General features: G+C 69.8%; 45 protein-coding genes and 2 tRNA genes (1 of these 47 running past the window's edge). 19 read left to right on the top strand and 28 right to left on the bottom strand.

The features are described 5' to 3' along the window. A protein-coding gene (locus tag ACFXMV_RS22385; protein ID WP_378499954.1) for a sensor histidine kinase crosses the window boundary here: on the bottom strand, positions 1 to 1,075 show its 5' portion. It extends 107 nt beyond the left edge of the window; 1,075 of the gene's 1,182 nt are visible here — the first part of the coding sequence; its start codon is at positions 1,073 to 1,075; its stop codon lies off the left edge, out of view. A 98-nt stretch (positions 1,076 to 1,173) separates the two neighbouring features. On the opposite strand from ACFXMV_RS22385, the gene ACFXMV_RS22380 reads away from it, so the two are divergent. From ACFXMV_RS22380 to ACFXMV_RS22370, 3 genes are all read left to right on the top strand, one after another. Further along, positions 1,174 to 2,586 carry an acyl-CoA dehydrogenase family protein gene (locus tag ACFXMV_RS22380; RefSeq protein WP_378499955.1) on the top strand — a complete coding sequence of 471 codons (1,413 nt, stop codon included), beginning with the start codon at positions 1,174 to 1,176 and terminating at the stop codon, positions 2,584 to 2,586. Positions 2,587 to 2,614: 28 nt separating this feature from the next. After that, on the top strand, positions 2,615 to 3,820 hold the full coding sequence (locus ACFXMV_RS22375; RefSeq protein ID WP_378499956.1) for an acyl-CoA dehydrogenase family protein: 1,206 nt from the start codon (positions 2,615 to 2,617) through the stop codon (positions 3,818 to 3,820). A 143-nt stretch (positions 3,821 to 3,963) separates the two neighbouring features. Next, a complete protein-coding gene (locus ACFXMV_RS22370; RefSeq protein WP_378501065.1) occupies positions 3,964 to 5,589 on the top strand; it encodes an acyl-CoA synthetase in 1,626 nt (541 codons plus the stop codon). Here ACFXMV_RS22370 and ACFXMV_RS22365 read toward each other — a convergent pair. Then, positions 5,586 to 6,239, bottom strand: a complete 654-nt coding sequence (locus ACFXMV_RS22365) for a type 1 glutamine amidotransferase (protein WP_378501066.1) — start codon at positions 6,237 to 6,239, stop codon at positions 5,586 to 5,588. The genes ACFXMV_RS22370 and ACFXMV_RS22365 overlap by 4 nt on opposite strands. Before the next feature lie 24 nt (positions 6,240 to 6,263). Next, on the bottom strand, positions 6,264 to 7,073 hold the full coding sequence (locus ACFXMV_RS22360; RefSeq protein ID WP_378501067.1) for a CPBP family intramembrane glutamic endopeptidase: 810 nt from the start codon (positions 7,071 to 7,073) through the stop codon (positions 6,264 to 6,266). A 153-nt stretch (positions 7,074 to 7,226) separates the two neighbouring features. Between ACFXMV_RS22360 and ACFXMV_RS22355 the strand changes: the two genes are divergently transcribed. Beyond that, positions 7,227 to 9,410, top strand: a complete 2,184-nt coding sequence (locus ACFXMV_RS22355) for a LuxR C-terminal-related transcriptional regulator (RefSeq protein ID WP_378503644.1) — start codon at positions 7,227 to 7,229, stop codon at positions 9,408 to 9,410. Positions 9,411 to 9,472: 62 nt separating this feature from the next. Here ACFXMV_RS22355 and ACFXMV_RS22350 read toward each other — a convergent pair. The 3 genes from ACFXMV_RS22350 to ACFXMV_RS22340 form a co-directional block, all read right to left on the bottom strand. Beyond that, a tRNA-Met gene (locus ACFXMV_RS22350) sits at positions 9,473 to 9,546 on the bottom strand. Positions 9,547 to 9,560: 14 nt separating this feature from the next. Further along, the gene (locus ACFXMV_RS22345) at positions 9,561 to 9,899 is read right to left on the bottom strand and encodes a hypothetical protein (protein ID WP_378503643.1); all 339 of its coding nucleotides are present in this window, start codon (positions 9,897 to 9,899) and stop codon (positions 9,561 to 9,563) included. 115 nt (positions 9,900 to 10,014) lie between these two features. Further along, positions 10,015 to 10,091 (bottom strand) — tRNA-Met (locus ACFXMV_RS22340). A gap of 445 nt (positions 10,092 to 10,536) precedes the next feature. On the opposite strand from ACFXMV_RS22340, the gene ACFXMV_RS22335 reads away from it, so the two are divergent. Beyond that, positions 10,537 to 11,115: a transglycosylase family protein gene (locus ACFXMV_RS22335; protein WP_378502467.1), complete on the top strand. Its 579-nt coding sequence runs from the start codon at positions 10,537 to 10,539 to the stop codon at positions 11,113 to 11,115. A gap of 64 nt (positions 11,116 to 11,179) precedes the next feature. Here ACFXMV_RS22335 and ACFXMV_RS22330 read toward each other — a convergent pair whose 3' ends face one another. Next, complete coding sequence (locus ACFXMV_RS22330) at positions 11,180 to 14,098, bottom strand: UPF0182 family protein (protein WP_378503642.1); 2,919 nt, start codon at positions 14,096 to 14,098, stop codon at positions 11,180 to 11,182. 82 nt (positions 14,099 to 14,180) lie between these two features. Here ACFXMV_RS22330 and ACFXMV_RS22325 point away from each other — a divergent pair, with 82 nt between their 5' ends. Continuing rightward, complete coding sequence (locus ACFXMV_RS22325; protein ID WP_378501671.1) at positions 14,181 to 14,798, top strand: PPA1309 family protein; 618 nt, start codon at positions 14,181 to 14,183, stop codon at positions 14,796 to 14,798. Here ACFXMV_RS22325 and ACFXMV_RS22320 read toward each other — a convergent pair. Continuing rightward, positions 14,795 to 15,817 carry a PDZ domain-containing protein gene (locus ACFXMV_RS22320; RefSeq protein WP_378501672.1) on the bottom strand — a complete coding sequence of 341 codons (1,023 nt, stop codon included), beginning with the start codon at positions 15,815 to 15,817 and terminating at the stop codon, positions 14,795 to 14,797. The genes ACFXMV_RS22325 and ACFXMV_RS22320 overlap by 4 nt on opposite strands. Before the next feature lie 90 nt (positions 15,818 to 15,907). Here ACFXMV_RS22320 and ACFXMV_RS22315 point away from each other — a divergent pair, with 90 nt between their 5' ends. The 3 genes from ACFXMV_RS22315 (at position 15,908) to ACFXMV_RS22305 (ending at position 19,601) form a co-directional block, all read left to right on the top strand. Beyond that, the gene (locus tag ACFXMV_RS22315) at positions 15,908 to 17,293 is read left to right on the top strand and encodes a zinc-dependent metalloprotease (RefSeq protein ID WP_378503641.1); all 1,386 of its coding nucleotides are present in this window, start codon (positions 15,908 to 15,910) and stop codon (positions 17,291 to 17,293) included. Positions 17,294 to 17,391: 98 nt separating this feature from the next. After that, complete coding sequence (locus tag ACFXMV_RS22310) at positions 17,392 to 18,282, top strand: hypothetical protein (protein WP_378501217.1); 891 nt, start codon at positions 17,392 to 17,394, stop codon at positions 18,280 to 18,282. Then, a complete protein-coding gene (locus ACFXMV_RS22305; protein ID WP_378501218.1) occupies positions 18,279 to 19,601 on the top strand; it encodes an ABC1 kinase family protein in 1,323 nt (440 codons plus the stop codon). Before ACFXMV_RS22310 ends, ACFXMV_RS22305 begins: the two co-directional genes overlap by 4 nt. Here the strand turns inward: ACFXMV_RS22305 and ACFXMV_RS22300 are convergent. Continuing rightward, positions 19,591 to 20,205, bottom strand: coding sequence for a TetR/AcrR family transcriptional regulator (locus ACFXMV_RS22300; RefSeq protein ID WP_378501219.1), 615 nt, complete (start codon positions 20,203 to 20,205; stop codon positions 19,591 to 19,593). The two genes, ACFXMV_RS22305 and ACFXMV_RS22300, sit on opposite strands and share 11 nt — an antisense overlap. Positions 20,206 to 20,378: 173 nt before the next feature. Here ACFXMV_RS22300 and ACFXMV_RS22295 point away from each other — a divergent pair, with 173 nt between their 5' ends. Beyond that, the gene (locus ACFXMV_RS22295; RefSeq protein ID WP_378501221.1) at positions 20,379 to 21,551 is read left to right on the top strand and encodes an aromatic ring-hydroxylating dioxygenase subunit alpha; all 1,173 of its coding nucleotides are present in this window, start codon (positions 20,379 to 20,381) and stop codon (positions 21,549 to 21,551) included. Positions 21,552 to 21,583: 32 nt separating this feature from the next. After that, positions 21,584 to 22,498 carry an exodeoxyribonuclease III gene (locus ACFXMV_RS22290; protein ID WP_378503640.1) on the top strand — a complete coding sequence of 305 codons (915 nt, stop codon included), beginning with the start codon at positions 21,584 to 21,586 and terminating at the stop codon, positions 22,496 to 22,498. A gap of 13 nt (positions 22,499 to 22,511) precedes the next feature. Here ACFXMV_RS22290 and ACFXMV_RS22285 read toward each other — a convergent pair whose 3' ends face one another. Together ACFXMV_RS22285 and ACFXMV_RS22280 are read right to left on the bottom strand one after the other, a co-directional pair. Next, complete coding sequence (locus ACFXMV_RS22285) at positions 22,512 to 22,790, bottom strand: WhiB family transcriptional regulator (protein WP_051636997.1); 279 nt, start codon at positions 22,788 to 22,790, stop codon at positions 22,512 to 22,514. A gap of 410 nt (positions 22,791 to 23,200) precedes the next feature. Continuing rightward, a complete protein-coding gene (locus ACFXMV_RS22280; protein WP_378503639.1) occupies positions 23,201 to 25,330 on the bottom strand; it encodes an ATP-dependent DNA helicase UvrD2 in 2,130 nt (709 codons plus the stop codon). A gap of 90 nt (positions 25,331 to 25,420) precedes the next feature. On the opposite strand from ACFXMV_RS22280, the gene ACFXMV_RS22275 reads away from it, so the two are divergent. After that, positions 25,421 to 25,678, top strand: a complete 258-nt coding sequence (locus ACFXMV_RS22275; RefSeq protein WP_378501027.1) for a mycoredoxin — start codon at positions 25,421 to 25,423, stop codon at positions 25,676 to 25,678. Here ACFXMV_RS22275 and nudC read toward each other — a convergent pair whose 3' ends face one another. Both nudC and ACFXMV_RS22265 read right to left on the bottom strand, forming a co-directional pair. Next, positions 25,679 to 26,563: an NAD(+) diphosphatase gene (nudC, locus tag ACFXMV_RS22270; RefSeq protein ID WP_378501029.1), complete on the bottom strand. Its 885-nt coding sequence runs from the start codon at positions 26,561 to 26,563 to the stop codon at positions 25,679 to 25,681. It lies immediately after the preceding gene. 17 nt (positions 26,564 to 26,580) lie between these two features. Then, complete coding sequence (locus tag ACFXMV_RS22265; protein WP_378501026.1) at positions 26,581 to 27,648, bottom strand: potassium channel family protein; 1,068 nt, start codon at positions 27,646 to 27,648, stop codon at positions 26,581 to 26,583. 119 nt (positions 27,649 to 27,767) lie between these two features. Here ACFXMV_RS22265 and ACFXMV_RS22260 point away from each other — a divergent pair, with 119 nt between their 5' ends. Next, complete coding sequence (locus tag ACFXMV_RS22260) at positions 27,768 to 28,142, top strand: hypothetical protein (protein ID WP_378501025.1); 375 nt, start codon at positions 27,768 to 27,770, stop codon at positions 28,140 to 28,142. A gap of 2 nt (positions 28,143 to 28,144) precedes the next feature. On the opposite strand, the gene ACFXMV_RS22255 is transcribed toward ACFXMV_RS22260, so the two are convergent. Together ACFXMV_RS22255 and ACFXMV_RS22250 are read right to left on the bottom strand one after the other, a co-directional pair. Further along, positions 28,145 to 31,510 (bottom strand): ATP-dependent helicase, encoded by a 3,366-nt coding sequence (locus ACFXMV_RS22255; protein WP_378503638.1) that lies wholly within the window; start codon positions 31,508 to 31,510, stop codon positions 28,145 to 28,147. Next, the gene (locus ACFXMV_RS22250; protein WP_378500794.1) at positions 31,507 to 34,809 is read right to left on the bottom strand and encodes an ATP-dependent helicase; all 3,303 of its coding nucleotides are present in this window, start codon (positions 34,807 to 34,809) and stop codon (positions 31,507 to 31,509) included. Before ACFXMV_RS22250 ends, ACFXMV_RS22255 begins: the two co-directional genes overlap by 4 nt. Positions 34,810 to 34,861: 52 nt before the next feature. Between ACFXMV_RS22250 and ACFXMV_RS22245 the strand changes: the two genes are divergently transcribed. The 3 genes from ACFXMV_RS22245 to ACFXMV_RS22235 are packed head-to-tail and all read left to right on the top strand — an operon-like array spanning position 34,862 to position 36,175. Next, the gene (locus tag ACFXMV_RS22245) at positions 34,862 to 35,647 is read left to right on the top strand and encodes an alpha/beta fold hydrolase (RefSeq protein ID WP_378500795.1); all 786 of its coding nucleotides are present in this window, start codon (positions 34,862 to 34,864) and stop codon (positions 35,645 to 35,647) included. Further along, entirely contained in the window at positions 35,648 to 35,944 is a 297-nt protein-coding gene (locus ACFXMV_RS22240; RefSeq protein WP_378500796.1) for an MGMT family protein, read from the top strand. Between the two features lie 12 nt (positions 35,945 to 35,956). Further along, positions 35,957 to 36,175, top strand: a complete 219-nt coding sequence (locus ACFXMV_RS22235; RefSeq protein WP_378500797.1) for an ACT domain-containing protein — start codon at positions 35,957 to 35,959, stop codon at positions 36,173 to 36,175. A 147-nt stretch (positions 36,176 to 36,322) separates the two neighbouring features. On the opposite strand, the gene ACFXMV_RS22230 is transcribed toward ACFXMV_RS22235, so the two are convergent. From ACFXMV_RS22230 to ACFXMV_RS22210, 5 genes are all read right to left on the bottom strand, one after another. Further along, positions 36,323 to 37,717 (bottom strand): PQQ-binding-like beta-propeller repeat protein, encoded by a 1,395-nt coding sequence (locus tag ACFXMV_RS22230; protein WP_378503637.1) that lies wholly within the window; start codon positions 37,715 to 37,717, stop codon positions 36,323 to 36,325. Continuing rightward, positions 37,714 to 38,985: a hypothetical protein gene (locus ACFXMV_RS22225; RefSeq protein WP_378498662.1), complete on the bottom strand. Its 1,272-nt coding sequence runs from the start codon at positions 38,983 to 38,985 to the stop codon at positions 37,714 to 37,716. The genes ACFXMV_RS22230 and ACFXMV_RS22225 overlap by 4 nt, the downstream gene beginning before the upstream one ends. Positions 38,986 to 39,067: 82 nt before the next feature. Then, a complete protein-coding gene (locus tag ACFXMV_RS22220; RefSeq protein ID WP_378498661.1) occupies positions 39,068 to 40,309 on the bottom strand; it encodes a kynureninase in 1,242 nt (413 codons plus the stop codon). Beyond that, positions 40,306 to 41,232 carry a hypothetical protein gene (locus ACFXMV_RS22215; RefSeq protein WP_378503636.1) on the bottom strand — a complete coding sequence of 309 codons (927 nt, stop codon included), beginning with the start codon at positions 41,230 to 41,232 and terminating at the stop codon, positions 40,306 to 40,308. The genes ACFXMV_RS22220 and ACFXMV_RS22215 overlap by 4 nt, the downstream gene beginning before the upstream one ends. Positions 41,233 to 41,327: 95 nt before the next feature. Beyond that, positions 41,328 to 42,191 carry a tryptophan 2,3-dioxygenase gene (locus tag ACFXMV_RS22210; RefSeq protein ID WP_378498659.1) on the bottom strand — a complete coding sequence of 288 codons (864 nt, stop codon included), beginning with the start codon at positions 42,189 to 42,191 and terminating at the stop codon, positions 41,328 to 41,330. A 129-nt stretch (positions 42,192 to 42,320) separates the two neighbouring features. On the opposite strand from ACFXMV_RS22210, the gene ACFXMV_RS22205 reads away from it, so the two are divergent. Both ACFXMV_RS22205 and ACFXMV_RS22200 read left to right on the top strand, forming a co-directional pair. After that, positions 42,321 to 43,571 (top strand): NAD(P)/FAD-dependent oxidoreductase, encoded by a 1,251-nt coding sequence (locus ACFXMV_RS22205; RefSeq protein ID WP_378498658.1) that lies wholly within the window; start codon positions 42,321 to 42,323, stop codon positions 43,569 to 43,571. Positions 43,572 to 43,679: 108 nt separating this feature from the next. Further along, entirely contained in the window at positions 43,680 to 45,464 is a 1,785-nt protein-coding gene (locus ACFXMV_RS22200) for an NTP transferase domain-containing protein (RefSeq protein WP_378498657.1), read from the top strand. Here the strand turns inward: ACFXMV_RS22200 and ACFXMV_RS22195 are convergent. The 8 genes from ACFXMV_RS22195 to ACFXMV_RS22160 all read right to left on the bottom strand — a co-directional run bounded on the left by ACFXMV_RS22195 (position 45,394) and on the right by ACFXMV_RS22160 (position 56,829). Next, positions 45,394 to 46,149: a sirohydrochlorin chelatase gene (locus ACFXMV_RS22195; protein ID WP_378498656.1), complete on the bottom strand. Its 756-nt coding sequence runs from the start codon at positions 46,147 to 46,149 to the stop codon at positions 45,394 to 45,396. The genes ACFXMV_RS22200 and ACFXMV_RS22195 overlap by 71 nt on opposite strands. Further along, on the bottom strand, positions 46,146 to 47,309 hold the full coding sequence (locus ACFXMV_RS22190) for a uroporphyrinogen-III synthase (protein ID WP_378498655.1): 1,164 nt from the start codon (positions 47,307 to 47,309) through the stop codon (positions 46,146 to 46,148). The genes ACFXMV_RS22195 and ACFXMV_RS22190 overlap by 4 nt, the downstream gene beginning before the upstream one ends. Then, a complete protein-coding gene (nirD, locus tag ACFXMV_RS22185; RefSeq protein ID WP_378498667.1) occupies positions 47,306 to 47,725 on the bottom strand; it encodes a nitrite reductase small subunit NirD in 420 nt (139 codons plus the stop codon). Before nirD ends, ACFXMV_RS22190 begins: the two co-directional genes overlap by 4 nt. 108 nt (positions 47,726 to 47,833) lie before the next feature. After that, positions 47,834 to 50,344, bottom strand: coding sequence for a nitrite reductase large subunit NirB (gene nirB, locus ACFXMV_RS22180; RefSeq protein WP_378498654.1), 2,511 nt, complete (start codon positions 50,342 to 50,344; stop codon positions 47,834 to 47,836). After that, a complete protein-coding gene (locus ACFXMV_RS22175; protein ID WP_378503635.1) occupies positions 50,341 to 51,846 on the bottom strand; it encodes an FAD-dependent oxidoreductase in 1,506 nt (501 codons plus the stop codon). The genes nirB and ACFXMV_RS22175 overlap by 4 nt, the downstream gene beginning before the upstream one ends. Continuing rightward, positions 51,843 to 53,981: a molybdopterin oxidoreductase family protein gene (locus ACFXMV_RS22170; RefSeq protein WP_378503634.1), complete on the bottom strand. Its 2,139-nt coding sequence runs from the start codon at positions 53,979 to 53,981 to the stop codon at positions 51,843 to 51,845. Before ACFXMV_RS22170 ends, ACFXMV_RS22175 begins: the two co-directional genes overlap by 4 nt. Then, positions 53,978 to 55,405, bottom strand: a complete 1,428-nt coding sequence (locus ACFXMV_RS22165) for an MFS transporter (protein ID WP_378501442.1) — start codon at positions 55,403 to 55,405, stop codon at positions 53,978 to 53,980. Before ACFXMV_RS22165 ends, ACFXMV_RS22170 begins: the two co-directional genes overlap by 4 nt. A gap of 188 nt (positions 55,406 to 55,593) precedes the next feature. Next, on the bottom strand, positions 55,594 to 56,829 hold the full coding sequence (locus tag ACFXMV_RS22160) for an MFS transporter (RefSeq protein ID WP_378503645.1): 1,236 nt from the start codon (positions 56,827 to 56,829) through the stop codon (positions 55,594 to 55,596). Positions 56,830 to 56,882: 53 nt separating this feature from the next. Here ACFXMV_RS22160 and ACFXMV_RS22155 point away from each other — a divergent pair, with 53 nt between their 5' ends. Then, on the top strand, positions 56,883 to 57,560 hold the full coding sequence (locus tag ACFXMV_RS22155) for a FadR/GntR family transcriptional regulator (RefSeq protein ID WP_378501441.1): 678 nt from the start codon (positions 56,883 to 56,885) through the stop codon (positions 57,558 to 57,560). Positions 57,561 to 57,671 lie beyond the last annotated feature (111 nt).

Below are 57,671 nucleotides of genomic sequence, written 5' to 3'. Positions count from 1 at the left end.
CCCGCTCGCCCATCCCGATGATGCCGTGCCCGGACGGATTCGAGGTGCCGTCTCCGTGACCCGTGTTGGTGACCCGGACGGCGATGCCTGCGCTTCGGCGCGCCACCGTGACCGCGACGGCGCCGCCGGGGTCCGCATGCTTCATGACATTGGTCAGCGATTCCTGCACCACCCGCAGCAGCGTGAGCCTCCCGATCGCGTCCAGCCCACCGAGGTCCGGGTCCACCTCGGAGGAGACAGCAAACCCGGCGGCGCGGGTCCGCTCGATCGCGGCGGCAATCTCCACCGGCACCGCATCGGACTCGACCAGTGCGACCTCGCCCAACGCCGGATCACGCAGCGCCACCAGCAGCCTGCGGATGTCGGCGAGCGCGTCGGACGCGGTCGCGTGCACGTCGTCGAGAACGCCGTGCACGCGCGGATCGGCGTCGGCCAGCACGTGCCGCGCGACCCCGATACGCAACACGATCGAGGCCATGTGATGCGCGACGAGGTCGTGCAGCTCCCGCGCCAGGGCGCTGCGCTCGGCCGCTCGGGCGTGGAGTTCGGCGTCCGCCCTGCGTGATTCGGCCTCCACCGCCTGTGCTCGGTAGGTCACCGCGAGGTCCCGCTGCGCGCGCAGATACAGGCCGACCAGCAGCGGCAGGCCGACGTAGGCCACCGCCGCGACGGCGGTGGCGGCGCGCCAGAACGTCGAATAGCTGTCCGACCAGAGCCCGGCGAGCACGGCTCCGGCCCAGCAGGCGGTGGCCGTGACCACCTGCCAGGTCCGATGCGTCCGCATCGCCACCTCGGCCAGCGCCACCGCCCCGAGATACGGGACAAGTCCGGACAGTCCCCACGAGTGCGCCGCGAACAACGGGACCGCCAGCGCGGACAGCGCCACCGACACCGGCAGCGGCCACCGGTCGCCGACCACGAATACCGCGGCCGCCGCCATCGACAGCAACCAGTATCCGATCGGCACCTGGTACTCGCCCGGAAAGTTGCTGGCCAGCAGCATCAGGGGCACCAGCACCAGGGGCAGGCAGCGCACCAGCAGACGCAGGTCACGACGCGGTCGGATCTCGATCACGACTCAACGGTAGGTGAGGGACCAGGGGCGTTTCTCGACTTCCTACCTTACTCCGGAGTAAGATAACGGGCGTCCACGACCGATACACCGAGAAACTGGTGATCATGAGTAAGCAAGACAGCGTTGTGAGAGCGAACGGCGCCAAGCGTGAGCCCCGCGATACCTCCGCAGTAGGCCTGAACCCGGTGAAGCGGGACGCGATGGGGGCGGCCATGCGGGTGCTGACCAGGATCACCGGGTCCGAGTTGGCCGAGAAGTACAACCTTCGTCAGACGATCGACCGGGTCACCTACGAGGGCACCAAGACCGGCTTCAAGACGCTCGGCGCGGCCACCCGCACCTTCACCAAGGTCTCCGGCGGCGGCCAGCCGAAGCGCCTCCCCGACGGCGAGGCCAAGAACGCCGACTACTTCGACCTCACCCCGAACGACGAGCAGAAGATGATCGTCGAGACGGTCCGCGAGTTCGCCGACGAGATCCTGCGTCCAGCCGCGCACGACGCCGACGCGGCAGCCGCATCGCCCGCCGACCTGGTCGCGCGGGCCGCGGAGCTCGGCATCACGCTGATCAACGTGCCCGAGGAGCTCGACGGCGCAGCCAGCGAGCGCGGCGCGGTCACCAACTCCCTCGTCGCCGAGGCACTCGCGCACGGTGACATGGGCCTGGCGTTGCCGATCCTCGCGCCCAGCGGCGTCGCGGTGGCACTGACCCAGTGGGGCACGGACGGACAGCAGCAGACCTACCTCCCGGCCTTCACCGGCGAGAAGGTACCGAACGCGGCCGTCGTGGTCAGCGAGCCCCGCGCGCTGTTCGACCCGTTCGCGTTGCAGACCAAGGCGGTTCGCTCGCCCAGCGGCTACAAGCTCAACGGCGTCAAGTCCTTCGTCCCCGCCGCCGCGGACTCCGAATTGTTCCTCGTCGCAGCGGAACTCGACGGGAAGCCCGCCTTCTTCATCGTCGAATCCGACGCGAAGGGCCTCGTCGTGGAGGCGGACCCGAGCATGGGACTGCGCGCGGCGGGCCTCGGCCGACTGATCCTCACCGATGTCGCGGTGCCCGAGTCCGCCATCCTCGGCGACGGTGACGCCGATCAGCGCGCCACCGACTACGCGAACGCGATCCGGCTCGCCCGCCTGGGCTGGGCCTCGATGGCGGTCGGCACCGGTCAGGCCGTGCTGGACTACGTGATCCCCTACGTCAACGAGCGCGAGGCGTTCGGCGAGCCGATCAGCCACCGTCAGGCGGTTGCCTTCATGGTCGCGAACATCGCCATCGAGCTCGACGGTCTGCGGCTGGTCACCCTCCGCGGCGCGTCGCGCGCGGAACAGGGCATGTCCTTCGCCCGCGAGTCCGCGCTGGCCCGAAAGCTGGCATCCGAGAAGGGCATGCAGATCGGCCTCGACGGCGTGCAGCTGCTCGGCGGCCACGGCTACACCAAGGAGCACCCGGTCGAGCGCTGGTACCGCGACCTCCGTGCCATCGGCGTTGCCGAGGGCATCGTCCTCATCTGACGCGGCCAGTCATTACTAGGAGACTCTCATGATCAATCTCGAACTCCCCAAGAAGCTCAAAGCGTCGGCGAACCAGGCGCACCAGGTAGCCGCCCAGATCCTGCGGCCGGTCTCGCGCAAGTACGACCTCGCCGAGCACGAGTACCCCGTCGAACTCGACACCATGGCCGCCATGGTCGAGGGCCTCAACGACTCCGGCACCGGCGCATCCGGCGCCGCCCTCGGCCGCGGTGACGCGCCGAGCGTCATCGGCAACGCCAACGGCGGCAACATGGCCTCGCTGATGAACGTCATCGAAACCTGCTGGGGCGACGTCGGACTGACCCTGTCGATCCCTTACCAGGGCCTGGGCAATTCGGCCATCGCCGCGGTCGCCACCGATGAGCAGCTCGAGCGGTTCGGCAAGGTGTGGGCCTCGATGGCCATCACCGAGCCGAGCTTCGGCTCCGACTCGGCCGCCGTCACCGCCACCGCGGTCCTCGACGGCGACGAGTACGTCCTCAACGGCGAGAAGATCTTCGTCACCGCGGGCGAGCGCTCCAGCCACATCGTGGTGTGGGCGTCCGTGGACAAGTCGAAGGGCCGCGCCGCCATCAAGTCCTTCGTCGTGCCGCGGGACGCACCTGGCCTGTCCGTCGCCCGTCTCGAGCACAAGCTGGGCATCAAGGCCTCCGACACAGCGGTGCTGCTGCTGCAGGACTGCCGGATCCCGAAGGACAACATCCTCGGCGACCCGGGTGTGAACGTCGAGAAGGGCTTCGGCGGGGTCATGCAGACCTTCGACAACACCCGCCCGATCGTGGCGGGCATGGCGATCGGCCTCGGCCGGGCAGCGCTCGAGGAACTGCGCGAGGTCCTGTCGGACGCGGGGGTCGAGGTCTCCTACGACACCCCGGCCTACAACCAGCACGCCGCGGCCGCCGAATTCCTTCAGCTCGAGGCCGACTGGGAGGCCGCCTACCTGCTGGCGCTGCGCGCGACCTGGATGGCGGACAACAAGAAGCCGAACTCGCTCGAGGCGTCGATGTCCAAGGCCAAGGCAGGCCGTACCGGCACCGCGATCTCGCTCAAGGCGGTCGAGCTGGCGGGCACCTACGGCTACTCGCAGCGCCCGCTGCTCGAAAAGTGGGCCCGCGACAGCAAGATCCTCGACATCTTCGAGGGCACCCAGCAGATCCAGCAGCTGATCATCGCGCGCCGCCTGCTCGGCAAGTCCTCCGCCGAGCTCAAGTAGCCGGACACCCCACCTGACGCTGGGGCGCCCTCGTTTCGAGGGCGCCCCAGCGCCGTTTCGAAACCGGTGACTGCGACCTCCGCCGGCACTAGGCTGAGAGCCGTCCATCAGCGATCGATTCTGGGCTCAGGGGGGCAATTCCAATGCCGGGTGTTCTGACGAAGGTGACCGACACTCTCGGGGCGGCGAGGGTGATGATGCGCGCGGGTCTCGTCCCGTTTCCCCGGGTCGACCGGGGTATCGCCAGCATTCTCGCGGTCCGCAAGTACGGCCCCTTCGCCGGACCGATCCACGCGCACGCCGAGGCGGGCCTCGACGCGGTCGCGATCATCGACGAGCGCGGGCAGCTGACCTACGCGCAGCTCGAGCAGCAGTCCAACGCGCTGGCGCGCGCCTGGGAGGCCGACGGCATCGCCCCCGGGTCGGTGATGGGCGCGATGTGCCGCAACCACCGCGGACTCGTGCTCACCATGCTCGCGGCCGCCAAGCTCGGCGCCAAGCTGGTCCTGATGAACACCGGTTTCGCTCCCCCGCAGTTGGTGGATGTCGCTGCCCGCGAACAGGTTCGGGCATTCGTCTATGACGAGGAGTTCGCCGACGTCGCCGCGGCCCTGCCGTCGGATGTGCGCCTGTTCCTGTCCTGGGGTGAGGACTCCGGGCGCCATGCGCGGATGCTGGACGATCTCATCGCCGGCCAACCCACCCACGCCGTGCCCCATCCGCCGACCCACGGCAGCTTCGTGCTGCTCACCAGCGGCACCACCGGAACACCGAAGGGCGCCCCCCGCGAGCGAACCTCGCCGCTGGCGTCCGCCCAGTTCCTCGACCGGGTGCCGCTGCGCCCCGGCCAGACGATGGTGATGGCGGCGCCTGCCTTCCACGGCACCGGCATGTCCCAGTTCGCGATCGCGCTTGCGCTCGGCCAGACCGTGATCATGCAGCGCAGGTTCGACCCCGAGGAGAGCGTCCGGCTCGTCGCCGAGCAGCGGGCCGACGTCCTCGTCGTTGTGCCGACCATGCTGCAGCGGATCATCGACCTCGGCCCCGCGACCCTGTCGAAGTACGACACCACCAATCTCAAGATCATCTTCGCCGCGGGATCCGCCCTGTCACCCGACCTGTGCAGGCGCACCACCGAGGCGTTCGGCCATGTGCTGCACAACCTCTACGGCTCAACCGAAGTCGCGGTCGCGACGGTCGCCACCCCAGCCGACCTCGCGATGGCCCCCGGCACCGCGGGCAGGGCGCCGGTGACCTGCCACATCGAGCTCTACGACGATGCGGGCGTGCGGATCACCGAGCCCGAGACGGTTGGCCGGATCTTCGTGGCCAGCGGTCTGAGCTTCAGCGGATACACCGACGGCCGCGACAAGGAGCGCATCAACGGCCTCCTCTCGTCCGGCGACGTCGGCCACTTCGACAGGAACGGGCTGCTCTTCGTCGACGGCCGCGACGACGACATGATCGTCTCGGGCGGCGAAAACGTCTATCCGCTCGAGGTAGAGAACCTGCTCTACGAACGTTCGGATGTGCTGGAGGTGGCCGTGATCGGTGTCGACGACACCGAATTCGGCCACCGCCTCAAGGCTTTCGTGGTGCCGAGCGCGGACTCCACCCGCGACGACCAGGTGCTCAAGGCATACGTGAAGGAGCGTCTCGCCCGCTACAAGGTGCCCCGCGAGGTGGTGTTCCTCGAGGAGCTGCCCCGCAACGCCACCGGAAAGCTGCTGCGACGGGTCCTGATCGAGATGGATTCGACGGAGGATTAGCCGAGGAAGGCACCGATGACGATGCGGCCGACGGCCTCGACGCTCGCCAGGTGGTCGGCGTCGGGGACCGTGCCCGCCGGCATGTGCTCACGCAGGACGGGTAGCTCGGCGGCGGTCAGCTCCACATGGAACTGCAGACCGTAGGAGTTGTCCCCGATCCGGAAGGCCTGGTGGGGATAGGACGCGCTGCCGGCGAGCAGCACCGCCCCCTCCGGCAGGTCGAAGGTGTCGCCGTGCCAGTGCACCACCGGCACCTCGCCGTCGATACCGCCGAAGACCTTGTCCGACTTGCCCGCATCGGTGAGGGTGACCGTCCCGGCGCCGAACTCCCCTGCCGGACCCTGGAATACGTCGGCCCCGAGCGCCGCCGCCATCAGCTGAGCACCGAGGCACACGCCCAGCACCGGGACACCGAGATCGAGGCAGTCCCGAATGAGTGCGCGTTCGGAGGCAAGGTGCGGGTGCCCGGCGTCGTCGAGCGCGTTCATGGGTCCGCCCATGACAATCAGCCCCGCGCAGTCCGCCGCATCCGGGAGCGGCTCGCCGGCATACGGCGCACACGTCCGGTACCGAATCCCCTTGGCGTCCAACATCGTCGCGATCAACGCGGGCCCCTCGAACGGGACATGGGTCACGATCCACCAGTTCATGCGTGCATCCTCACATGCGGGCGATCACATGGCGATCAGTGCCGCGCCGCCGATGATGGACACGGTGAACATGACCCAGTCGTTGATGATGTGCGCGCCGGTGGAGACCCACAGGTTCTTCGTCCGGATGTAGGCCAGCGTCAGGACGAGCCGGGCGCCGCCGATGACGATGAAGGCCTGCGCGAAGTTCCAGTCGTAGGTGGGCAGGTGTGCCGCACCGAACCAGACCGCGCTGATCAGCCATGCGAGGACGATCGCGGTCTTGCGGGACAGCTTCGCCTTCGAGTACAGGAAGTACAGCAGCGCGAGGAACGGCAGCATCGTGAAGATCTCTTCGCCGAGCAACTGGATGCCGGTGCCGACGTAGAACGCGACGACGTCCAGCGCGCCGTCCTTGCCGACGTCGTCGGCCGCCGTGTTCCCCGCCGCGCCGAACAGTGCCATAACGATCGCCCCGAGAGCCGCCGTCACGGCGATGTTGAGGACGGCGAAGCCGAACATGAGGCGCACGTCGCGTCCGGTGACCCGGCGGAACAGGGCGGTCCAGTGGTCGCGGGTGACCAGTGCGAGCACGGTCAGCGGGATGGCGACAAACAGGATCCGAGGGATCAGGTCGACGACGTTGTTCGGGGCGGGGATCTGGGTCAGGGCGACGAAGCCCACCGCAACGGACGCCCACACGGCGATCCACTGGCCGACCGACAGGGTCGTCGGAGTCCCGTTGTAGAACGGGAAGTCGGCAGCGTCGTCACGTTCGATCAGGTGTCCGAAGCGCTCCGCGGACGGCACCGACTCGTGACGGGCGCGTTCTTCGGACTGATGTGCGTTGCTCAAGGGGTTCCTCCTGAATGCCAGCCCCGCTCCGACGTTCTCGATCACGTCGGCCTCACCTGTGAGCGTAGGGCGAACCGGCGGCATCGACCCCGTCCTGGAACGCTAATCACCCAGGTGAATCCCAGGCGGCAGCACCCGCGAGAATGTGCGGTGATGTATCCCGTAACGAAGTTCCGCCCGCCGACTACCGGCCCTCGCTCGATCCTGCGCCTAGACGTGCTCGCCCTGCTCGAACGCCGGGCGCGCGCTGTCGTGGTCCGGGCGCCGGCGGGGTACGGCAAGACCACAGTGATCACCCAGTGGCTCCAGCACCGGGACACGGCGCGGTCGGTGTGGGTCAGCCTCGACGACGACGACAACGATCCGGGCGTGCTCTGGGACGCGATCGCGACGGCCGCCGCGGCCGCGGGACTCCACGGCCGTGCGGATGCGAAATCCGGCGAGGTCCGGGCGAACGTCATCGTGCCGCTGCTCGACGCGTTCGCCGGATCCCCCGACAGCTGGACCCTCGTCCTCGACGACGCCCACCTCATCACCCGGGAGCAGACCCTCGCGAGCCTCGACTGGTTTCTCGGCCGGATCCCGGAGAACCTCACCGTGGTCGTCAGCACCCGGATCCCGCTCGAACTCCCCGCGTTCACCCGACTGCGTGCGCGAGGGGACGGCATCGAACTCTCGTCGGCGACGCTGCGCCTAGGCTCCGCTCAGATCGCGGACCTCCTCTGCCGCGCCCACGACCTGCGATTGACTGCCGACGAGGTGCAGCGCATCGGTGATGCCACCGACGGCTGGCCCGCCGCCGTCACTCTCATCGGATCGGCGATGTCCCACGGGCATTCCCTGTCCCGCGTCGTGTCGCAGCGGCCGGACGACGACGCCGGACTCAACGCCCTGGTCCGTGAGGGCTTGGCGGGCAGCACGCGCGACGACTACGACCTGCTCCGCCGCATGTCGGTCTTCGAACGGTTCGACGCGGCAATCCTCACCGAGGTCCTGCAGAGCGACCACGCGTGGACGGTGGCGATGGACGTCGCCGACTCCACCGGCCTGATCGCGGCCCTGGACGACGACGGCTGCTGGTGGCGGCTGCATCACCTGGTGCGGGAACGCCTCCACTCCGAACTCGGTCGGGTGGACCCCGCCGGCCGCCGCGAGTTGCACCGTCGGGCGGCCGGGCATTTCGAGGGGGCCAACGACGTGACCGCGACGATCCATCACCTGCTTGGCGCCGAGGACTACGACACGATCGCCGACATCCTGTCCAACGTGCGCGCCAACTCGGTCGTGCCGCGACAATCGCTCGGGTTGAGCTGGCTCGAACGAATCCCCCTGTCGGCGCTCGAACGCGATCCGCGCCTGGCGTTCTGGGAGGCGTGGGCGAGCGCAACCGGGGGCGATGCGGCCCGCCGTGATCGCGCCCTCGCCCGGGGGCGACTCGCATCGCCGACGAAACCGGTCGACGCCTTCCGCACCTGGGACGACGTCGAGGACTTCATCCACGGGTCCGCCTGCTACGACGACGTCGGCTCCTCCCGGCGGGCCGGGGAGAGGTTCCTCACCCGGTACAACTCCACCGTCCCACTGGTTCCGCTGGCGGAACTGCGCCTGGCGACGATGCTGTACCTCGAGGGCCGCTGCGCGGAGGCACTTGAGGTGCTCGACCGACTGGACCAGGGGCCTCCCCTGGCCCGTCCACTGCGGCTGTTCGTCCCCGCGTACCGGGCGCTGTGCCATCTCGAACTCGGCGACCGGGCATCGGCCGCCGTCGAGGTCGAACGATGCGCCCAGGCCCGCATCGCGTTCCAAATCGGTCCCGATCCCGTCTACCTGCCCGCCGAACATGCGCTGGCCCGGCTGCAGATCGAGCGGGGCGAGCCGACGCTCGGACTCGCCACTGCCACGAGCGCACTCGAGTGCGCTCGTAGCGGCGGTGGCGACACGGTTCTCGTGGTGCCACACCTGCTGATCGAGGTGGCGCGGGCGCACCTTGCGTTGGGGAACCGGGACGAGGCCATGGTCGCACTCAGCCGCGCGGAGGAACTGTGCACCGGCGCTATAGATGTGGGCGCCCTGTCGGCGCGGATCACCGAGATGCGCGAGACGTTCCGGCTGTACCGCACCTACGCCGGCAACCGTGAGACCCTGAGCCGCCGCGAGCTTGAGGTTCTCGCCCTCCTGCCGACCCCGCTGAGCGCCGCGGAGATCGCCTCTGAACTGTTCGTCTCCGTCAACACCGTCCGCAGCCACGTGAAGTCGATCCACCGGAAGCTCGAGGTGACTTCGCGGGGCGAGGCGGTCGCGGCCGCGCGTCGCGCGGGCCTCGTTGGCGCGCAGTAGGAATCGACCGACAGCGGAAACGACAGAAGGCCCGGTCCTGTTGGACCGGGCCTTCGTCTTCGTAGCGGGGACAGGATTTGAACCTGCGACCTCTGGGTTATGAGCCCAGCGAGCTACCGAGCTGCTCCACCCCGCGCTGCACTGATAACTCTACACGAGGATCGGGACGCCCTCGACCACGGCCTCAGCCCGCTCCTCCGCCGACCGATCCAGGGCCTCCCATGCCGACTCGTAGCGCCCACGCGTCACTCGGTCCGAGTCCAAGAGCAGAGCGTCCATGAGCAGCCTCGGGTCGCGCCGCCACGATTCCGTCACCAGCGCGACCTCCCTATTGGTGAGCACACCCGATCGGGCAACCGCGAGGATCCACTCGTCGAACACACCGCCATGGATCTTCTCGACAGCGTCGACGTCGAATCCCCCCTCGACGAAGTCGCGGGAGAACATTGCGGCGAGGTAGTCACGAGCTGTCAGCTGTTCGGTGGTCATGTTCACAGCCTCCCGCCCGCACAGCCGCGTGACGACGGGAGAACTACCCGGGTACATACCTGTTTGCACCCCGGAAACGACGAAAGCCCGGTCCGAGGACCGGGCTTTCGTTCTTTGGTAGCGGGGACAGGATTTGAACCTGCGACCTCTGGGTTATGAGCCCAGCGAGCTACCGAGCTGCTCCACCCCGCGATGCATGAACGAAGTTACACGAGCGTTGGAACAGAACACAAATCGCGTGCGGACGGCCCGATATCCCCTCGCGGCGAGCACAGATTCGGGTGACCCACGGCACAAATAGCCGGTGATCCCAGCCACATAACGGACGAATAACGAACGCGCATCCGGTTTACAACGACGCCCGCTCACCTGGGGAAATGTCCGATCTCGCCCGAAATCGCTGCTGTTGGGCGGCTCTGTCGACCGGGATGACCACGTCGAAATTGTTGCGTACGGTCGCCACCGGCCCGAAACAACCGGGCATCAGCCGACCCGCCGCTGCTCACTCTGCCCCGCGGGATCGGAACCCCGAAACCTTCGAGGGGCAGGGACGCGGCGCCAGTGTTTTGTGCCGGGCGAGACGAGTTCAACTCCGCCCAGGCCTGCCCGTTCGCAAGCGCGGAGAGGATTCACCCGCATGACCACTCGCAAGATGACCACGCGTGCCATCGGATGGGTTGCCGCCACCGGCGCACTCGTCGCGCTTCCCTTCGGCCTCGCCACCGGCACCGCCAACGCCGCCTCCCACAACTGGGACGGCGTCGCACAGTGCGAGAGCGGCGGCAACTGGGGCATCAACACCGGAAACGGCTACTACGGCGGCCTGCAGTTCTCGCAGAGCACCTGGACCGCCAACGGCGGCTCCGGATCCCCGCACGGCGCCTCCAAGGCCGAGCAGATCCGCGTCGCGGAGAACACCCTCGTGAGCCAGGGCCCCGGCGCCTGGCCGCATTGCGGCAAGTACCTGACCACCGCGACCGAGGAGGTCGCACCGGAGCCGGCTCCCGAGCCCGCACCGGCCCCCGCGCCTGCCCCGATCCCGGCCGTCATCGCCCCGGCCCTGCCCGCCCTCGCGACCATCCCGGCACCCACTGCCGACCAGGTCACGAAGGCGACCGACGCCGCCGTCGCCCTCGCGACCCAGCACGGCTTCGGAGATCAGATCCAGCAGCTGATCGCGAACAACGGTGTGGCCCTCGCGAGCCTGACCCGCTGATCCAGCCCAGCAAGAGGGGCCCTGCCGTCCGGTCGGACGGCAGGGCCCCTCTTGTCGTGCGCTGCTACTTGGGCAGTCCCTGGTAGGCGTCGACCGCCTTCTGCAGCCGGTCGAGCGCGGCGCCGTAGCCGGCGAAGTCACCGCTCTGCTGGGCCGACTTCACCGCCGCGAGCGCGGCATCGACCTCGTTCAGCGCGGATCCGACGTCGCCACTGGGCGCAGGCGCCGGGACCGGGACCGGTCCGGGAGACGGCGTCTGCTGCTCGTTCGACGGCGGCGACGCCCCGCCAGGCGCGGTCGCCACGGCGGCCGCCCCCTGCCCGAACACCTGGTCCAGCGCCTCCGCCAGCGTCGGCGCGTACCCGACGCGGATGCCCTTCGTGTCGGTGAAGCTCACCAGCACCGCGGTGAGCTGTGGGAAGGCGTTCGGCGAGTTCCGTTGCGTGTACAGCGGTTCGACGTACAGAATGCCGCCCTCGGCGATCGGCAGCGTCAGCAGATTGCCGTACTGGATCTTGTTCGACTGCTTGATCAACGACAGCGCGCTGGCGACCGTCTGATTCGAGGTCATCGCGGTCTGCGCCTGCTGCGGGCCCTGCGTCTGGGTCTCCGTCGGCAGCTGCAGCACGGTGAACTTGCCGTAGTCCTCCGGATCGGATTTCACCGAGATGTACGCCGACAGCAGCTCGCGGTTGAAACCCTCCATCGGACTGGTGAGCCGGAACTCCGGCTTGGCCGTCTCCTGGTTACCGACCAGCACGTAGTACGGCGGCTGGTTCTTGTCGGTCTCGACCGTCGGGTCGCTGGGCACCGACCAGAAGTTGTTGTTCGTGAAGAACTCGTTCGGGTCGTCAACGTGGTACTTCGCGAGCATCTGCCGCTGGACCTTGAACAGGTCCTCGGGGTACCGGAAGTGCGCCCTCAGCTTGTCGGTGACCGCGGACTGCGGCTGGACGGTTCCGGGGAACACGCCCATCCACGCCTTGAGGACCGGGTCCTGCTCGTCCACCTGGTACAGGGTCACGGTGCCGTCGTAGGCGTCGACGGTGGCCTTGACCGAGTTCCGGATATAGGAGACCTCCTTCTTCGGCAGCAGCCGGCCGGTGGCCTGGTCCACGCTGTCCTCGACCAGTCCGTCGAGCGAGGTGCGCTGCGCGTACGGGTAGTTGTCGAGCGTCGTGTAGGCGTCGACGATCCACTGCATCCGGCCCTCGACCACCGCGGGATAGATGGTGCCGTCGGTGGTCAGCCACGGCGCGACCTGGTTCACCCGGTCGCGGGGGTCCCGGTTGTAGATGATCTTCGAGTCGTCCCCGATCGCACCGGAGAAGAGGATGTTGCGCTCGGTGTACTTGGCCGCGAACGCCAGCCGGTTCACCCAGTTGCCGATCCCGACGCCACCGTCGCCGGTGTAGGTGTACTTCGAGTCGTCCGTGTCGTACTCGCGGGGCTCACCGCCCGCGGCGCCGACGATCGCGTAGTCGGCATCCGACTTGGCGATCACCTCGCCGTAGTAGATGCGCGGATTGTCCACCCGCAGAGCCTGATCCGACGGCTGCGTCTTGAGATCGCTGACGCTGTAGATCGGGTAGCCACCGGTGTTGTTCTGTGCGTCGCCCGACACCTTGGTCACCTGGTTTGCCGGCGCGGCGATGAACCCGTTGCCGTGCGTGTACACCGTGTGCTTGTTGATCCAGTCGGTCTGGTTACCGCTCAGGCTGGCGGGCGAGAGCTCACGCGCCGCCACCACGAAGTCACGGAGCTGACCGTTCAGCTCGTACCGGTCGATGTTGAGCGCCTTCGGGAACGCATAAAAGTTCTTCAACTGCTGCTGCGCGGTAAAGGTCGGCGACAAGATGTTCGGGTCAAGCAGCCGGGTGTTCGCGATGGTGGTCACGTCCGCAGGCACGTCCTGCGGCTGCTTCGTCGCGACGCCCGTGTAGTCGACGTACTCGACCTTGTCGTCGGTGATCCCGTACGCCTGCCTGGTCGCCTGGATGTTCCGTTCGATATACGGACTCTCCTTCTGCGCTGCGTTCGGCTTCACCGAGAACTGCTCCACCACCATCGGGTAGACGGCCCCGATCAGGATCGAGGAAAGCACCAGCAATGCGGCGGCCATCGCCGGGATCCGGATGTCGCGCAGGAAGATCGCGGCGAAGAAGGCGAGAGCGCAGATCACCGCAATGGCGAGCAGGATCAGCTTGGCAGGCAGCACCGCGTTGATGTCGGTATAACTGCCGCCCGTAAAGGTCGGTTCCTTGCGGCTGCTCGAGAGCAGCGAATACCGGTCCAGCCAGTAGGCGACGGCCTTGAGCAGCACGAAAGTGCCTGCCAGCAGCGCGAGCTGGACGGTCGCGGCCTTGGTCAGCGCGCCATCCCTGCCACTCAGGCGAAGCCCGCCGAAGATGTAGTGCGTCACCAGGTTCGCGAAGAAAGCGACGACTACGGCGACGAATAGCCAGTTCAGCACGAGCCGGTAGAAGGGCAGATCGAACGAGTAGAACCCGATGTCGAGGCCGAACTGCGGGTCCTTGATCCCGAACGACTCACTGTTGAGGAACAGCTGCACCGTCACCCAGTTCGACTGCGCGACGAGGCCGGAGAGCAGACCCATCGCGACAGGGATCCCGATGCCGAACGCCTTCAGCCGGGCCATCACCGAGGTGCGGTAGCGGGCGATCGGGTCGTTGGGCCCGGCCACCGGCACGAACACCGGCCGCGAGCGGTACGCCAGCAGCAACGCCAGGAACACCGCCCCGCCGACGAGCAACGCCACGGCCAGGAACAGGACGAGCCTGGTGACGAGCACCGTTGTGAAGACGGTTCGGTAGTCGACCTCGCCGAACCACAACCAGTTGGTGTACGTGTCGATCAGCCGCGGGCCGATCAGCAACAGTGCCGCGGCAACGAGGGCCAGTACCAGCAGCACTCGGCTTCGACGGGACAAAGACGGTAATCCGGTGGGGGGCCGCATGCCCACGTGCCACTCTCCAGTGATTCGGGCGGCGCACAGGCGCCGCGGTGGTTGTGACCACTCTACGTGTGGGTGGGAGGATGGGACCGTGAGCGATAGCAATGGCGTGTACTACGGCCACTCGGCCGACTTTTCCGTCGACGCACTCCCCCGGTGCGTGCGCGAGGTGTCGGACTTCGTCGACGCCGGCGGATGGGGTCAACCGCCGGTGATGTTCGCCCTCGTCCCCACCGCCGTCCTTGCCGCGGCGGAGCCGGACCTGATCGATCAGCTCGAGGACGGCGCCGAGCTGACGCCCGTGGAGCAGGAACCGTTCCCCGAGGACATCGGTGGCGGCACCCCGGCGCTCGACGAGTTCCTGTCCACCACCAGCTGGCCCGCCGAGGTCGTCGGGTGCGCGCTGGTGCAGGAGATCGTGGTGCTGCCGCCCACGGCCGAGTCCGACCTCGACAGCGCCGTCGCCCCTGTGGTGACCGATGAACACGCCGCCGACGAGATCGCCCGCGCCACCGCGAACGCACACCCCGAGCGCCGCGAGGCCCGGCTCATCGCCGCGGTGCTACGGGACGGACCGTCGGTCTGCGTGCTGCAGCTCAAGCCGGAGGACGACGACCTCGACGCCGAACCCGAGTTGCTCACCTACGAGGACCTCGCCCCGAACCTGGTGAACGCGCTGTACGCGACGTTCGACGCTCCCGACGACTAGCAGGCAGGCGCGTCGCCGCCGGAGTTCAGCGAGTCGAGCGCGGCGACGGCACCGTCGAGGTTGTCCACCTTCACCAGCCGCAGGCCCTCGGGCACCCGCTGCCTGGCCTCGTCGCAGTTCTTCGACGGCACCAGGAAGGTGGTTGCCCCGGCCTCGCGTGCGGCGAGCAACTTGTACGGGATGCCACCGATCGGACCGACCTCGCCGTCGGAATCGATGGTCCCGGTGCCCGCCACGAACCCGCCGCCGCTCAGCTCGCCTGGCGAGAGCTTGTCGATCACCGCGAGGGTGAACATCAGTCCCGCCGAGGGGCCGCCGACCTCGGCCAGATTGAACTCCACCGTGAACGGGACCTCGGGATTCTCCTGCGGGGTGATCCCGAGATAGCCGCGGTCCGCCGCCCCAGGCCGCGCCCCGAGCGTCACCGGCACCGTCATCTCCTGGCCGTCACGGCGCAGCAGCACGCTGACCTCGGTGCCCGGGTCGAGCTCGGCCACCGCCCGCTGCACCTCGCCGACGGTCCGGACCGGCGTGCCGTTGATGGCGAGCAACTGGTCGCCAGCCCGCAGCGCGTCCTTGGCCGGCCCGTCCTTCGAGACGTCGACCACCTCCAGCGCGACGGGGAGGTCCAGGAAGTGCAGCGCGGCCAGTTCCGCGGAATCCTCCGACTGCGCGAAGTCGGCCTCGTTCTCCTGTTTGACCTCGTCCTTGCTCTTGTTCGGCGGATACACCTCGGCGCGCGGCACCAGACCGTAACGCCCGCTGATCCAGTTCCCGAAGGCCTCGAAGATGTTGAGCCCGTCGCGGACCGAGACGGTGGTCATGTTGAGGTTTCCCGACGTCGGATCCAGGTCGGTCCCCTCGATCTCGACCACGGGCTTGCCATCGGCCTCACCGAGGGTGTTGAACGTGGGTCCCGGCCCGAGGGCCACGAACGGCACCGTCACCGCGGTCCCCAGAGTGAAGAGCGCCACCACCGGCACCAGCGCTGCGGCCAGGGTCACCATCCGTCGATTCACCCGGCCCAGCGTAGAGGGCCGCTCGGCGTGTTCGCCCTGAGCGTCATCTCCGCGGTCACCTCCGTCCACGATGCCTTGTACCGTTGAGTCATGAGCAATCCGCCGTTTGGTTTCTCGAACTCGGACAACGATCCCGACCGGGACAAGGATCGGGACGGCGAGGGTTCCCCCGGTCAGGGCGGGATCCCGTTCGGCTTCAGCCCCGAAGGCTTCGACCCCGCGCAGCTCGGCCAGATGCTCACGCAGTTCGGGCAGATGCTCAGCGGCATGGGCAGCGCGATGGGCACCGGCGGCGGTAGCGGCCCCGTCAACTACGACGTCGCCAAGAAGCTCGCACTCCAGCAGCTCGGTTCCGTGACGCCGATCTCCACCGGCACCGCCGCCGCTGTCGCCGACGCCGCCCGCCTCGCGGAGGTGTGGCTGGACGGCGCCACCACGCTCCCCGCTGGCGCGTCCAAGGCGGTCGCCTGGACGGCGGCCGACTGGCTCGACAACACCCTCGACACCTGGAAGCGGCTGTGCGACCCGGTCGCCGAGCAGATCTCGGGGATGTGGGTGTCCGGGCTGCCGGACGAGGCCAAGGAGATGGCGGGCCCGATGATGGGCATGCTCGGGCAGATGGGCGGGCTGGCGTTCGGCTCGCAGCTCGGCCAGGCGCTCGGCCAGCTCTCCTCCGAGGTACTGACCTCCACCGACGTTGGGCTGCCGCTCGGCCCGAATGGCGTTGCGGCACTGCTGCCGACCGCGATCGAGAAGTTCAGCGAGGGTCTCGAGCAGCCCCACCGCGAGATCCTGGTGTTCCTCGCCGCCCGTGAGGCCGCCCACCACCGGCTGTACGTGCACGTGCCGTGGCTGCGGCAGCGACTGCTGGCCACCGTCGAGGAGTACGCGCGCGGCATCAAGATGGACTTCTCCGCGATCGAGGAGGCGGCGCAGGGCATCGACCCCAGCGCGCTGACCGACCCGTCGAAGATCGAGGAGATCCTCCAGCAGGGCGCCTTCGAGCCGCAGACGACGCCCGAGCAGAAGCAGGCCCTCGAGCGCCTCGAGACCATGCTCGCGCTCATCGAGGGCTGGGTGGAGACCGTGGTCTCCGAGGCGCTCGGCGACCGACTGCCCGGGGTGGGCGCGCTGAGCGAGACGCTCCGGCGGCGCCGCGCCACCGGCGGCCCCGCCGAGCAGACCTTCGCCACCCTCGTCGGCCTGGAACTGCGTCCCCGCAAGGTCCGCGAGGCGTCGCGGCTGTGGCACCTGCTCACCGACAGCGCCGGGATCGACGGCCGGGACGGCGTGTGGGCGCATCCCGACCTGCTACCCGACTCCTCGGACCTCGACAGCCCGGCAGGCTTCGTCGACCGCGTGGTCGGCGGCGGCACCAGTGCCTTCGAGGACCCGATCGCGCAGCTCCTGGCGACCGAGGCCCGCGAGCGCGAGGAGGGCCGGGCCGCAGGCGACCCCGAGGAACCGAAGGACTAGCCGCCCCGGCCGAAACGCCAGGTCACCGGCGCCGCGGCCCTGTGGATAACCGGGTGCGCGACGCTCATATCCCTCGGCGCACCTGCGAGGGTCGGGACATGACACCGGCGTCGGCATTGAACACGGGCCCGCGACTCGATCCGCGCATCCCGATCCTGGTTCGGCCCAGCGGCAGCGTCCAGTTGGGCTGGGATCCCGAGCGCGCCCTGCTGCTCACCGTTCCGACCGGGGTCGCCCCGAACTCGGTGGCCGCGCTGCTCCGGCTGCTCGACGGTCAGCACAGCCGCGACGAGATCCTCTGGCGGGCACACGAAATCGGACTGACAACCGCCGACACCGGGGCCATTCTGTCCGAGTTGGCCGGCGCCGCACTGTTGATGCCCGCCGTCCCGGCACGCCGCGGCGTGCGCGCCGTTCACGTGCACGGCCGCGGGCCGCTCGCGGACGGCATCGCGGGCGCCCTCGCCGACGGCCGGGTGCGGCTGACCCGGTCCGTACCGTTCGGCGGCGCCGGGGCTCCGCGCATCGACCGGTCGGCCTGCGTGGTGCTCGCCGACGAACTGGTACCCGATCCGAGGGTCGTGGCCGAGCTCGTCGATGCACGGGTGCCGCACCTGCAGGTCCGGCTGCGCGACGGGATGGGCGTCGTCGGGCCGCTGGTGTTGCCCGGCCGGACCAGCTGCCTGCGGTGCGCCGACCTGACCAGGACCTCCCGCGACCACGAGTGGCCACACCTGGCCGCGCAGTTGCTCGGCGCGGTCGGGCACGCGGACCCGGCGGCGATCCTCGCCACCACCGCGCTCGCGGTCGCGGAACTGCACGTGCTGATCGCCGCCCAACCCACCCGGTCACCCGCCTGCCTCGACACCACCCTGGAACTGAACCTGACGACGTACCAACTGGTCAGGAGGTCCTGGCCGCAGCACCCACACTGCGGATGCCGACGGCGCGCCGCACATGTGGGCGAACCGGCGGATCGTCAGCCATGATGGAGTGCGTGTCAGACATCCCCCGCCGCAGTTCCGCCCGCACCGCCAAACTGGCGAGCATTCCACTCGGGATCGCGGGGCGCGCGGCGGTCGGATTCGGCCGCAAGCTCGTCGGCGGCGACCGTGAGGAGATCGACGCCAAGCTGACCCAGCAGGCCGCCGAGCAGTTGTTCACCGTGCTCGGCGAGCTCAAGGGCGGCGCGATGAAGCTCGGGCAGGCGCTCAGCGTGATGGAGGCCGCGGTCCCCGAGGAGTTCGCGGAGCCGTATCGGGAGGCGCTGACGAAGCTGCAGGCCGAGGCGCCGCCGCTTCCTGCCAAGAAGGTGCATCGGGTGCTCGGCGAGCAGCTGGGCAGCAAGTGGCGCGAACGCTTCGAGTCGTTCGACGACGTTCCGACGGCCTCGGCGAGCATCGGGCAGGTACACCGCGCGGTGTGGTCGGACGGCCGCGAGGTGGCGGTGAAGGTGCAGTATCCGGGCGCGGACGAGGCCCTTCGCGCCGACCTGCGGACGCTCTCCCGGTTCGCAGGGATGTTCAGTTCGGTGATCCCCGGCGCGGATGTCAAGCCCCTCCTCGAGGAACTGACCGCCCGCACCGAGGACGAGTTGGACTACCGCATCGAGGCGAACAACCAGCGCGCGTTCGCCGCCGAGTTCGCGGGCGACCCCAAGTTCGCCATCCCGAAGGTGGTGGCGAGCTCGCCCAAGGTGGTGATCACCGAATGGATGTCGGCGACACCGCTTTCGACGATCATCGCCGACGGCACCGCCGACCAACGCAACAGCGCGGGCGCCCTGCTCGCCGAGTTCCACTTCGCCTCGCCCGCCCGGGTGGGACTGCTGCACTGCGATCCCCACCCCGGCAACTTCATGATGCTCGAGGACGGTCGTCTCGGCATCATCGACTACGGCGCCTGCGCACCGATGCCAAGCGGGCTGCCCCCGGTGCTCGGCAGGATGGTCCGGCTCGCCCTCGAGGAGCGTTTCGACGAGCTGACGGAACTACTGCGCACCAACGGTTTCGTGCTTCCCGGCCGAAACGTCACGGATCAGGAGATCGCGGACTACCTGCGGCCGTTCACCGACCCCATCCACACCGAGTCCTTCCACTTCACCAGGGCCTGGCTGCAGAAGGCGGCAGGCACGGCGACGGACTTCTCGTCTGCTCAGTTCCGGACCGCACGCGCGCTGAACATGCCGGCCGAATACGTGATGATCTTCCGGGTCCTGCTCGGCTCGGTCGGCATCTGCGCCCAGCTCGACGCCTACGCGCCGTACATGGAGATCCTCACGAAGTGGCTGCCCGGATTCACTGAGTAGGACACAGCCGCATTCGATCCACCGCCGGTGCGACCCATTTCCGTAGGTAATTCCTCAGCTCGGCGCCGCTGCGGCGCGGGCGCCCGGGATCGATGACGAACGACTGCACGATGCGGAGCATGTGTTCGACCAATTCGTCGAGGTTCGCGCCGGCCAGGCCCGCCTCGGCCCAGTCGACGCCGAACCGTTCGAGGATCGACCGGCCGAACGCCAGCGCGGTGTCAGAGGTGACGCCCGCCGAGAAGGCGCTGGCCCGCCCAGGCGCGAGCACCATGTTCAGGTACTTCTCCTCGGGTATCTGTTCAAGGGTGTAGGCGATGCCCTCCACGACGGCCTCTGCGGGGTCGCGGATACCGCCGAGATGTGCGGCGAGTAGATCCAGAAACGGACCGGCCTGGGCTATCGCGGTGGCACCGAGCAGGGCTTCCGCGGTCGGGAAGTACCGGTAGACGGTCTGTCGGGTGACACCGAGATCCCGGGCGACCGCCGTGATGCTGATGTCGCCGCCGGACCGGTCGAGTGCTCGGCGAGCCGCGCCGAGGATGCGGGCAATCGCCTCGTCGTCGTCGGCCGGTGTCGCACCAGACCAACCGTGTGTGCGCATCAGCCCTTCTCCCCTCCCGCCCACGAGCGTCGGTCGAACCCTACCTGCGCATAGGCACCTCGAGTGGGCCCGAGCAATCGGACTCGGATCTCGAGGATCTAGACCGTACAAATAATGTCTATTGTATGGTCTGCGAAAGAGCGGCCTACCTGGACGCGGAAAAGGACCAGACGATGACCACACAGCCCGCCACCGGTCACACCGGCCTGACGGACAACCTCACCCGGCGCGCTCTCCGGCACGTCCTCGACGGCACGACCGACATGGCGGAGTCACCGCTGCGCGTGCCGTTGGACTACTACCGGGACCCGAAGATCACCGAGGTCGAGGAGGGACAGATCCTGCGGCGCACCCCGTTGGCGATCGTGCCCAGCGCCCAAGTGGGACAGCCGAATGACTACGTCGTCCGCAGTGTCCTCGGCGACTCGCTGCTGGTCACCCGCGACAGCGGCGGAACCGCACACGTCTTCCTCAACTACTGTCGACACCGCGGCGCGATGCCGGCCTGCGGATCCGGCAACGCCACTCGCTTCACCTGCCCGTATCACGCGTGGACGTACAAGAACACCGGAAATCTGGTTGGCGTGCCCGGCAAGGACGGCTTCGTCGGCATGGAGCGCACCGACTACGGACTGGTCGAACTGCCGAGCCAGGAGAAGTACGGGTTTGTCTGGGCGGTGCTGACCGCGGGCGAATCCATTGACGTGGACTCACATCTCGGTGCGATGGGCCCGGAACTGGCCCAGTTCGACTACCGCTCCTACGGCTACCACGACGAGCGCGAATTCGAGTCAGACGTGAGCTGGAAGGGGGCTCTCGAGGCCTTCGCGGAGAGTTACCACTTCCCGTTCGTCCACTCCGAGAGCGTGATCGGCCAGAACACCGTCGCGAATACCTCGATTCACGACACCTTCGGCAGACATCATCGAATGGGCTTCCCGTTCAACTGGATTGCCGACTTGGACGCCAACCCTCAGGGAACGTGGGACCCCACGGCAAACATGGGGGTCATCTACTGGATCTACCCTAACCTCATCCTCGCGAACAGCCCGGTCGGCGTCGAAATCCTCGACATGCTCCCCGCCGGGTCCCCGACGCGCTGCACGCTTCGCCACAGCTGGATGGCCCGGTTCCCCGCGACCACCGACGAACAGCGCGACCTGTATGACAACGTCTTCGCGCAGGTGCACGGCGCGGTCCGCGACGAGGACTTCGCGATGCTGCCGCAATGCGGCGAGGGGGTACGGCGCGGCCAGCACGACCACATGATCATCGGCCGCAACGAGATCGGCGTCCAGCACATGATCAAGACCTTCGCCGCCGAACTCGGCGTGGCCCTCGGCTGAGGGCGTAGCCCGGCTGCCTACACTGGGCGATCGTGCGGATCGCTACGTTCAACATCAACGGCATCCGGGCGGCGCAGCGCCGCGGATTCGAGCAGTGGCTGCGCGAACGGGCACCCGACGTGGTTGCGCTGCAGGAGGTGCGGGCCCGGGCTAGCGCGATTCCCCCCGGGGTGTTCGGTCCCTTCCACCTCGCCTACGACGAGGGGACGCTGGCCGGCCGCAACGGCGTCGCGATCCTGACTCGTCGCGCGCCCGACGCGGTGCGAACCTGGAGCGGCACCGCCCTGGTGCGAACTCCTGGCGAAGTTCACACCGCCACAGCCAAACTCGACCCGGTGCCGTTGGCGCGGGGGCTCCGCGAGTTCGCCGCCCAGGGCCGGTACATCGAGGTCGACCTCGCGGACGCGCCGATCACCGTCGCGTCGCTGTACCTGCCGAAGGGTGGTCTCCCCGCCCACCTCCAGAAGCCGGGTCGAATGCGGGAGGCGCCGGACGGCGGCGCCCGCTACGAACGCAAGATGCGCTTCCTCGACGCGTTCGCGCGCCAGTTGGCGCGCTCACGCCGCGACGCCCGCGCACGCGGGCGCGAGCTGCTGCTCATGGGCGATCTCAACATCGCACACACCCGCCACGACGTGCGGAACTGGCGGCGCAGCAACCAGGTCGAGGGCTACCTTCCCGAGGAGCGCGAGTGGTTCGACTCGATCCTGTCGCCCCGCACCCTCGTCGACGTCGTCCGCAGTCGCAATCCCGACACCGACGGGCCGTACTCGTGGTGGTCGTGGCTCGGACAGTCGTTCGCGAACGACACCGGTTGGCGCATCGACTACCACCTCGCGACGCCTCGGCTCGCCCTGGCGGCCGGCGCCGCAGGCACCGACCGCGACCCGGCCGCGGACCGGCGAATGAGCGATCACGCCCCGGTCGTCGTCGACTACGCGTTCTGACGTCCTTTCCCGCTCATGCGCAGACCGCGACCTTCCGGGGCCGCCCGCGGGGACGCTTACGGGCGATGACGACACCCTGATCGAGGATCTCACCGCCCCACACGCCCCACGGCTCGGCGCGGTCGAGTGCGGCGCTGAGGCAGCGGGCGCGGATCGGGCACTGTGCGCACAGTGTCTTCGCCTGCTCCAGCTCGGCGGGGGTCTCGCCGAACCAGAGGTCGGGATTGTCGGCACGGCACGGCAATTCACGTCGCGCAGGTGCGATCACGGTCGGCTCGCTGATGGCGGTCACGGTCCGGTAATCGTCTCGGCATGTCGCGGTAGACACGTCGTTCTCCTTAAAGCTCTGCAATGGATTCGGGTCGTGGTGCGGACCGAGAAGCCGGGCTTTTGGAGCGACGAGCTCAAAAACAAAGGCCACGGTCCGCTGGTGCGTCCGTGGCCGAGAGGAAGGAGAGTTCCTACCGAGTGGTGACTCGGTTTCTACCCCGGGGCACGGACGAAAGAGCTGCTGCGCGTGCGCGAAGGCGCGTAGCTGCGGGCAAATGAGCGGCGCCTGCGACACGAGTGGTCGCCGCGTACTCCTGCGCGCTGCCGTTCCAATCGATCATGTGCCGTTCACCTCCCTTTTCGTTCGTGCGGATGACAGAAGCCAGGGTATGCCTTCGCCTGCGACCCGCACAACCTATTTTTGACCTGCGGTTATTCGGCGGGTCCGATCGGATCCTCACCCCGGACAACCGCGAGCACGTCCGACCCGTACCGTTCGAGCTTCGCAGCCCCGATCCCGGGGATCGCCACCAGCCCGCGGTCGTCGCGCGGCTGCTGCTCGGCGATCGCGGTCAGCGTGGTGTCGCTGAACACCACGTACGCGGGGACCTTCAGTTCCTTCGACTTGGCCGACCGCCAGGCCTTGAGGGAGTCGAACAGCGCCGCGTCGAGGTTCGATGGGCAGGACTCGCACCGTCCCAGCATCGTCGCGGCGGAGCCGAGGAGCTGTTTGCCGCACACCCGGCAGCGCGGGAGCTTCTTCTGCGGCGCGGGCGCCGCGATCCGTGAGGCGGGTGAGTCCTCGGGGATGAGTCCGTGCAGGAACCGGGAACGGCGCCTGGACTTGCGGCCACCCTGGTTGCGGGCCAGCGCCCAGGACAGCTGCAGGTGCTCGCGGGCACGGGTGACGCCGACATAGAGCAGTCGGCGTTCCTCCTCGACGGCTGCCTCGTCGTCGGGCGACTTGCTGTCGCCGAGGGCGTGCGCGATCGGCAGGGTGCCGTCCGCAAGCCCGACCAGGAACACCGCGTCCCACTCGAGCCCCTTCGCCGCGTGCAGTGAGGCGAGCGTGACGCCCTGCACGGTTGGTGGGTGCCGTGCCTCGGCGCGCGCGGCGAGGTCCGTGAGCAGTCCGCCGAGGTCGAGCTCCGGCTCGTGCACCAGCAGGTCCTCGGTGAGCGCGACGAGCGCGCCGAGCGAGGCCCAGCGCTCCCTGGCCTGCGCGCCGACCGGTTCGGTGTCCGTCAGACCCAGCGGCACCAGGATCGCGCGGACCAGCGTGATCAGTTCCTTCCCGCGCCCCGCCTCGGGCGGCAGGTCGACGCGACCGGCTGCCTGCCGCAGCGCGGACACGGCCTGGCGCACCTCGGGCCTGGTGAAGAAGCCCTCGCCCCCGCGCACCTGGTACGGGATGTCCAGCTCGGTCAGTGCCTGCTCGTGCGCCTCGGACTGGGCGTTGATGCGGTACAGCACCGCGATCTCCGCGGCAGGGGTGCCGCCCGCGATGAGCTTCTGGATCGCCTTCGCGACCCCCGCCGCCTCGGCCGGCTCGTCGTCGAACTCGGCGAACTCCGGTTCCGGCCCGGCCGGACGCTGCCCGATGAGCTTGAGCTTGGTGCCTGCGATCCGCCCGCGGGCGGCGCCGATCACCCGGTTCGCCAGCGACACGACCTCCGGAGTCGACCGGTAGTCCCGCTCGAGACGGACCACCGCGGCATCGGGGAACCGCCGGGAGAAGTCCAGCAGGTACCGCGGCGTCGCGCCGGTGAACGAGTAGATGGTCTGGTTCGCGTCGCCGACCACCGTCAGGTCATCGCGCTCCCCGAGCCAGGCATCGAGCACCCGCTGCTGCAGCGGCGTCACGTCCTGGTACTCGTCCACCACGAAGCAGCGGTACCGATCCCGGAACTCCTCCGCGACCGTGGAGTGTTCCTCCAGCGCGGCCGCGGTGTGCAGGAGCAGGTCGTCGAAGTCGAGCAGCATCGCGCCGTCGCGGACCTTGAGCGCCTCGTAGGCGGCGTAGACGTCGGAGACCTTGGCCGCATCGACGGGCGGCTCACGCCGCGTCCGCGCGGCCGCCGCCGGATAGTCCTCGGGCGCGATCAGCGACGCCTTCGACCATTCGATCTCGCCCGCGAGGTCGCGGACCGATTCGGTGCTGGTGGACAGGCCGACCCGGTTGGCCGCCTGCGCGACGACGGCGAACTTGCGGTCGAGCAGCTCCCACTGGGTGTCGCCGACGACCTGCGGCCAGAAGTAGCGGAGCTGACGCAACGCCGCGGCGTGGAAGGTGCGCGCCTGCACCTGGTTGGCGCCGTCACCGATGCCGAGGGTGCGCAACCGGCCACGCATCTCCCCCGCGGCCCGCGCCGTGAAGGTGACCGCCAGCACCTGCCCGGCGGAGACGTGCCCGCCGGCGACGAGGTGCGCGATCCTGCGGGTGATGGTCCTGGTCTTGCCCGTTCCCGCGCCCGCCAGCACACAGACCGGTCCCCGGGGTGCGAGCACCGCGGCCGACTGCTGGGGGTCCAGGCCCGTATCGCCGCTTGACATGGCGTCCATTGTGGCAGGGCGCACCGACAGCGCCGCATCGAGCCGCGGTCGTCACAACCGACGTGGAACAGACCCGGCGGTCGTGGTGTTATATGCGCCGTGACCGCTACCGAAATCGCCGCCGACCTGACCATCTACTCCACCACCTGGTGTGGGTACTGCCGACGCCTCAAGAAGCAGCTCGACGAATCGGGCATCAGCTACCACGCGATCGACATCGAGGACGATCCCGCCTCCGCCGACTTCGTCGGCAGCGTCAACGACGGCAACCACGTCGTCCCGACCGTGAAGTACGCGGACGGCAGCACGGCCACCAACCCGACGCTCGCGCAGGTCAAGCAGGCGCTCGGTCTCTAACTAGGCCCTGGCCCACGCCTCGAGCATTCCGCGGGCGATCGACACGGACCCCGGCACCAACAGCCGGGCGTCCGAGTCCGAGGTCCAGTCGCCCGCCTCGAGCGCCGCCTTGACCTCGTCGCGGCCGAACCAGTGTGCTTCGACGATCTCGCCGTCGGCGAAGGTGAGCGGGGCGTCCGGGTCGCCGACCGCGGAGAACCCGATCATCACCGACCGCGGGAACGGCCACGGCTGACTGCCCAGGTACCGGACGTCGCCGACCACCAGCCCGACCTCTTCGGCGATCTCCCTGACCACGCAGGACTCCAGCGACTCGCCCGCCTCGACGAACCCGGCGAGGACCGAGAAGCGCCGCTCGGGCCAGCTCGGACCCCGCGCGAGCAGTACCCGGTCCGCACCGTCGTGGACGAGGCAGATGACCGCGGGGTCGGTGCGAGGGAATTCCTCGTGACCGGTGCTGACGCTGTGCCGCGACCAACCGGAGATCGTGGGCGTGGTCGCGGCCCCGTCGATGGCGCTGAAGCCGGCGCTGTCGTGCCAGTTCAGGATCGCGATGGCCGTCGTCAGCAGGCCTGCGCTCGAATCACCCAGCTGGTGGCCGACGAACCTCAGGTCGCTGAGCTCGCCGGTCAGCGCGGCCACCCGGACCGCCCACAGGTGCCTGCCGTCGCGGCGACCGAGAAAGACCGCACCGGAGACCGGTTCGGGACCGAGCTCGGTTGCGGGCTCGAGGACCAGCTCGGCGCCGTCGATGCGGACCTGTCCGCGGTGATTGACCCGAAGCACCAGCGCCTCGGTCCAGCCGGCCAGCAAAGCCTCACTGTCCGTGCGCAATTCCTCGGCTCGGTCCAGCGCCGAACGCGAGAGCATCGGCAGGTCGGTCATTTCGAAGTGGGCCACGGCTAGTTGCCCACGCGGCGGATGTAGAGCAGGCGGTCGTTCGCCTCGACCGCATCGACCTCGGGGGTACCGACCCTGACCAGCCGACCGTCGCGAACCACCCCGAGCACGATGTCGGACAGGTGCCGCGGCGACCCGCCGATCTCGTCGTGCTCGACCTCGCGCTCCGCGATCGCGAAACCGGCCTCCGGGGTGAGCAGGTCCTCGACCATCTCCACGACGGTCGGGGTGGTCCTGGCGATGCCGAGCAGGCGGCCGGCCGTCTCCGACGAGACGACGACCGAGTCGGCCCCGGACTGGCGGAGCAGATGCGCGTTGTCGGTCTCCCTGATGGAGGCGACGATCTTTGCCTTCGGCGCGATCTCGCGGGCGGTGAGCGTGACCAGGACCGCGGTGTCGTCGCGGTTGGTCGCGACGATGATGGCGGCCGCGTTCTGCGCGCCGGTCAGCCGGAGCACGTCGGACTTGGTGGCCGATCCGTGCACGGTGACCAGGCCAAGGCTGGCGGCCGATTCCAGGACGGCGGCATCGGTGTCGACGACCACGATGTCGGCAGCGGCGACGCCGTCGCCGAGCATGGCGTCGACCGCCGTCCGCCCCTTGGTCCCGTATCCGACGACAACGGTGTGATTGCGCACGGCATGCCTCCAACGCTGGATCTTGAATGCCTGACGGGAACGCTCGGTCAGTACCGAGAGCGTGGTTCCGACCAGGATGATGAGGAAGAGCACCCGCAGCGGGGTGATGACGATGACGTTGATCAGACGCGCACTCGGGGTGATCGGGGTGATGTCGCCGTAGCCGGTGGTCGAGAGGGACACCGTCGCGTAGTAGAGGCAGTCCAGGAAGGACAGCTCGTTCTCCTGGGCGTCCCGATACCCGTCGCGGTCGATGTAGATGACCACCACGGCGGCCATCAGCACGGCGACGGCCATCAGGACCCGCCGGAAGATGGCATGCGAGGGGCTGCGTAACACCTCGGGGATACGCAGCACCCCGACCAACGCGAAGTCCGGCCGATCGGTCAGTGCCTCCTGATTGCGTAGCCGCGCACGCAACTTACCGGCCATGAATTGTTCTCCAGTTCGCTGACATCGGCTGGCAGCCTAACCTCCGATCAGGCGCACGCGCCGCACAACCGGCCGCGGCGCGCCTGGCGCAGCCGGGCTCCGTCGGGCACGCTGACGGCATGAGGATCTCTCCGGCCACCGGACTCGCCGCCCTCCTGTTGGGCGCGGGCACGCTGCATTTCGTCAACCCCAAGCCGTTCGACAGCATCGTTCCGCCCGCGTTGCCTGGCAGCGCCCGCACCTACACCCACCTCTCCGGCGCGGCCGAACTCGCGATCGGAGCCGCCATCGCGGTTCCCCGGACCCGGCGACTCGGCGGCGGATTGGCCGCGGCACTGTTCGTCGGCGTCTTCCCTGCGAACGTGCAGATGGCCGCGGACTGGCTCGGCCGCAGTTCGACGCCGCTGCCACTCAAGGCGATTGCGGTGGGCCGTCTGCCGCTGCAGATTCCGCTGATCCTCGCGGCCCTGAAGGTCCGACGCGACGCCCGTTAGCCTCAGCCAGGTTTCGCGCTCGCACCGGCGGTGTCGATCAGCCGCGCGAGAGCGTCGCCGTCGGGCAGCTCAGTCGGCGCGATGGTCCGGCCGGTGCGCACATAGTGGAACGCGGCGCGGACCTTGTCCAGCGGCACCGCAGGCAGGCCACGTGCGGCCGTCCGCGCCGACATCAGCTCCGCCCACGCCAACCGGTAGGCCGCCAGCTGCATGACCACCGCGCGCTCGTTGGCCGCGCTCGGCTCGGCTCCGGTCTTCCAGTCGATCACGGTCCAGCCACCGTCGGAGTCCGCGAAGACCGCATCGATGCGGCCCCTGATCACTGTGCCCGCGATGGACGTCTCAAACGGGACCTCCACCTCGACGGGACTGCGGTTCGCCCAGTCCGAGCGCAGGAAGGCCTCCTGCAGCCCGGCCAGGTCGGTATCGCCGACGGCTCCGGTGTCCGCGGCGCCTGGCAGCTCGTCGAGGTCCAGCAGACGGGTGGCGCCGAACCGCCGCTCGATCCAGGCATGAAAGGCGGTTCCCCTGCGGGCCAGCGGATTCGGCGGATAGGGCAGCGGACGACGGAGCCGGGCCGCGAGGTCGTCCGGCGCCGCGGCCAATTCGACCAGCTGGCTCACCGACAGCTGCGCGGGCAGCGCGACCTCGGCCCTGGTCAGCGCGCGCTGCCTGCGCTCGGCCAGCAGCACGTCCACGTCGGCCGCCCAGCCCTCTGGGTCTTCATCGGCACCGTCCTCGTCGACATCGTTCTCGAGCGCGGCCAGGACCAACTCTGCCCCGTGCTGCACCGAATCACGCCTGCTCCCCAGCGGATCGCTCGGCCACTGCGCGGTCACCGGCTCGGCGGTGAGCGGGTTCTCGGCGTCCTCCTCCGGCGCCTGCGCCCACAGCTCGACGACCCCGATCGGCGCTTCGGGATCCGCCATCAGCTCGCGCATCTCCGTCAGAAACTCCGACGGTCCCCGTGGGGCGCTACCGGACTCCGACCAGTGGTGGCCCGACAGATACAACGCCCGCTCGGTGCGGGTGAGCGCCACGTAGAACAGTCGCCGGTCCTCGTCGAGCCTGCGCCTGCCCAACGCCGCCTTGTGCTCCGCGACGGCGTCCTCGAGGTCCTTGCGGTTGAACAGGTCCTCCAGGTCGAGGACCGGGACACCGTCGGCGTCGTCCCCACCGCCACCGTCTACCCGGCGCGCCCGGTCACCACGCAGCGAGGGCGGCAGCTCACCGACCGCGCCGAGCCAGCTGCCGGAGGCGGTCTTCGATGGGAAGACGCCCTCCACCAGGTGCGGCACCGCGACGACCTGCCACTCGAGCCCCTTCGCCGAATGCACCGTCAAGACCTGCACCCGATCGGGCGCGACCTCGACCTCGCCGGGGGCAAGGCCCTTCTCGACGGTCTCCGCCGCCGACAGGAAGGCCAGCAGACCGGTCAGCGTCGCGGTGGAATTGCGGGCGTACCCGGCGACCGCATCGGCGAAGGCGTCGAGGTGTTCGCGGCCCGCCCCGCCATCACCGCCCTGACGAAGCCGCGCCTGCGCCTCGATCCCGATCCCGAGCACCCGCTCCACCTCGGCCACCAGTTCGGTCAGCGGCTGACCGATGCGTTCGCGCAGCGAGACCAGTTCGGTCGCCAGTGCCCCGATCCGCGCGTGGCCGAGGACCGAATAGCGCTGTGGTCCACCGGGGTCCGCGATGGCGTCGGCCAGCCCCGCCAGCTCCGCGTGCTCGCCGGGCAAGGCCGCCTCGAGCGCCTGGTCGAGGCTGGCCGCATCGGTGACCGCTCCCCCGGTGCCGTGCGAGGAACCGATCGCCAGCTCACGCGCCCGGCGCCACAGCGCGGCCAGGTCCGCGGCCCCGATCTGCCAGCGGGCGCCGGTCAGGATCCGCATCGCCGCGCTGCCCGCCAGCGGGTCGGCCACCAGGCGCAGCATCGCGATGACGTCCGCGACCTCGGGAGTGTGCAGCAACCCGCCGAGCCCGACGACCTCCACCGGCAACCCGTGCCTGCGCAGCGCGGCCGCGATCGGCGCGGCGTCGGCATTGCGGCGGATCAGTACCGCGGCGGTCGGCGGAGCCTGCCCGCGCGCGGCCGCGTCGGCGTACTCCGCGGCGATCTTGGCGGCGAGCCAGTCCCGTTCGCGCTCGACGTCCTCGGCGAGCGCGAGCCGGATGTCGCCGTCGACGGCGCCGGGCCGCGGGCGCAGCTGCTGCACCGGAACCCCGCGCTCGCGCAGCGACTCCGAGGCCGCGTTGGCGAGGGTCAGCGCCTCGGGCGGGTTCCGCCAACTGGTGAGCAGCTCCAACCGCGGCGCGGGATCGCCTCCGGGCAAAGGAAAGTCGGTGGCGAACCGGGGCAGATTGGCCGCCGACGCGCCGCGCCAGCCGTAGATGGACTGCATCGGGTCGCCGACCGCGGTGAGCGCGAGGTCGCCGTCCTCGCCGCCGCCGAACAGCGAGGAGAGCAGCACCCGCTGCGCGTGCCCGGTGTCCTGGTACTCGTCGAGCAGCACCACCCGGAAGCGTTTCCGCTCCGAGCGGCCCACCTCGGGGTGCTCCGCGGCGACCCGGGCGGCGAGAGACATCTGGCTGCCGAAGTCGAGCGCGCCCTCGCGCCTGAGCACGTCGGAGACCCGCTGCACCAGCGGCAGCAGCGCGACCCGCTCGTGCTGGGTCTCGAGGATGTCGAGCAGCTCCTTTTTCGGCCCGCCGCGTTGCTTGGGGCCCGCGGGCAGCGTGTGGATCAGCTTGTCCAGCTCGGTGTGCGCCTCGCGTAGATCGTCCGGCTCCACGAGGTGCTCGGCCAGCTGGCCGGACAGCGCGAGCACCGCCTCGGTGAGCGAGGTGGGGGTGCGGTCGGTGTCGAGGTCCCCGTCCCAGGAGCTCACCACCCGGTGCGCGAGCTGCCACAGTTCGGTTTCCGACAGCAGCTCGGCGGACGGTTCGATCGGCAGCAGCAGCCCGTGTTCGGTCAGCAGCCGACCGGCATAGGAGTGGTAGGTGCTCACCTCCGGCTCGCCGCCGAGGATCCGGCCGCGTAGGTCCCCGCTCGGATCGAGCTTGCGCAGGAGGGTCGAACCCGCAAGGCGCGCAAGGCGTTGCCGGATCCGGGAGGTGAGTTGCTGCGCCGCCTTTCGGGTGAAGGTGAGCCCGAGTACCTGCTCGGGGTCGACCAGGCCGTTGGCCACCAGCCAGACCACCCTGGCCGCCATCGTCTCGGTCTTGCCCGCGCCCGCGCCGGCCACCACCAGGGTCGGGCCGAGCGGTGCGGCGATCACCGCCGCCTGCTCCGCGGTCGGCGGATGCTGGCCGAGCGCGACCGCCAGGTCCGCGGGGCTCACCCGCGCATCGCTTGGCCGCATCATCCCTCGGTCACCTGCCGTCCCGTTTCCTGAGCCGGGCAGCACGAGCGTGCCGGGCAGTGCCTGCAACCGTCGTTCGGCTGCGCCCGGAACCCGGGCCCCTTGGTGGCCGCGGCCGCGTCGTGCACCACGGTCAACCATTCCTGTTCGCCGTCCTGGCCGAGCGGGGCCTGCAGTCGCTGGGCGGCGCCCTCCTTCTTGTTCGGCTTCGCCACGAACACCAGTCGCGCTCCCCCCGGCTCCGACGCCTGCTCGCCCTCGATCGCACCGGCCAGCGCCGCCACCTGATAGGTCGCCAGCTGCGCGTGCTGCTGCGCAGCCTCCTTGCTGACCGGGGTGCGTGCGGTCTTCACGTCCACGATTACCGGGCGGCCCTCGGTGTCGCGCTCGAGCCGGTCGATCCGGCCGCGGAGCCGAATCTCCGGGCCGCCTTCCTCCCTGGCCTCGAGCACCCCGTCGACGGCGACCTCGACGCCGATCTCCGTCAGTTCGCCGCGCGAGAGCCGTAGCCACTCGGAGAAGCTGTCGAGCATCTGCCCGGTGCGGTCCATCTCACGCCGCGAGTACCACTGCGAGCCGAGGTCGACCGCGTCCCAGGCGGTGGCGAGCGCCTTGCGCACCTGGTCGGGCGGCAGTTTCCCGGCCACGGCCTGGACCAGGGTGTGCACCAGGGTGCCGGTCACCGCGTGGGTGTTCTCGCCGTCGGTGCCGCCGTTGCGCTCGAGCGCCCAGCGCAACGGACAGGTGCTGAGCTGCTCGATCGTCGACGGCGACAGCGGGACCGGCCCGTCATCGGGTTCCCACAGCGTGGCGTCGGTGCTCATACCGCCAACGCCCCACCAGTTCTCCGGATGCGCGCCGCGCACCCCGTCCCTGGCCAGCCGGGCGAGCTGCCGGGCCGCCCGGGCCTGACGCTGCGGATCACTCTGCGCGAGATCCGGATCGCACACCGCCCTGCGGAGTTCGGCGACCAGCGACGGCAGCGCCAGCACCCGTCCCGCGGGCAGCGGCGAGTCCACGACGACCTCGCCCTGCCCGTCGTCGCCGTCGACCCTGCCGATGAGTTCGTCGACGAACCGCGAGGGCACCAGGTCCGATTCCCCGGTGGCGGACTCGACCGCGGTGATCAGCAGGGACCGACGTGCCCGACTGCAGGCGAGCAGGAACAGCCTCCGCTCCTCGGCCAGCAGCGGGGCTGTGCGCGAGAGCTGCGATTCGCTCGTCGCCGAGGCATCGCCGACACCCGCGATGAGATCGACCAGTACCTCGGTCCCGAGCAGCGTGCCGCGGGCGCGCAGGCCCGGCCACAGACCCTCCTGGACCCCCGCGACGGCCACGACATCCCATTCCCTGCCCGCCGCCGCGTGTGCACTCAGCACCGTCACCGCCTCGCCCGGGATCGCGGCACCAGACCTCGAGTCGCTCGAGATCTGCTGCTGCGAAAGGTATTCCACGAACCCGGCGAGCGTCGCTCGCGGCAGCCGGTCGACGTAGCTCGCGGCGGCGTCGAAGAGAGCGACCACCGCATCGAGGTCCCGGTCCGCCTGCGCGCCGATCGGCCCGCCGCGCAGCGAGGCCGACGCCCACCGCTTCTCCAGTCCGGTGGCCTGCCAGCCGGCCCAGAGCACACCCTCGACGCCGCGCCCCTTCCGCTGGGCGGCCCTGGCCTGACCGAGGATCGAGAGCACCCGGCGCAGGGCCGCGGACTCGCCGTCGCTGAGCTTGGCGATCAGCCCGCGGTGCTCGTCCTCGCCGTCGACGATCAACGACCGCAACAGGTCGGCGGAGTCGCGCTGACCGCCGCCGGCGAGCTCCACCCGGCGCAGCCCACGTCGCAGCCGCCTCAGGGTCACCGGATCCGATCCACCGACCGGGCCGGACACCAACGCCAGCGCGTCCTCCCCGGTGAACTCGACACCCGCGACCGCCCGCAGCACCAGCAGCAGGCTGCCGACCGAATGCTGTCGGGCGAGTGGGAGTTCCGAGGCCGCGGTGGTGACCGGGACGCCGGCGGCCAGCAGGGCACGGCGCAGCGGGGCCAGCACCCGCGGTACCGAGCGGACGATGACCGCCATCCGCGACCAGGGCACGCCGTCGTGCAGGTGGGCGCGGCGCAGGGTGTCCGCGATCAGGGCGGCTTCCTTGCCCTGTGTGCCGAGCACCTGCACCTGCGCGCGGCCGGGTTCCTCGGTCGCGGCCGCCGCGCCACGGTGCGGAGGAAGACCGGGCAGTCGGCCCGCGATCGCGGAGGTCACCGCAGAGATCCGTTCCGCGCAGCGATGATCGGTGCCGAGGATCAGCCGGTTCTCCGAGCCTGCGTCGGCGAGATCCATCAGGAACCGCGAGTCGGCCCCCCGGAATCCGAAGATGGCCTGATCCGGATCGCCAGCCACGACGGACAGCGCGGTGCCAGCCCCGATCAACCGAACCAGCTCCGCCGCCTGCGGGTCCAGGTGCTGGGCGTCGTCGACAAGCAGGTATCGGATGCGCGAGCGCTCCTGCTGCAGCAGGTCCGGGTCGGTCGCGAACGCGGTCAGCGCCGCCCCGACCAGCTCGGCGGCGTCGAGCGCGGGCGCGGTGGCCTCGGGCGCCTCCACCCCGACGGCGCCCCGCAGCAGCATCACGTGCTCGTAGTGGGCGGCGAAGCGTCCGGCCGCCACCCATTCCGGCCGCGAGTGGGTGCGCCCGAGCTTGACGAGGTCCTCGGGGCCGAGTCCGCGCTCGCCCGCCCGGAGCATCAGGTCGCGCAGCTCCACCGCGAAGCCGGTCATGGTCAGCGCCGGACGCAGCCGCTCCGGCCAGTGCTGCGCACCGTCCGCCACGTCGCCGCGCAGCATCTCGCGCAACACCGCGTCCTGCTCGGCGCCGGTGATCAGCCGCGGCGGCGGGTTGGAGTGGGCGGCCGCCTGCAGCCGGAGGACGGCGAACGCATAGGAGTGCACGGTCCGGACCAGCGGCTCGCGGGTGGCCCGCAGCGAGTCGGGCTCGGCGGAGCCGAGCAGGCCCGCCGTGATCGCCTCGCGCACGACGGTGGCGGCGCGACGCGAATGGGTGAGCACGAGAACGGATTCCGGGTCGCATCGACCGTCGGCGATGCGCGAGACCGCGAGGTCGACGAGCAGCGAGGTCTTCCCGGTGCCCGGTCCCCCGAGCACCTGCCACGGCCGGCCCGCCCGGCCGCGCTGCGGCTCGGCGATCAGCCGCTGCGCCTCGGGGCCCCACCCCCGGCGCGGCCCCGGCACCGGCGGTCGACGGACCAAGGTGGCCGTCGCCCGCCGCCCTTGCTCCCGATCGCCCAACATGGGTGGCATTCCATCACGGGGGGCCGACACCGGTCGTCACCCGTCCGGCAAGATGTCCCGCATGGGCGAGATCCACATCCACCGCTTCGGCCCGAGGGCCGGCCGACCGGTCCTGGCGCTGCACGGCCTCACCGGCCACGGCCAGCGCTGGCAGAGCCTCGCCGAGCGGCACCTGCCCGCGGCCAGGGTGATCGCGCCCGATCTGCGCGGCCACGGCCACTCGACGTGGTCGCCGCCGTGGGGCATCGCCGACCACGTCGAGAGCCTGGTCGAGGTCCTCGAAGCCGAGGCCACCGAGCCGGTCGTGCTGGTCGGCCACTCCTACGGCGGCGCCATCGCCGTACACCTGGCCCGCCGCGTGCCGGAACGCGTGCGCGCCCTGGTGCTGCTCGATCCCGCGATCGGGCTCGAGCCGGCACTGATGGCGGAGGTCGCCGACCTGACCGTCCGGTTCCCGGACTACACGGACGCCGCGGAGGCGCGTGCGGAAAAGGTGCACGGCGCGTGGGCGGACGTGGCGGACGAGCTGCTCGACGCCGAGCTCGCCGAGCACCTGATCGACGTCGAGGGCGGCCGGGTCGGCTGGCGGATGTCGATCCCGGCGATCGTCGCGTCCTGGGGCGAGCTCGCGCGCCCGTTCGTGCTGCCCCCGGCGGACCTGCCGACCGTCCTTGTGCAGGCGATGCGGGTCCAGCCGCCATACGTGACGCCTGCGTTCCGCGCCGCGCTGTCGGCGCACCTCGGCGATCACCTCACCGTGGTGGAGATGGACGTCGACCACATGGTCGGCCAGGCCAGGCCGGCGGATGTGGCGGAGCTGATCGGGAAGCTGCTGTAGGTGGCGGCGACCAGCGAGGCGCAGATCGAGCGGGTCCGTGAGCTGGTCGCGGCGATCCCGCCCGGCAAGGTGGCCACCTACGGCGACATCGCCGCGGCCGCCTGCCTGTCGAGCGCTCGGACCGTCGGCTGGATCATGCGCACCGACTCGGCCGACCTGCCCTGGCACAGGGTGCTCGGCGCGAGCGGCAAACCTGCCGCGCATCTCGCACACCGACAGATCTCGAAGCTCGCGCTCGAGGGCGTCCCGATCCGCGACGGCCGGGTCGACCTCGCGGCGGCGCGGCACGAATTCTGAGATCGTCGGGTGATGAGCGGTGAACGCGACCTCGCCTGGCTCACGCTGCGGGTGCACTCCGCGCTGGACGCGGTCGGCCTGACCGCGGCGGTGAGCTCACGGCTCGCCGAAGTCGGCATCAGCTGCAACGTCATCGCCGGCTACCACCACGACCACCTACTGGTGCCGGTCGACGATGCAGCTGCCGCAGTCGAAGCGTTGACCGCGCTTGCCCTCGAGCGGCGCCGCTGAGCCGGCACCCCCGGACAAACACTGTTCGGGCGCGAAATCAAAAGGTACAGAATGCGAACTCTGTACAGATTCGGCGTTTCGTACAGAATGAGCGGGTTGTACCTTTCTGATTCCGCGCAGTTTGATGTTTCTGGGGCATTCCTCCACTCAGCCCGCGGTGAGTCCGGCCATGCTCCTGCCACTCGTGTACACCAGGACCTCGTCGGCCCGCCCCAACGTCGGGTTCCCCGAATACGAGCGGTCCTCCTCGACGATCGCGGTGAACGGCATCACCCATTCACGCTCACCCGACCGGAGGTCGGTGGCCGACAGCGAGTCGGCCCCGACCGCGATCACGGAACGGCCGTCGAGGACGGCGGGTGTGCCGAAGTCGCCGTCGCGCTCCTGCCGCCAGAGCGCCTCACCCGTATCGGCGTCGAGTCCTACCACCTGGCCTGTCTCGGAGCTCTGCACCAGCACCACATCCCCGGCGACCGCGGTGACCACACCGTCCCGCAATTCCCCGGAGGTCCAGCGCCGTTCGCCGCTGGCGCGGTCGTACGCGGCGTCACCGACGATCAGCGGCACATCCGCCGAGGGCTCGTCGAGCTCGAACTGCACGGAGGACTCCCCGTCCCCACGAGCGATCACGCGGCCACGCGCATCGACCACCTCGGCACCGACAACCCGGCCCTGACCGCAGTCGGTGTGGGTCATCGCCACCAATCCCGGCCGGGTGATGTGCGCCGAGCCGGCGCACTCCTCCGTTCCCCGCGTCCAGGTCTGCCGACCCGACTCGAGATCGAACCCGACGACGTCACCGCCGAGTTCGAGCACGCCGACTCCGTGCTCGGTTTTCAGCATCTGCCCGAACGCGTCCTCCCAGGCGGCGCCCACGTCGAACCTGGTCGTCCAGAACGCATCCGGGTCCTCGGGCGTGCCCGCGTGCACCTCCACGTCGTCGTCCTCGGGGTTGCCCTCCGCGACGAAGATGCGGTCGCCGGAGGCGCTGAGCGCCAGGATCATCCAGTCCGACTCCGTGCGGGTGACGGCGCCGCTGTCCACGTCGACCGAGACGATGGCCGACCGACCGTCCGCGCCGTTCGAGTAGCAGATCACCTTCTCGTTCACCGGCTCGGCCGCGCACCCACCGAGGTTGTCGGCGGGCGTCCGCCACCGCTCGCTGCCGTCCGCCGCATCGACCCCGACCATGATCGACCGGTCGAGACTGTAGCCGCGGGGGTCGGGAAGGCCGATCAGGGTGATCAGCGTGTCGCCGACGTCGACGAATCCAGGCTCACTCGAATCGAACTCGCTGCCGAACCGGGGATCACGGAAGGCTGCGAAGCTGCGCCCGAAGGTCTCCGCGGCGTCCAGGGTCCACGCGACCTCGGGGGCATCCCCGGATGCGGTCGCCGTCGTTGGGGCCGCGGACTCGCCTGCGGCGGCCTCGGTCTCCGGTTCGTCGCCGCTGCGCGCGATCACCACGACCGCCCCGGACACGGTGACCGCTGCGACGACCGCCGCCGCGAACAGCTGCCACCGGTTTCGCTCGACCGTCACCGCGTCAGCTCGAGACCGGGCGCGGTGGCGATCGCCTGCAACTGGTCCACGGTCAGCAGCGTGCCGGGCGGCACGTCCGACAGACTGACCCGGACCTGGTTGCCGGACGGCCGGGTCACCGTGACAATCGACGGCCGGTCCCGCTCGACCACCGATCCGTCCGGCAGGGTCTCGAACTTCGTGCTGTTCCACGCGTTCGACGGGTCGTACTCGTCGGGCTCCGCGGGCAACTCATGTCCGCCGCCGATGTCGACGCTCAACCGACCGGAGCCCCCCGGACCGGTGGCCTGGACCGTGGTGCAGGCGCTCGACTCCCCCGCGGGCTGCAACGATCCGAGCGCCCGGTCGAGGGTGACGTGCGCTGGTGCGTGCGCGCGCCACGCTTCGTCGAGCGCGCGGCCCACTCGCTCGACGGCGTCTCGGGTGGGCCGTTCCCCCCTCGATCCGGCTCCCCCGCCGCTGCAATCGACCGGCGGCGCAGGCGTGCCCGCGGGAACCGCCGCGGTCACCGACAGACCGGGTGTGCGGGCCAGTGAGCTCAGTTCCTCGAGGGTCAGCGGCAGAGTCCCGCTGTCCTCGTCGCCGGCCTGCACGGTGACGAGGGTGCGGTCCGGCAGGTAGGCGGCGGCGGTGCGGAGCAGGTTTCGCTTCCCGTCGTACTCGGCCCACGTGTCCTGTGTGTCGACGATCGTGCCGTCCGGATACGTGGCGCGTCGATCGAGTTGCCCGGCCACGCATTCGGGCACCGGCTTGTCCCAGCGTCGCACGGTCACCCACAACGACCCGCGCACCGAATCGCGGATCAGCATTCCGCGGGCGGAGGTCGAACCGCCGAAGTCGTCCTCGGTGATGCCCTCGGGGAGCTGGGAAGGGCTGCTGTAGACGGGGATCGGCTCGAACAACAGCGACTCGGTCGGACTGGCGTATTCGAGTTCCACACCGCCGGGCAGCGCCTCGCGCAGCGCCTCGCTCATGGCCGTGGCCTTCGGCCCGGAGAACCACGGATACCGCGGGTTGTCGTAGCTCTGCTCGCCGGAGATCGATGTCATGAACATCTCACCCTCGGACGGCGCCGCCACCGACTCGCAGCCGGGGATCTCTACCGGGTACTCCACCTCCGGCGTCACGTAGCTGTGCGCGGACGTGTCATCCGTCGCGCTCCCGCCCGGCACGTGCAGCAGTCCCGCGACGATCACACCCGTCGCCACGATCGACACCATCACCAGCGTGTCGGTCCAGCCCCATCGCGGCGCAGCGCCATCACCCATCGGTCCCCCTCGCCTCCGGCGCCCGTCCGCCTGGACCACGCCCCGCTGTCCCTGTCGTCGTGGTCGTTACCTGTGTTACGAATCAGGCTCTGGTCGCCAGCTCCGCTCGGATCGCCTCCACGCCCAAGACCACCTCCGCGAAGCTGGTGCTGAGCGGACTCAGCCCGAGCCGAAGCCCCTCGGGAGCCCGGAAGTCGGGAATCACGCCGCGCTCCCACAGCGCCGGGGTGACCGCGCGGAAGTGCGGATGGTCGACGGTGAGGTGTCCACCGCGCAGGCTCGAGTCGACCGGCGACGCGACCGTCGCCCCGAGCGGAACCAACGATTCGGCGACGAGCTCGAGCGCGAATTCGGTGAGCAGCACGGACTTCGCCCTGATCGTCCCGATCCCCGCCCGGTCGATGAGCTCGAGGGTGTCACGCATCGCGATCATGCCCAGCACTGCGGGTGTGCCGCTGAGAATGCGCCGGATGCCGCGGGCGGGCCGATAGCCGGGCGCCATCTCGAAGACGTCTTCGCGGCCCATCCATCCCCAGATCGGCTGCACGAACTCCTCGAGCAGGCCCGCCCGCACGTAGGCGAATGCCGGCGAACCCGGTCCACCGTTCAGGTACTTGTAGGTGCAGCCGACGGCGAGATCGACGCCCCATGCGTCCAGTTCGACCGGGACCGAACCGACCGAATGGCACAGGTCCCACAGCATGAGCGCGCCAGCATCGTGGGCGATCCGCGTGATGGCTGCGGCGTCGGCCAGGTAGCCCGACCGGTACGCGACATGGCTGAGCACCACCAGCGCCGTCCGCTCGCCGACCACTGCGCCGACATCGTCCGCGTGCACCCCGCCGCGCGGATCCGACTCGATCCACCGCAGGACCATCCCCATCTCGGACGCGACCGCCTCGACGACATAGCGGTCGGTGGGGAAATTGTCTGTGTCCAGGACGATCTCGTCTCGCCCGGGTCGAAGCCTGACGGCCCCGCGAGCCAGCTTGTACAGCAGCACGCTCGTGGAGTCGCCCACCGCCGTCTGGCCCTCCGCCGCCCCGAGCACCACCCTCCCGAGGTCGTCGCCGATCCTCAGGGGCAGGTCGAACCACTCCTCGTCCCAGCCGCGGATCAGCCGGTCGCCCCAGGCCTCGGTGACGAACCGGGCGACGCGCTCGGCGCCCGCCCTGGTCGGCCGCCCGAGCGAGTTCCCGTCCAGGTATGAGACGACGGTCGGGGCGTCGACGAAGAGGTCGCGGTACGTGCGCAGCGGGTCGGCCGCGTCGAGCTCGGCGGCGCGCACCGAGAATCGTTGCGGGACGGGGCTGGAGTCACTCATCCGAACTGCTCCTTGATCTGCGCCGGGGCGAGGTTGCGGGTCGAGGCGAGCCACACGGCCCAATCCGCGTCGTCGGTCGGCGGCGTGCCCGGCGCCCACGCGAGCCGCGGTGCCGTGCCCGCCGGCCAGGGGACGGCGATCGCGTCGAGCACCGCCGCACGGTCGAGTCCGGCGCCGAGCAACGCGGACAGCTCGCGCGGGTTGACCCCGACCGGCTGGGGGCCGTTGCCCTGGTCGGTTCCGTAGACCGCGACGCCTCCGCGCGCCCGGAACCGGCGAAGATTGTCGGCGGCGACATCGAATTCGACTCCGCGACCGTGGATATCGAGGGTGCTGACCCACCGCATCGACGGCGCCATCGCCGCGAGCAGTTCGTCGGGCAGGCGCTCGGTCCACGGGGCGTGCGCGAGCCGGTCCACGCCTGACTCGAAGGCGCGCGCGGCCTGGCCCCGACCCTCCACGTGCGCGACGACGGGGCGACCGCCCGCATGCGCGGCGCGGACCACCGCGTCGAGGGTCGCATCGTCGAACACCGGACCCGCGTCCGAGTTCAGCATGATCTTGACGAAGGCCGCGCCCGCCCGGACCTGCGTGTCGACGGCCGCCACCGCCTCCCGGGTTTCGGCGATGACGCACACCGACCCGGCCGCCGACCAGGACCGGTCGACGGGGTATCCGCCCGGGACGGTGAGGAACTGACCGGCATAGCTCACCTCGGGTAGCCCGGTGAGGACCGCCGCGTCCGCGAACGGTGCCAGGACCGACGGCGGCGAACCGAGGTCGTGCACCGCGGCCAGACCGCCCGCATAGAGGGCGCCCGCGTCGACCAGCCCCAGATGCACGTGGGCGTCCCGCAGCCCCGCGAAGACCACGCCGGGGATCTCGAGGTCGGCCTGCCCCTCCCTCGCGGATCGCCGCCGCACCGAGACCAGCCGATCCCCGCTCGTGGTCAGCCGGCACCGCCCCAACCAGGCTCCGCACCACAGATTTTCGACGTCGACGTTCATCCCCGGGCCCGTCAACGTCCCAGTTCGGTCCGCACCGCAAACAGCTCGGGAAAGAAGGTGAGTTCGAGCGCGCGTTGCAGAAAGCCCGCGCCGCCGGAGGAGCCACCGGTGCCGGTCTTCATCCCGATCACCCGGAGCACGGTCCGCAGGTGCCGAAAACGCCAGAGCTGGAAGCTCTCCTCGAGATCGACGAGTTCCTCGAAGGACTCGTACGCGCGCCAGCAGTCCTCGGGGTGTTCATAGACGTGCTTGACCATCGGCATCAGGTCGGGGTTCACCACATACGCGCGGGTGACATCCCGGTCGAGCGCGGAACCGGGCACGTCGTAGCCGGCGCGCGCGAGGCAACGCCAGAACTCGTCGTACAGGCTCGGCTCGCGCAGGAGGGTGTCGAGGACGGCATGCGACGGCGGGTCCGCCTCGAACACCCTGAGCAGGTCCGCGTTCTTGTTGCCGAGGATGAACTCGACGGCGCGGTACTGGTACGACTGGAATCCCGATGCGTTGCCGAGGAAGCCGCGGAACTCGGCGTACTCGGTCGGCGTCAGTGTCGCCAGGATCGACCACTGTTCGGTCATCGACCGCTGGATGTGCTTGACGCGGGCGATGCACTTGAGCGCGACCCCTATGTCGTCCTCGGCGAACGCCCGTCGGGCCGCGCGGATCTCGTGCAGGACCAGCTTGAGCCAGAGTTCGGTGGTCTGGTGCGCGATGATGAAGAGCATCTCGTCGTGGTGCGGTGGCTCGCTGACCGGGTTCTGCGCGCTGAGCAACGTGCCGAGGTCGAGGTAGGACCCGTAGCTCATCCGGGTGCTGAAATCGGTGACGATGTCGGGCTCGAGGTCCCGAAGATTCCGTTCACCGCCACGCGTCATGGGGTGATTGTCGGCCGACCTGCGGATACCGTCCGGATCCGTGGCCGAATTGTTGTGTTTACATCCACACCGGTCGGCTGCGACACTGAGAGGCGGCGTACCTCTAGGACCGAATCGCGGTGAGCGATCATGGGTGGCGAGTATGACGTCGCGATTGTGGGATCGAGCCTGGCCGGGTGCACGGCGGCGATCCTGCTCGCACGGAAGGGGCTACGGGTCGCGCTGCTGGAGGCGAATCGCAATCCGGCGGCGTACAAGCGGATGTGCACGCACTACATCCAGTCGAGCGCGCTACCCACCCTCCAGCGGCTCGGTCTCGATGCGGAGCTCGAGGCCGCCGGAGCAGTGCCGAACCATGGCAGTGTCTGGTGCCGATTCGGCTGGGTCAGGGAGCCTGAGCCGACGGACCGTCCACCGCACGGCTACAACCTCCGCCGCGAGGTACTCGATCCGCTGATTCGGAAAACCGCCGCCCAGGTGCCGGGCGTCGATCTGATGTTGGGCGCGAAGCTCCGCGAGCTGACCAGGGGTCCAGACGGGCGCGTCGATGGCGTCATCGCCGACCGCGCGGGACGGCTCTCCTGCCGACTGGTCATCGGTGCGGACGGCCGGTCCTCGAAGGTGGCCCGGCTTGCCGGCCTACCCGGTCGCGAATCCCGGAACGACCGCTTCGCCTACTTCGCCTCCTTCCGGAACGTCACGATCCCCCACGGACAACCGGTTCAGCTCTGGCTGCTCGAGCCCGACGCCGCATACGCGTTCGGCAACGATGCCGGGGTGACCGTCCTCACCGTCATGCCCGGCAAGAGCCGGCTGTCGGAGTTCGATGGCGACCGGGAGGCAGCGCTGCTGCGCGTGTTCGAGGACCTGCCGGACGCCCCCGACCTGACCAACGCTGAACGTGTATCTGAGGTCGTCGGAACCCGCGACTATCCGAGTATCACCCGGCGCCGCATCGCCTCGCCCGGCGTCGCCCTCGTCGGGGACGCCGCCATGGTGCTCGACCCGCTCTGGGGCGCTGGGTGCGGCTGGGCGCTGCAGACCGCGGAGTGGTTGAGCGACGCCGTCGCGACACCACTCGCAACCGGCAGCGACCGGCAGATAGACCTGGCGGCGCGTCGCTATCAGCGTCGTCACCGGGTGCGACTGTGGCCGCACCAGTACTTCGCGATCGATTTCAGCCAGCACCCTCGATTCAATCCAATGCAGCGACTGCTGTTCGCCGGTGCAGCCCGGGACCCGTGGGTGGCGGACCGGTTCTACGCGTATGGGACCCGCAACCGGTCGCCCCTCGTCATGTTCTCCCCCCGGATGCTGGCCCGCGCGGCCCGTGCCAGGCGGGTGGGCGGGATGAAGACCCTCATCGCGACTCAGCGCTGACCTCGCGACCGACGCGAATACGATGGCCGGGTGGCTCGCCGACGGCCACACCGGCATCAGGTCGAGCGTGGCAAGAAGGCCTGACCTGTTGCGTGGGATCATGTACCCATGACTCCCGGCGCACACTCACGCTACGACGCAGTCATTCTCGCCGGCGGATCCGCCACCAGGATGGGTGGCGTCGACAAGCCGGCGATCGTCATCGCCGGACGTTCCATGCTGTCCGCCGCCCTCGACGCTGTCGCCGGGGCCGAGCGGGTGGTCGTCGTCGGACCGCACCGAGCCGACCTCGCCGACTCGATCAGACAGACCCAGGAATCACCCGTCGGCGGCGGCCCGGTCCTCGCAATGAACGCGGGACTACGCGAATTGGAGGGCGGCACAGCACATGTCGTGGTGCTCGCCGCCGACCTACCGTTCCTCGCTGCCGCCTCGATCGAGAGCCTCGTCGATGCCCTCGACCGCGAACCTGACGCGACTGCGGCCTTTGCGCTCGACGAATCCGGCCGCGTGCAGTTCCTGCTCGGCGTGTGGCGCCGGAGCGCGCTGTCCGCTCGACTCGACAAACTCGGTCGCGCCGATCTGGCCAACAGGCCGATGAAGACGGTGATCCCGGCCGGATACGTCACCGTCCCCATGACCGGGATCTCCGACTGCGACACCGAGGCGGACGTCGCCGCCGCCCGCACCCGCAGCATCTCCCCCGCCGTTGACCTCGACGAGGCCAGGCGGGTCGTCCGCGACGCCGTCGAGATGCTGCCCACCCGCTCGGCGGCCCCAGCGGACGCCCTCGGCGGGGTGCTGGCGAAGCCGATGCTCGCAGCCGACGCGCTGCCCCGGCTCGACGTCTCTGCGATGGACGGCTACGCCGTATCCGGCGACGGCCCTTGGCAACTCGATCAGGCGATCCGTTACGCCGGCTCCGAGGAGGAGGTCGAACTCGAGCCAGGGCACGCGGTGCGGATCGCCACCGGAGCCCACGTGCCGTCCGGTGCCACCGCGGTGGTGCGCGACGAACACATCGAACTCGCGGACGCCACCCTGAGCAGGCGACCGGGAGCGCCCGTCCGCGACGACACCCGCAGGCGGGGCGAGGACTGGCATCCGGGAGCACCGCTCGCCGAGACGGGCGTACTGGTCACCGCGGCCGTCGCGTCGGTGGCGCTCAGCGGCGAGGTCCCCGAACTGCTGGTCCGCGGGCCGGTGACGGCCCACGTCGTGGTGACCGGCGACGAGATCCGCCGTGACGGCCCGCTGCGCGCCGGGCAGACCCGCGACAGCCTGGGGCCACTGATGCCGCATTTCCTGTCCTGGTGTGGGATCCGCACGGCCGCGGAATCGCACCTGCGCGACACCGCGGGAGGGTTCGACGAGCTACTTGCGCCACCCCGCCCCGTCGCACCCGCCGCGGACCCCGACCTGATCGTCATCGTCGGCGCCACCGGCGGCGGGGCCGCGGACCACCTGCGGCTGGCTCTCGCCCGCAGCGGCGCCCACGTCGTGGTGGGACGGGTGCGATGCCGGCCGGGCGGATCCCAGGTCGTCGCGGTGCTGCCCGACGGCCGCGTTGTGCTCGGACTGCCAGGCAACCCCTACGCCGCGGTCGCCACGCTGCTCATGACGGCGCCGACCGTTGTCTCCGCACTGACCGGCGCGCCCGCCCCGACACCCACATATGCGCCGATCGAGAACGCAGCGGAGCTCGCGGCAGACGTCCCCCGGGTCGTCACCGCCACCCGGAGCTCCGACGGTCGTTGGCACGCCGCCGCGCCCGCCGGGACGGCGCACCTCGCCGCGCTGATCGGGGCTCACGCCCTCGCGATCATCGAACCGGCAACGCCTGACGGAGGCTCGGCGGAACTGCTGCCCCTGCCCTTGTCCCTGCCGCATTGACCGAAGCGATCCTCGCGCAACCGGCCCGGTAGCGATCGGCGAGCAGCTGAACCAGCGCCGGGTGCACGCCGAGCGGCTCGGCAACGCCGTCCGCCCCGGCCTCGGCCAGTCTCCGATGGAACAGGCCGTGCGCCAACAGGTACGAGGCGACGAACACCCGGCGGTGGCCCGCCGATCGGAGCCCGTCCACCACCTCGGGCACCCGCGGCTCCGCCGTGGCGACGTAGCCGATGTGCACCCGGTCGGACACCAGCCCCGCCAGCATCGCGGCGGCGCGGCGCACGTCGGCAAGGGCACGGGGGTCCGAGGAGCCGGCAGCCGCCAGCACCACAGCGTCGCCCGGCCGCCAGCCGGCCTCGCGCAGCCGCTCGAAGAGCACCTTGGCCAACACCGGGTCCGGTCCGAGCGCCCTGGTGACCGTCACGTCGGGATGGCCTGAATCGGCGACCTCGCGCGGGACGTCGGTGTGCACGTGGTATCCCGAGGCCAGGAACGCAGGCACCACGACCGCGGGCGCGCCGAGGTCGCGGAGCACCTCCGCGGGCGAGGGTCCGAGCACGTCCACGAAGGCGACACGGGTCGTGCCCACCTCGTCCGCAACCGCATCGGCCAGCGCGGCGACCATGTCGACGCCGCGCGGACTGCGGGTGCCGTGTGCGACGAGCACCAGCGCGGGCCTGCTCACGAGCCGTCCCCGCAGTCGGCGGGGTCGAGGGCCAGGCGGTACCCGCGCTTGACCACGGTCTGCACGATCTTCGGGGAACCGAGGCAGGTCCGCAGCCGCGCGATCGCGGTCTCGACGGCGTGGGTGTCCTCGCCGCCACCGGGCAGCACGGAGAGCAGTTCCTCCCGCGAGACCACCCGACCGGGTCGGTGCGCCAGCGTTCGCATCAAAGCCATTGCGGCAGGAGCCAGTTGGCGAACCTCGCCGTCCACGACGACGCATCCGCCGCGCACGCTCACGTCATGCCCGGCGGCACGAAGCTTCATCGCCCGGCGCGGCAACTCCTCGGCGATGTGCCGGGCGAGGGACCCGAGCCGAGCCCTGCCCGGCATGGTGCTCGGGACCCCGAGCGCCTCGAGCGGCGCCGCGGTCACCGGGCCGACACACACCGCGAGCACCCGGGTGCGCAGCGAGTGCAGCAACGGGTCGATGAGGCCGATCTCCTTGGCGCGGATCAGCATCGACGCCACCGCGGGCGCACTGGTGAAGCTCAGTGCGTCCAATCCCCCACTGACGGTCAGCTCGATGAGCCGGTCCATCGCGGTCGAATCGTCGGGCTGCGTCCACCGGTACACCGGCACCGGCACGACCTCGGCTCCGGCCACCCGGAGCACCTCGCAGAAGTCCGGCAGCGGCTCCCATTCGGTGGTGGCGCCGTGCAACTGCACCGCGATCCGCTTGCCCTCCACGCCCTCGGCGAGCAGGTGATCGATCACCTCGGCGGAGGACTCGGAGACCGGCGACCACTCCTCACGCAGATCGGCGGCGCGGATGGCTCCCTTCGCCTTGGGACCGCGGGCGAGCAGCCGCGCCGTCCCGAGCGCGCCGGCCAGCTGTTCGGCGAGGCCCCACCCGTCGGCGGCCTCCATCCAGCCGCGGAACCCGATTCCTGTGGTCGCGACCGCGATCTCCGGCGGATGGTCGATCAGTTCCCTGGTCACCCGTTCCAGCTCGGCATCGTCGACGAGCGGGATGATCCGGATCGCTGCCGCGTGCACGATGGTGGCACCGCGACGGGTCAGCAGAGTGGTGAACTCCTCCGACCGCCTGGCCGCGGTGACCCCCACCGTGAAGCCGGCCAGCGGCTCACCGGTCTGCGGCGCCGCCCTGCCCTCGCTCACGCGCTGTCCACCTGGAGGCCAGAGGTGCTGTGGACCTGGACCATGCCCGCCCAGACCCGCACGTCGTAGACCGGTAGCCGGACGGACTCGTCGTCGAGGCAGCGCCCGTCGACAAGCGAGAACACCTGCTTGAGCAGAGGCGACACCACAATGGGCTCGCCTGCCCTGTCCCCGACCAGGCCGCGCGACATCACAGCCGCGCGCCCGAACGGATCAATGTTTCCCACGGCGTAGAGCGAGCCGTCCTCCAAGAGGAAGAGCGCCACCTGCTCATTGCCCCGCAGGAGCACGGCAACGCCCAGTCCAGGAATCAGATGGCTGAGCGGGCAGGCCGAGGTCCATTCGAGTCGTCCGTTGTTGACGCTCTCACGTCCGGGTCCGGTCACGTTGTGCGCCTTCGTGTCGATAACGGTCATCATCGTGGTCCTCCTGTAATGCAGGCTTACTTTCTACTTTTCCGGTGTTTCCTCGGCGTTAAGCCTCGATTCCCACGCGGTAAGCAGAAGCCGATCGGCCTCGATCTGCTACTGCGAGGTCGTCGTGGGCATCGGCGGCATGCCCATCAGGACCGGGATCTTGCGATCACCGGACTCGTCGAACGCCACGGTCGGGTCGGCCTCCTCCGGCGCGTTGACGAAGGACACGAAGCGCGAGAGCTTCTCCGGGTCGTCGAGCACACCGGCCCATTCGTCCTGGTAGCCGTCCACGTGCTTGGCCATGGCCGCTTCGAGCTCCGCGGCGATACCGAGGGAGTCCTCGCAGATCACGGCCTTGAGGTGATCGAGGCCGCCCTCCATCCCCTCCACCCACGGTGCGGTGCGCTGCAGCCGGTCGGCGGTACGCACGTAGAACATCAGGTACCGGTCGATGTAGCTGATCAGCGTCTCGTCGTCGAGCCCGCCCGCAAGCAGCTGCGCGTGCTTGGGCGACTGCCCGCCGTTGCCGCCGACGTAGAGGTTCCAACCGTTCTCGGTGGCGATGACGCCGACGTCCTTGCCCCGCGCCTCCGCGCACTCACGCGCGCAACCGGAGACACCGAACTTGATCTTGTGCGGCGAACGCAAGCCGCGGTAACGGTTTTCGAGTCCCACGGCCATCCCCACCGAGTCCTGGACCCCATATCGGCACCAGGTGGATCCGACGCAGCTCTTCACCGTGCGCAGCGACTTGCCGTACGCCTGACCGGACTCCATGCCCGCATCGACCAGTCGCTTCCAGATCGCGGGCAGCTGCTCGACGCGGGCGCCGAACAGGTCGATGCGCTGGCCACCGGTGACCTTGGTGTACAGGCCGAAATCCCGTGCCACCTCGCCGATCACGATCAGCTGCTCGGGGGTGCACTCGCCGCCGGGCATCCGCGGCACCACCGAGTAGGTGCCGTTCTTCTGGATGTTGGCCAGGAAGTGGTCGTTGGTGTCCTGCAGCGAGGCCTGGTTCCGGTGCAGGATGTGATCCGAATCGGTCGAGGCCAGGATCGAGGCCACCACCGGCTTGCAGATGTCACATCCGGTTCCCGTGCCGAACTTGGCGATCAGCGCGGAGAACGTGCGGGTGCCGGTCGCCATGACGATCTCGAACAGCTCCGCCCGCGACTGCTCGAAGTGCTCACACAGCGCCTTCGACATCACCACGCCGGACGAGGCCAGCAGCTGCTTGATCGTGGGAAGGCAGCCGCCGCAGGTGGTTCCCGCGTTGGTGCAGCTCTTCACGGACGCGATGTCGCAGGCACCGTCGGCGATCGCGCCGCAGATGTCGCCCTTGGTCACGCCGTTGCAGGAGCAGACCTCGGCGTCGTCGGGCAGGGAGCCGGCTCCGGGCTTCTCCCCCGCGGGCGAGATCAGCGACGCCGGGTCACCCGGCAGCTCGCGACCAACCAGGGGTCGAAGCGAGGCGTACGCCGACGCGTCGCCGACCAGGATCCCGCCGAGCAGGATCTTGGCGTCGTCGGACACCACGAGCTTGGCGTAGGTGCCCTTGGCCGCGTCGCTGAGGACCACCTCGAGGGCTCCAGGCGTCTGCGCGTGCGCATCGCCGAAACTGGCGACGTCCACGCCCATCAGCTTGAGCTTGGTGGACAGGTCCGCGCCGGGGAACTCGGCCTGACCGCCGAGCAGGCGGTCGGCCACGATCTCGGCGGTGGTGTAACCGGGGGCCACCAGGCCGTAGGCGACACCGTCGACCGCGGCACACTCGCCGACGGCGTAGATGGCCTCGTCCGAGGTCCGGCAGCCGATATCGGTGAGGATTCCGCCGCGCGGGCCGACGTCGAGTCCGGCGTCACGCGCCAGCTGATCCTGCGGACGGATGCCCGCCGAGAACACGAGCAGCGCGGCCTCGATGACCGAACCGTCGGACAGTTCGACCGTCACGCCGTCGGGGCCCTCGGTGATGGCGGCGGTGCCGACGCCCGCGTGCACGGTCACGCCGAGATCGGTGACCAGCCGCGCCAGCAGCGCGCCGCCGCCCTCGTCCACCTGCAGCGGCATCAGCCGCGGCGCGAACTCCACCACGTGCGGGGTCATGCCCATGAGCCTGAGCGCGTTGGCCGCTTCCAGGCCGAGCAGGCCGCCGCCGACGACGACGCCCACCGCCCCCGGTCCCGCCTTGTCCGCGGTGGCGCGGATGCCGTCGAGGTCATCGAGGGTGCGGTAGACGAAGCACTCGTCGCGGTCGTGGCCGGGGATCGGCGGCACGAACGGGTACGAACCGGTGGCCATGACGAGGGCGTCGTAGCCGAGGGTCTCGCCGGAGCCGGTCGTCACGGTGCGCGCGGCGCGGTCGATCGTGACAGCTCGCTCACCGGTCCGCAGGTCGACCAACGAGTCGCCGACGTAGTCGTTGCCCGCGAGTGCGAGTTCCTTTGCATCCCAGGACCCGACGTACGACGACAGGCCGACCCGGTCATACGCGGGCAGCGCCTCCTCGCACAGGACGGTGACCCGCCACTGGGCATCCTCGTCCCGCGCACGCAGCGCCTCGACGAATCGATGGCCGACCATTCCGTGCCCGATCACCACTACCGACTTGTTGTTCATGCTGCGCCCTCTTCTTCGATCGATGGTGTTTCGTGTACTGGTTGGTCTATTGGTTCCGGATCCGAGTTGCGTAGCCATTCGCAGATGCCCTGCACAACGGAGCTGCACCCGCCGCAGCCGGTGGTCGCCCGTGTCTCGGTCGCCAGGGCGGCCACGGTGCGTGAGCCCGTCTTCCAGGCCTTGGTCAACTGCGATTTGGTCACCGAGTTACAGCGGCAGACGACCGCCGACCCGGGCATGGTGGCCGGGCTCGCGACCTCGACGCCCGCTCCCGACCCCCGGCCGATCAGGAGCGACATCCGGTCCACCGGCACGGGAAGCTGCGCGTCGAACAGCTGCGTCAGGGTGCCCACCACGTCGGGGTTCCCCAGCAACACCGCGCCGACCACCCGGTCCTCGCGCACCACGACCTTCGCGTAACGCCCTCGGGTCGGGTCGGCCAGAGTCAGCACTTCGCTGTGGCTGCAATGCATCTCGGCGCTGATGTCGCCCATCGACGCGAGGTCGATGTCGTGCGCCTTGAGCCGGGTCACGTTCGCGGTCCCGTGGTAGGTGGCGAACCGGTTCTCTCCTGCGAGCCGCTCGGCCACCACCGCGGCCTGCTCCCATCCGGGCTGGACCAGTCCGTACACCTCGCCGCGGTGCTGCGCGCACTCCCCGATCGCGGAGACCCGCGGGGCGCTGGTGCGCAGCAGGTCGTCGACGACGATGGCCTGCTCGATCGCGATGCCAGCCGACTCGGCGAGCGTCACCTCCGGCCGGATGCCTGCGGACAGCACCAGCAGGTCGGCGGGCAACTCGGTGCCGTCGTCGAGCGTGACGGTCCGGTTCGCGGCGTCGCGCGCGACGGCCCTGCGTCCGAGCACCATCCGCATACCGAGCTCGGTGAGCACCCGGGTCAGTACCGCACCGCCTGCGGGGTCCAGCTGGCGCTCCATCGGAAAGTCCTTGGGGTGCACCACGGTGACGTCCATGCCGCGCATCAGCAGCCCGCGGGCCGCCTCGAGTCCGAGCAGACCGCCGCCGAGCACAACGGCGCTCGAACCGCCGGTGGCCGCGGCGATGATCTGGTCGCAGTCCCCGATCGTGCGGAAGGCGGCGACGCCATCGACGAGCGCGCCATCAGCGTCCACGGCGCCCTCGATCGGCGGGATGAACGACCGGCTACCGGTCGCCAGCACGAGCTCGTCGTAGCCGATCTCGCCGCCGTCGTCGCACCGCACGGTCCGCGCGGCCGTGTCGATCGACGTCACCTGCACGCCCGACCGGACATCGACGCCCTGGCGCTCCCACCAGCCGTCCGGCTTGAGCCGGGTGTCGCGGCCGGTGATGCTGCCCGCCAGCACGTTCGAGAGCAGGATGCGATTGTAGGCGGGGTGCGACTCGGCACCGATCACCACGACATCGAGCCGCTCGCCCTCGGGATCGCGCCGCCGCAACTCCTCCGCCAGTCGTGAGCCGGCCATGCCGTTGCCCACCACCACGATTCGGGTCCTACTCATGCCACCGCCTCCAGTTTGACTGCACACACCTTGAACTCCGGCATCCGACTGGTCGGGTCGAGCGCCGGGTTGGTCAACAGGTTCGCCCGGCCTGCGCCGGCGAAGTGGAACGGCAGGAACACGGTGTCGAGCCGCATGCTGTCGTCGCAACGCACAGTCGCCTCGGTCCGCCCGCGCCTGCTCACCACGGCGGCAAGGCCACCCTCGACCAGGCCCATCCGGCGCGCGGTGTCGGGATGCACCTGGACGAACATCTCGCCCGCGGCGCGGACCAGTTCGTCGATCCGGCGGGTCTGCGCACCGGACTGGTAGTGCGCCAGGACGCGTCCAGTGGTCGCCACCAACGGGTACTCGGAGTCCATTACCTCGGCCGGACCGCGGTGCTCAACGGGGACGAAGTTCGCGCGGCCGCTCGGGGTCTCGAAGCGGTCCAAGAACAGCCGCGGCGTACCGGGATGATCGGCCCCGCCCTTGACCTTCGGACACGGCCAGTGCAGCGCTTCGCCTGCGTCCAGCCGGGCGTAGCTGATCCCCGAGTAGTCGGCGACCCCGCCCGCGGAGGCCAGCCGCAGCTCCTCGAACACCGTCTCGGGGTCGGTGCCGAACCGACCCGCGGGCTGGCCGAGTCGACGCGCGAGTTCGGCGAGCACCTCGAGCTCGGAGCGCGGGCCGTCGGGGGCGGTCACAGCCACCTTGCGACGCAGCACCCGGCCCTCGAGGCTGGTCATCGTGCCCTCCTCCTCGGCCCACTGCAGGACCGGCAGCACGACGTCTGCCATGGCCGCGGTCTCCGAGAGCAGGAAGTCGTTGACCACCAACAAGTCCAGCGCGGCCAGCCGGTCCACCACATGGCCGGCGCGCGGCGCGGACACCGCGAGGTTCGCCCCGTGCACCATCAGCGCGCTCGGTCCACCGGGCGTGCCGATCGACTCGAGCAGCTCGTAGGCACTCTTTCCCGGACCAGGCAGCTCGGCGGGATCGATACCCCACACCTGCGCGACGTGGACCCGGGCCGCGGGATCGGTGATCTTGCGATAGCCGGGCAGCTGGTCGGCCTTCTGCCCGTGCTCGCGACCGCCCTGCCCGTTGCCCTGACCGGTGATCGCGCCGTAGCCGCTGCCGCGGCGGCCGGGCAGCCCGAGGGCCAGGGCCAGGTTGATCACGGCCGAGACGGTGTCGGTCCCGGTGGCGTGCTGCTCCGCCCCACGGGCCGTCAGGATGTAGGCGCCCGCGTCGGACTGCTGTGCGCGCCACAGGATCTCCACCGTGCGGCGCAGCGCGCTCACCGGCACCCCGGTGACCCTCTCGGTGCGCTCGGGCCACCACTGGGCTGCGGCCAGCCAGGCGTCGTCGAATCCCTCGGTGCGCGAGCCGATGTAATTGTGGTCGATGCGGCCGTCGAGCACGGCCAGGTGCAGCAGGCCCAGGGCCAGCGGCAGGTCGGTTCCTGGGCTCAGCTGCAGGTGCACCCCACCGCCCGCGAGGGCGCGTTCCACGGTGGCGGTGCGGCGAGGATCGGCGACGATGAGTCCGCCCGCGTCGGCCGCGGTGGCGAGGTGGCCGACGAACGGCGGCATCGTCTCGGCGACGTTGCCGCCCAGGATCAGGATCGCCCGCGCCGCACCGAGATCGGCCACCGGGAAGGGCAGCCCGCGGTCGAGTCCGAAGGCCTTGCCGCCGGCCGCCGCAGCCGAGGACATGCAGAACCGGCCGTTGTAGTCGATGTTCGAGGTGCGCAGCGCCACCCGGGCGAACTTGCCCAGTTGGTAGGCCTTCTCGTTGGTGAGCCCGCCGCCGCCGAAGATCGCGACGGCGTCGCGCCCGCCCTTTGCCTGCGCCGCTGCGAAGCCGTCCGCGACGAGGTCGAGCGCCGTGTCCCAGCTCGCGGGGCGCAGTTCCCCGTCCCGGCGCACCAGTGGCGCGGTGAGCCGGTTCGGGTTCCGCAGCAGTTCCGCACTGGTCCAGCCCTTTTGGCACAGCCCGCCCCGGTTGGTGGGGAAGCTCCGACCCGTGACCGTCGCGGTCAGGGCCTGATCCGTTGCCGAGGAGTCACGCGAGATGTTCATCGCGCAACCGAGTCCGCAGTACGGGCAGTGGGTGGGGGTGGAAACCAGGGACGGAACTGCGATGGTCATACCAGCACCGACTCCTCGGTCTCGGTGACGTCCCTGGCCGCCGGACGGCGCAGGAACACCACGTAGGTGACGACGATGCAGGCCAGGTAGAACCCGAAGAAGACCCAGAACGCCATGGTCGCCGACTTGGCCGGGCCCAGGTAGGAGGCCCGGAGCACCAGGTTGATGCCCACGCCGCCGAGCCCGCCGATGGCGCCTGCAAAGCCGATCAGTGCACCCGACATGTTGCGCGACCAGCTGGCCTTCTCTTCCACGCTGAGGTGATCGAGTCCCTGAGCCTTGGCCTCGAAGATGGAGGGGATGATCTTGTACACCGAGCCGTTACCCAGCCCGGACAACACGAACAGCGCGATGAAGCCCAAGACCAGGATGGTCAGCGTGGCGGAGCTCGCCGGACCCGCAGCCTGGTCGTCGAGGGTGCTCGCGCCGACCACGACGGCCGAGGCCAGTGCCATCGCCGCGAACGTGTAGACGGTGATCTTGCCGCCGCCGACGCGGTCGGCCAGCTTTCCGCCGAGCGGGCGGGCGATCGAGCCGAGCAGCGGTCCGATGAACGCGATCTGCGCGGTGTGCAGCGCCGCCTCGGCTGGGGTGTCGCCGCCCGCGATGAAGTTGATCTGCATGACCTGACCGAACGCGAAGCTGTAGCCGATGAACGAGCCGAAGGTGCCGATGTACAGGAAGGCGATCACCCACGAGTCGCGGTACTTGAGCGCCCTGCCCATGGCCTTCAGATCGGCCTTCTGGTTGCCCAGGTTGTCCATGAACAGTGCGGCCCCGACTGCGGCCACACCACAGAACACCAGGTAGAAGGCGCAGACGATCCAGGCCTCTGTGTTGCCGACCGTCGCGATGACGAGCAGGCCGATGAGCTGGATGACCGGCACGCCGATGTTGCCGCCGCCTGCGTTGAGGCCGAGGGCCCAGCCCTTGAGGCGCTGGGGGTAGAAGGCGTTGATGTTGGTCATCGAGGACGCGAAGTTTCCGCCACCGACACCGCCGAGCGCGGCCACCAGCAGGAAGGTCGTGTAGGACGCCCCCGGGTTCAGCATCAGCACCAGTGTCAGCACCAGAGGGATGAACAGGACCAGCGCGCTGAACACCGTCCAGTTCCGCCCGCCGAACCGCGCGGTGGCGACGGTGTACGGAATGCGCAGGACCGCGCCGACAAGGGTCGGGACGGCCACGAGGAAGAATTTGCCCGCCGCGTCGATGCCGTAGACCTCGGTCGGCATGAACAGGACCATCACAGACCAGATGGACCACACGGAGAATCCGACATGCTCGGCGATGACCGACCACACAAGGTTGCGCTTGGCGATGTCCTTGCCGCCGGCCTCCCAGGCCTCGACATCCTCGGCATCCCATTCTGCGATGTAGTGCTTGCGCGCTGCTGTCGCGACTTCGTCCGAACGTGCGGTCACCGGGCCTCCTCTATGCGTGGGAGACCCAAAGGTACGAGGCGGATGTTGCCGAGGTGATGCCGGTAATGACTCCAGAATGAACATGCGCTCACGAGCGTGTTACCCGAACAGTGAGGATGTTTCCGCAGGTAAACGGGGTGTTACAGCCTGTGATGAGCGGTCACATCGGGGTCAAGAAGTGACGGCGGTCACTGCCAGCTGTCCTCGAGGAACCTCGGTTTGCAGGCTGCGTAACCCGCCACCAGGATGACCCCGACCGCCACCAGGAGCATCGCGAACGGCCAGGCCCAGCCGCCTGTCACATCGTGCAGGACGCCGAACAGCAGCGGGCCGAGGCAGGCCACCGCATACCCGAGCCCCTGGGTGAAGCCGGACAGCGCGGCCGAGCCCGCGGCGGTGCGGGTGCGCAGGTTGATCAGCGTCAGCGACATCGGGAAGGTGCTCGGCCCGAGGCCGACCAGCAGGATCCACAGCACCGGGGCCGCCATGGGCGCGAACAGCAGCCCGGCGAATCCGGCCAGGTAGAACGCCGCGCAGGCCACCACGACGGGATACGGGTTGGCGATCCGCGCACACAGTGTGGGCGCCCCGATCGCGGCGAGGAAGCCGACCGCGGCGAACAGCGCGACCATGGTGCCGCCGAAAGCCGCGCTTGCGCCTGCCTCGGTCAGGATCTTCGGCACCCAGGTGAACATCGAGTAGGTGATCAACGAGGTCATGCCGAACATCCCGGCCATCCCCCAGGCCACCGGAGAACGCCAGGCCCGACCGCGCTCACCCTGCTCGGCCAGGGGTTCGGCGGAGGTGTCGAGACGGTCTCGGCCGCGTCTGCTGATCACGATCCCGATCCACGGCAGCGCCGCTGCGACGGCAGGCAACGCCCACAGGCCGAGCGAGACCCGCCACCCGTAGGCGTCCGCGAGCGGCACCGCGACGAGCGCCGGAAGGACGGTGCCGACCTGCACACAGGTGATGTAGATCGTGCTCATCATCGCGACGCGGTCCGAGAAATAGCGCTTCACCAGCGGCGGGATCACCACGTTGCCGATGCCCATGCCGCCGAGTGCGAGCGCCGACAGTGCCAGCAGGGTCGCGGTGTCGGACACCATCGAGCGGGTCGCGATCCCGACGCCCGTCATCAGCATCGCGGCCAACGCGACCCGTTCCAGTCCGAAAGAGAGGGCCAATCGCGGCGTGAGCAGCCCGAAGATCGCGAACATCGCGGTGGGCAGCATCCCGAAGACCCCGACAATCGTGGATCCGAACCCGACATCCCCGCTGATCTCGTCGAGCAGCGGGGTCAGCGAGGTGACGGCGGTGCGAAGCGTCAGCGCGGAGAGCACGATCGCGACGAGCACCATCAGTCGACCGGCCACGAGTGCGCGCCGGTCGATCGTGTGGGGATGCCGCTCGGTCGATGTGATCGCAAAATCATAGGATGACTGGATGATCCGATGCAACTGGGTATGATGCGCACGTGCAACCCGTACGACGGACAAGCCTCATCGCGCAGGTCACCGACCAGCTGCGTGAGGAGATCGTGGCCGGCCGCTGGCCGACCGGCTCGAGAATTCCGACCGAGCCCGAACTCGCCGAGCTGACCGGCACCGGACGCAACACCGTCCGAGAAGCCGTCCAGGCCCTGGTGCACGCGGGCATGCTCGAACGACGTCAGGGCTCGGGCACCTACGTGATCGCGACCAGCGACCTCGGCGGCACCCTTGGCAAGTACTTCGCGGCCGCGCACGAGCGGGACATCCTCGAGCTACGTCAGGCCCTCGACGTCACCGCGGCCGCGCTCGCGGCGCGGCGCCGCGAGGACACCGACATCGCACAGCTGCGGGACCTGCTCGACACCAGGAACCTGTTGTGGTCTCCCGCCGATGGCGCCGCCGACACGTCCGCGGCGGTCGCGGCCGACCTGGCCCTGCACCGTGCGATCGTCGCGGCGAGCCACAACGACGTGTACCTCGAGTTCTACGACTCGCTCCTGCCCGCCATCGAGCAGACCATCCTGCGCCACCCGGTCGCCGCCGAGAACTCCTACGAACCCGAGCACGACGAACTCGTGCAGGCGGTTATCGACGGAGACAGCGAACGGGCCGCGACCGCGGCGCGCCGGTTCCTGACCGAGCTCCTCACCCAGCGCACCTGACCCGCGCCGACGCCCTCTAGATGTACCCGGCCAGGACGTTGGTAGCAGGCGTGTCGGCTTGATGTGAAGAGAACCTCCGGGTGGGGTGTGGCTTGTCTAAGGCCCACATCC

It is taken from the genome of Rhodococcus sp. NPDC059179 (genome assembly GCF_042754885.1).
Lineage (GTDB): Bacteria > Actinomycetota > Actinomycetes > Mycobacteriales > Mycobacteriaceae > Rhodococcus_G.
The sequence above is the reverse complement of the archived record's forward strand: the minus strand, read 5'-3'. Positions and strand labels throughout refer to the sequence as shown.

Excerpts from the sequence above, each read along its gene's own strand:
- ACFXMV_RS22305 (WP_378501218.1), top strand. The coding sequence starts at position 18,279 with ATGATGGAGTGCGTGTCAGACATCCCCCGCCGCAGTTCCGCCCGCACC.
- ACFXMV_RS22295 (WP_378501221.1), top strand. The coding sequence starts at position 20,379 with ATGACCACACAGCCCGCCACCGGTCACACCGGCCTGACGGACAACCTC.
- ACFXMV_RS22235 (WP_378500797.1), top strand. The coding sequence starts at position 35,957 with ATGAGCGGTGAACGCGACCTCGCCTGGCTCACGCTGCGGGTGCACTCC.
- nudC (WP_378501029.1), bottom strand. The coding sequence starts at position 26,563 with ATGACCGACCTGCCGATGCTCTCGCGTTCGGCGCTGGACCGAGCCGAG.
- ACFXMV_RS22170 (WP_378503634.1), bottom strand. The coding sequence starts at position 53,981 with ATGACCATCGCAGTTCCGTCCCTGGTTTCCACCCCCACCCACTGCCCG.
- ACFXMV_RS22280 (WP_378503639.1), bottom strand. The coding sequence starts at position 25,330 with ATGGACGCCATGTCAAGCGGCGATACGGGCCTGGACCCCCAGCAGTCG.
- nirD (WP_378498667.1), bottom strand. The coding sequence starts at position 47,725 with ATGACCGTTATCGACACGAAGGCGCACAACGTGACCGGACCCGGACGT.
- ACFXMV_RS22355 (WP_378503644.1), top strand. The coding sequence starts at position 7,227 with ATGTATCCCGTAACGAAGTTCCGCCCGCCGACTACCGGCCCTCGCTCG.
- ACFXMV_RS22300 (WP_378501219.1), bottom strand. The coding sequence starts at position 20,205 with ATGCGCACACACGGTTGGTCTGGTGCGACACCGGCCGACGACGACGAG.
- ACFXMV_RS22220 (WP_378498661.1), bottom strand. The coding sequence starts at position 40,309 with ATGAGTGACTCCAGCCCCGTCCCGCAACGATTCTCGGTGCGCGCCGCC.
- nirB (WP_378498654.1), bottom strand. The coding sequence starts at position 50,344 with ATGAACAACAAGTCGGTAGTGGTGATCGGGCACGGAATGGTCGGCCAT.
- ACFXMV_RS22245 (WP_378500795.1), top strand. The coding sequence starts at position 34,862 with ATGTCCCGCATGGGCGAGATCCACATCCACCGCTTCGGCCCGAGGGCC.
- ACFXMV_RS22335 (WP_378502467.1), top strand. The coding sequence starts at position 10,537 with ATGACCACTCGCAAGATGACCACGCGTGCCATCGGATGGGTTGCCGCC.
- ACFXMV_RS22255 (WP_378503638.1), bottom strand. The coding sequence starts at position 31,510 with ATGATGCGGCCAAGCGATGCGCGGGTGAGCCCCGCGGACCTGGCGGTC.
- ACFXMV_RS22310 (WP_378501217.1), top strand. The coding sequence starts at position 17,392 with ATGACACCGGCGTCGGCATTGAACACGGGCCCGCGACTCGATCCGCGC.
- ACFXMV_RS22345 (WP_378503643.1), bottom strand. The coding sequence starts at position 9,899 with ATGACCACCGAACAGCTGACAGCTCGTGACTACCTCGCCGCAATGTTC.
- ACFXMV_RS22375 (WP_378499956.1), top strand. The coding sequence starts at position 2,615 with ATGATCAATCTCGAACTCCCCAAGAAGCTCAAAGCGTCGGCGAACCAG.
- ACFXMV_RS22265 (WP_378501026.1), bottom strand. The coding sequence starts at position 27,648 with ATGGCCGGTAAGTTGCGTGCGCGGCTACGCAATCAGGAGGCACTGACC.
- ACFXMV_RS22205 (WP_378498658.1), top strand. The coding sequence starts at position 42,321 with ATGGGTGGCGAGTATGACGTCGCGATTGTGGGATCGAGCCTGGCCGGG.
- ACFXMV_RS22210 (WP_378498659.1), bottom strand. The coding sequence starts at position 42,191 with ATGACGCGTGGCGGTGAACGGAATCTTCGGGACCTCGAGCCCGACATC.
- ACFXMV_RS22200 (WP_378498657.1), top strand. The coding sequence starts at position 43,680 with ATGACTCCCGGCGCACACTCACGCTACGACGCAGTCATTCTCGCCGGC.
- ACFXMV_RS22365 (WP_378501066.1), bottom strand. The coding sequence starts at position 6,239 with ATGAACTGGTGGATCGTGACCCATGTCCCGTTCGAGGGGCCCGCGTTG.
- ACFXMV_RS22175 (WP_378503635.1), bottom strand. The coding sequence starts at position 51,846 with ATGAGTAGGACCCGAATCGTGGTGGTGGGCAACGGCATGGCCGGCTCA.
- ACFXMV_RS22250 (WP_378500794.1), bottom strand. The coding sequence starts at position 34,809 with ATGTTGGGCGATCGGGAGCAAGGGCGGCGGGCGACGGCCACCTTGGTC.
- ACFXMV_RS22315 (WP_378503641.1), top strand. The coding sequence starts at position 15,908 with ATGAGCAATCCGCCGTTTGGTTTCTCGAACTCGGACAACGATCCCGAC.
- ACFXMV_RS22260 (WP_378501025.1), top strand. The coding sequence starts at position 27,768 with ATGAGGATCTCTCCGGCCACCGGACTCGCCGCCCTCCTGTTGGGCGCG.
- ACFXMV_RS22370 (WP_378501065.1), top strand. The coding sequence starts at position 3,964 with ATGCCGGGTGTTCTGACGAAGGTGACCGACACTCTCGGGGCGGCGAGG.
- ACFXMV_RS22225 (WP_378498662.1), bottom strand. The coding sequence starts at position 38,985 with ATGGGTGATGGCGCTGCGCCGCGATGGGGCTGGACCGACACGCTGGTG.